Annotated in this window: 48 protein-coding genes and 2 pseudogenes; 22 read left to right on the top strand and 28 right to left on the bottom strand. The window is 61.2% G+C overall.

The window, feature by feature from the left end; genetic code table 11:
• Positions 1-191: hypothetical protein (locus CP49_RS48960; RefSeq protein ID WP_338060375.1), on the bottom strand; the 191-nt coding region annotated here is incomplete at its 3' end.
• 185 nt (positions 192-376) lie between these two features.
• On the opposite strand from CP49_RS48960, the gene CP49_RS23725 reads away from it, so the two are divergent.
• The 4 genes and pseudogenes from CP49_RS23725 to CP49_RS23740 all read left to right on the top strand — a co-directional run.
• Positions 377-745, top strand: a complete 369-nt coding sequence (locus CP49_RS23725) for a VOC family protein (protein WP_057852601.1) — start codon at positions 377-379, stop codon at positions 743-745.
• A gap of 82 nt (positions 746-827) precedes the next feature.
• Entirely contained in the window at positions 828-1580 is a 753-nt protein-coding gene (locus tag CP49_RS23730; protein ID WP_082646186.1) for a cupin domain-containing protein, read from the top strand.
• Positions 1581-1634: 54 nt separating this feature from the next.
• Positions 1635-1967, top strand: coding sequence for a hypothetical protein (locus tag CP49_RS23735; protein WP_057852603.1), 333 nt, complete (start codon positions 1635-1637; stop codon positions 1965-1967).
• Positions 1968-2222: 255 nt separating this feature from the next.
• Positions 2223-2825, top strand: a pseudogene (locus CP49_RS23740) (Crp/Fnr family transcriptional regulator); the annotation flags it as partial.
• Here the strand turns inward: CP49_RS23740 and CP49_RS47705 are convergent.
• The 10 genes and pseudogenes from CP49_RS47705 to CP49_RS23785 all read right to left on the bottom strand — a co-directional run.
• Positions 2809-2965 (bottom strand): annotated as a pseudogene (locus CP49_RS47705) (DNA primase); the annotation flags it as partial. The pseudogenes CP49_RS23740 and CP49_RS47705 overlap by 17 nt on opposite strands.
• 879 nt (positions 2966-3844) lie before the next feature.
• Positions 3845-4627, bottom strand: a complete 783-nt coding sequence (locus tag CP49_RS23745; RefSeq protein ID WP_057852604.1) for an enoyl-CoA hydratase/isomerase family protein — start codon at positions 4625-4627, stop codon at positions 3845-3847.
• A gap of 71 nt (positions 4628-4698) precedes the next feature.
• Entirely contained in the window at positions 4699-6795 is a 2097-nt protein-coding gene (locus tag CP49_RS23750) for a molybdopterin oxidoreductase family protein (protein ID WP_057852605.1), read from the bottom strand.
• An 84-nt stretch (positions 6796-6879) separates the two neighbouring features.
• Positions 6880-7632, bottom strand: coding sequence for a 3-oxoacyl-ACP reductase FabG (gene fabG, locus CP49_RS23755; RefSeq protein WP_057852606.1), 753 nt, complete (start codon positions 7630-7632; stop codon positions 6880-6882).
• A 6-nt stretch (positions 7633-7638) separates the two neighbouring features.
• Positions 7639-9012 carry an MmgE/PrpD family protein gene (locus tag CP49_RS23760; RefSeq protein ID WP_057852639.1) on the bottom strand — a complete coding sequence of 458 codons (1374 nt, stop codon included), beginning with the start codon at positions 9010-9012 and terminating at the stop codon, positions 7639-7641.
• A gap of 5 nt (positions 9013-9017) precedes the next feature.
• Positions 9018-10085: an ABC transporter substrate-binding protein gene (locus CP49_RS23765; RefSeq protein WP_057852607.1), complete on the bottom strand. Its 1068-nt coding sequence runs from the start codon at positions 10083-10085 to the stop codon at positions 9018-9020.
• Positions 10086-10204: 119 nt separating this feature from the next.
• Positions 10205-10822, bottom strand: a complete 618-nt coding sequence (locus CP49_RS23770; RefSeq protein WP_057852608.1) for a hypothetical protein — start codon at positions 10820-10822, stop codon at positions 10205-10207.
• A gap of 19 nt (positions 10823-10841) precedes the next feature.
• Complete coding sequence (locus CP49_RS23775) at positions 10842-11366, bottom strand: (2Fe-2S)-binding protein (RefSeq protein WP_057852609.1); 525 nt, start codon at positions 11364-11366, stop codon at positions 10842-10844.
• The gene (locus CP49_RS23780) at positions 11363-14137 is read right to left on the bottom strand and encodes a xanthine dehydrogenase family protein molybdopterin-binding subunit (RefSeq protein ID WP_057852610.1); all 2775 of its coding nucleotides are present in this window, start codon (positions 14135-14137) and stop codon (positions 11363-11365) included. Before CP49_RS23780 ends, CP49_RS23775 begins: the two co-directional genes overlap by 4 nt.
• A 21-nt stretch (positions 14138-14158) precedes the next feature.
• Positions 14159-15247, bottom strand: a complete 1089-nt coding sequence (locus tag CP49_RS23785; RefSeq protein ID WP_057852611.1) for a hypothetical protein — start codon at positions 15245-15247, stop codon at positions 14159-14161.
• Between the two features lie 153 nt (positions 15248-15400).
• Here CP49_RS23785 and CP49_RS23790 point away from each other — a divergent pair, with 153 nt between their 5' ends.
• From CP49_RS23790 to CP49_RS23855, 14 genes are all read left to right on the top strand, one after another.
• Positions 15401-16375, top strand: coding sequence for a Bug family tripartite tricarboxylate transporter substrate binding protein (locus CP49_RS23790; RefSeq protein ID WP_156438605.1), 975 nt, complete (start codon positions 15401-15403; stop codon positions 16373-16375).
• A 24-nt stretch (positions 16376-16399) separates the two neighbouring features.
• Complete coding sequence (locus tag CP49_RS23795) at positions 16400-16870, top strand: (2Fe-2S)-binding protein (RefSeq protein WP_057852640.1); 471 nt, start codon at positions 16400-16402, stop codon at positions 16868-16870.
• Entirely contained in the window at positions 16867-19008 is a 2142-nt protein-coding gene (locus CP49_RS23800) for a xanthine dehydrogenase family protein molybdopterin-binding subunit (protein ID WP_057852613.1), read from the top strand. The genes CP49_RS23795 and CP49_RS23800 overlap by 4 nt, the downstream gene beginning before the upstream one ends.
• Positions 19005-19712: a molybdate ABC transporter substrate-binding protein gene (locus tag CP49_RS23805; RefSeq protein WP_057852614.1), complete on the top strand. Its 708-nt coding sequence runs from the start codon at positions 19005-19007 to the stop codon at positions 19710-19712. The genes CP49_RS23800 and CP49_RS23805 overlap by 4 nt, the downstream gene beginning before the upstream one ends.
• A 124-nt stretch (positions 19713-19836) precedes the next feature.
• The gene (locus CP49_RS23810) at positions 19837-20580 is read left to right on the top strand and encodes a GntR family transcriptional regulator (protein WP_057852615.1); all 744 of its coding nucleotides are present in this window, start codon (positions 19837-19839) and stop codon (positions 20578-20580) included.
• A 47-nt stretch (positions 20581-20627) separates the two neighbouring features.
• Positions 20628-21629, top strand: coding sequence for a TRAP transporter substrate-binding protein (locus CP49_RS23815; protein WP_057852616.1), 1002 nt, complete (start codon positions 20628-20630; stop codon positions 21627-21629).
• Between the two features lie 99 nt (positions 21630-21728).
• Positions 21729-22250: a TRAP transporter small permease gene (locus CP49_RS23820; protein WP_057852617.1), complete on the top strand. Its 522-nt coding sequence runs from the start codon at positions 21729-21731 to the stop codon at positions 22248-22250.
• A 5-nt stretch (positions 22251-22255) separates the two neighbouring features.
• Positions 22256-23545 (top strand): TRAP transporter large permease, encoded by a 1290-nt coding sequence (locus CP49_RS23825; RefSeq protein ID WP_057852618.1) that lies wholly within the window; start codon positions 22256-22258, stop codon positions 23543-23545.
• A gap of 35 nt (positions 23546-23580) precedes the next feature.
• Complete coding sequence (locus CP49_RS23830; RefSeq protein ID WP_057852619.1) at positions 23581-24267, top strand: cyclase family protein; 687 nt, start codon at positions 23581-23583, stop codon at positions 24265-24267.
• Between the two features lie 165 nt (positions 24268-24432).
• Positions 24433-25740, top strand: coding sequence for an ABC transporter substrate-binding protein (locus CP49_RS23835; RefSeq protein WP_057852620.1), 1308 nt, complete (start codon positions 24433-24435; stop codon positions 25738-25740).
• Positions 25741-25835: 95 nt separating this feature from the next.
• Positions 25836-26732 (top strand): branched-chain amino acid ABC transporter permease, encoded by an 897-nt coding sequence (locus tag CP49_RS23840; protein WP_057852621.1) that lies wholly within the window; start codon positions 25836-25838, stop codon positions 26730-26732.
• A complete protein-coding gene (locus CP49_RS23845; RefSeq protein ID WP_063791750.1) occupies positions 26732-27721 on the top strand; it encodes a branched-chain amino acid ABC transporter permease in 990 nt (329 codons plus the stop codon). Before CP49_RS23840 ends, CP49_RS23845 begins: the two co-directional genes overlap by 1 nt.
• Positions 27718-28464, top strand: a complete 747-nt coding sequence (locus CP49_RS23850; RefSeq protein ID WP_057852622.1) for an ABC transporter ATP-binding protein — start codon at positions 27718-27720, stop codon at positions 28462-28464. The genes CP49_RS23845 and CP49_RS23850 overlap by 4 nt, the downstream gene beginning before the upstream one ends.
• On the top strand, positions 28461-29132 hold the full coding sequence (locus CP49_RS23855; protein ID WP_057852623.1) for an ATP-binding cassette domain-containing protein: 672 nt from the start codon (positions 28461-28463) through the stop codon (positions 29130-29132). Before CP49_RS23850 ends, CP49_RS23855 begins: the two co-directional genes overlap by 4 nt.
• Before the next feature lie 52 nt (positions 29133-29184).
• Here the strand turns inward: CP49_RS23855 and CP49_RS23860 are convergent, their stop codons facing one another.
• The 7 genes from CP49_RS23860 to CP49_RS23890 all read right to left on the bottom strand — a co-directional run bounded on the left by CP49_RS23860 (position 29185) and on the right by CP49_RS23890 (position 36015).
• Complete coding sequence (locus CP49_RS23860; RefSeq protein ID WP_057852641.1) at positions 29185-29919, bottom strand: Crp/Fnr family transcriptional regulator; 735 nt, start codon at positions 29917-29919, stop codon at positions 29185-29187.
• A 425-nt stretch (positions 29920-30344) separates the two neighbouring features.
• The gene (locus tag CP49_RS23865) at positions 30345-31310 is read right to left on the bottom strand and encodes a Bug family tripartite tricarboxylate transporter substrate binding protein (RefSeq protein WP_063791751.1); all 966 of its coding nucleotides are present in this window, start codon (positions 31308-31310) and stop codon (positions 30345-30347) included.
• A 145-nt stretch (positions 31311-31455) separates the two neighbouring features.
• A complete protein-coding gene (locus tag CP49_RS23870; protein WP_057852624.1) occupies positions 31456-32295 on the bottom strand; it encodes a phosphodiesterase in 840 nt (279 codons plus the stop codon).
• Between the two features lie 8 nt (positions 32296-32303).
• Positions 32304-33365: an ABC transporter ATP-binding protein gene (locus tag CP49_RS23875; protein ID WP_057852625.1), complete on the bottom strand. Its 1062-nt coding sequence runs from the start codon at positions 33363-33365 to the stop codon at positions 32304-32306.
• Positions 33362-34147: an ABC transporter permease gene (locus CP49_RS23880; RefSeq protein ID WP_057852643.1), complete on the bottom strand. Its 786-nt coding sequence runs from the start codon at positions 34145-34147 to the stop codon at positions 33362-33364. The genes CP49_RS23875 and CP49_RS23880 overlap by 4 nt, the downstream gene beginning before the upstream one ends.
• Positions 34148-34151: 4 nt before the next feature.
• Positions 34152-34967: an ABC transporter permease gene (locus CP49_RS23885; RefSeq protein ID WP_057852626.1), complete on the bottom strand. Its 816-nt coding sequence runs from the start codon at positions 34965-34967 to the stop codon at positions 34152-34154.
• 37 nt (positions 34968-35004) lie between these two features.
• On the bottom strand, positions 35005-36015 hold the full coding sequence (locus CP49_RS23890; protein WP_057852627.1) for an ABC transporter substrate-binding protein: 1011 nt from the start codon (positions 36013-36015) through the stop codon (positions 35005-35007).
• Positions 36016-36197: 182 nt separating this feature from the next.
• On the opposite strand from CP49_RS23890, the gene CP49_RS23895 reads away from it, so the two are divergent.
• Positions 36198-37352, top strand: coding sequence for a zinc-dependent alcohol dehydrogenase (locus tag CP49_RS23895; RefSeq protein WP_057852644.1), 1155 nt, complete (start codon positions 36198-36200; stop codon positions 37350-37352).
• 37 nt (positions 37353-37389) lie between these two features.
• Here CP49_RS23895 and CP49_RS23900 read toward each other — a convergent pair whose 3' ends face one another.
• From CP49_RS23900 to CP49_RS23910, 3 genes are read right to left on the bottom strand one after another with little or no spacing between them, the layout of a single operon-like run.
• Positions 37390-39783: a xanthine dehydrogenase family protein molybdopterin-binding subunit gene (locus tag CP49_RS23900; RefSeq protein ID WP_057852628.1), complete on the bottom strand. Its 2394-nt coding sequence runs from the start codon at positions 39781-39783 to the stop codon at positions 37390-37392.
• The gene (locus CP49_RS23905) at positions 39780-40265 is read right to left on the bottom strand and encodes a (2Fe-2S)-binding protein (RefSeq protein ID WP_057852629.1); all 486 of its coding nucleotides are present in this window, start codon (positions 40263-40265) and stop codon (positions 39780-39782) included. The genes CP49_RS23900 and CP49_RS23905 overlap by 4 nt, the downstream gene beginning before the upstream one ends.
• Positions 40262-41143, bottom strand: coding sequence for an FAD binding domain-containing protein (locus CP49_RS23910; protein ID WP_057852630.1), 882 nt, complete (start codon positions 41141-41143; stop codon positions 40262-40264). The genes CP49_RS23905 and CP49_RS23910 overlap by 4 nt, the downstream gene beginning before the upstream one ends.
• A gap of 179 nt (positions 41144-41322) precedes the next feature.
• Here CP49_RS23910 and CP49_RS23915 point away from each other — a divergent pair, with 179 nt between their 5' ends.
• On the top strand, positions 41323-42429 hold the full coding sequence (locus tag CP49_RS23915) for an LLM class flavin-dependent oxidoreductase (RefSeq protein WP_057852645.1): 1107 nt from the start codon (positions 41323-41325) through the stop codon (positions 42427-42429).
• A 25-nt stretch (positions 42430-42454) separates the two neighbouring features.
• Positions 42455-43330 carry a polysaccharide deacetylase family protein gene (locus tag CP49_RS23920; RefSeq protein WP_057852631.1) on the top strand — a complete coding sequence of 292 codons (876 nt, stop codon included), beginning with the start codon at positions 42455-42457 and terminating at the stop codon, positions 43328-43330.
• Positions 43331-43386: 56 nt separating this feature from the next.
• Here CP49_RS23920 and CP49_RS23925 read toward each other — a convergent pair whose 3' ends face one another.
• Positions 43387-43941 carry a flavin reductase family protein gene (locus tag CP49_RS23925; protein ID WP_057852632.1) on the bottom strand — a complete coding sequence of 185 codons (555 nt, stop codon included), beginning with the start codon at positions 43939-43941 and terminating at the stop codon, positions 43387-43389.
• A gap of 10 nt (positions 43942-43951) precedes the next feature.
• Positions 43952-45178 (bottom strand): acyl-CoA dehydrogenase family protein, encoded by a 1227-nt coding sequence (locus CP49_RS23930; protein WP_057852633.1) that lies wholly within the window; start codon positions 45176-45178, stop codon positions 43952-43954.
• Positions 45179-45243: 65 nt separating this feature from the next.
• Here CP49_RS23930 and CP49_RS49340 point away from each other — a divergent pair, with 65 nt between their 5' ends.
• Positions 45244-45477 (top strand): TetR-type transcription factor C-terminal domain-containing protein, encoded by a 234-nt coding sequence (locus tag CP49_RS49340; protein ID WP_156438602.1) that lies wholly within the window; start codon positions 45244-45246, stop codon positions 45475-45477.
• 677 nt (positions 45478-46154) lie between these two features.
• On the opposite strand, the gene CP49_RS23935 is transcribed toward CP49_RS49340, so the two are convergent.
• The 5 genes from CP49_RS23935 to CP49_RS46250 form a co-directional block, all read right to left on the bottom strand.
• Positions 46155-46850, bottom strand: coding sequence for an RES family NAD+ phosphorylase (locus CP49_RS23935; RefSeq protein WP_057852634.1), 696 nt, complete (start codon positions 46848-46850; stop codon positions 46155-46157).
• On the bottom strand, positions 46851-47294 hold the full coding sequence (locus CP49_RS47710; RefSeq protein ID WP_057852635.1) for a hypothetical protein: 444 nt from the start codon (positions 47292-47294) through the stop codon (positions 46851-46853).
• Positions 47295-47439: 145 nt separating this feature from the next.
• On the bottom strand, positions 47440-47688 hold the full coding sequence (locus tag CP49_RS49345; protein ID WP_420807637.1) for a helix-turn-helix domain-containing protein: 249 nt from the start codon (positions 47686-47688) through the stop codon (positions 47440-47442).
• 183 nt (positions 47689-47871) lie between these two features.
• On the bottom strand, positions 47872-48282 hold the full coding sequence (locus CP49_RS23945) for a hypothetical protein (RefSeq protein WP_057852636.1): 411 nt from the start codon (positions 48280-48282) through the stop codon (positions 47872-47874).
• Positions 48236-48493 carry a Rieske (2Fe-2S) protein gene (locus tag CP49_RS46250; protein ID WP_197423203.1) on the bottom strand — a complete coding sequence of 86 codons (258 nt, stop codon included), beginning with the start codon at positions 48491-48493 and terminating at the stop codon, positions 48236-48238. The genes CP49_RS23945 and CP49_RS46250 overlap by 47 nt, the downstream gene beginning before the upstream one ends.
• Positions 48494-49100 lie beyond the last annotated feature (607 nt).

Here is a 49100-nt window from a genome sequence, read left to right on the forward strand (position 1 = left end):
GGGACGCAGGCCATGCACAACTCATCGCTATCTTTGTAAGGCACCGAGCCGAGATCGAACATCTCGCTCGCGCGAAGTTGCAACGGGAGGGGCACTCTGACCGCGGTGTTGTAGTGACCACTGAGGATCTGAACCCTTGATGCAGCCTGGCTGTTCGACGCCAACTCTTGCGCAAGCGACGACGTGGCCACTAGCTGTTGAGCGCCGTTCGTTTAGGTTATCCGATGAACCGGCTTCGTCCATTGCGGTTATTCCTGCCCCAGTCGATCCATGAGGCGACGGTCAGCCCGTACGTCGCGCACTCGGCTTTGTTCTGACCCGTGGAGAAGTGTCGGCTACAAGCGGCGCGGGGAAATGAAACAGGAGAGTTCTGTCCATGATCGAGGGGATCAGCGCGGTCACACTGGGCACCCACGAAATGCCACGAGCTGTCCGGTTCTACGGCGCGCTGGGGTTTGAGGTCCTGCATGACGGCGAAGGGTCGTCCCTCACCAGCTTTCGAGCAGGGGCGAGCTTTCTTAACCTCATCGCCCAGCCAGCCGAGCGGCGCTGGTCCTGGTGGGGGCGGGTAATCTTCTACGTTGCCGATGTTGACGCACTTTACGACCGTGCGCTCGCAGCGGGATACCAGCCAGCTACGGTGCCCCGCGATGCCGAATGGGGTGAGCGCTTCTTCCACCTAATTGACCCCGACGGCCACGAACTCAGTTTCGCTCGGCCTTTGCTCCCGGTTTCCGTCCAATAGCAGCTCGAAGCGGCCTCCCATTCCAAGAAGCGCTGGGAGAGCGTATGGTGCTCCGATTATCCGCTGAACCTGGGAGGCAATCATGCAATTCAGGACAACCGGACTACTGTTGCTCGGCGCGATGGCGCTTCCCGCCTCCGGGACCGCACAAATCACCCCCGCTCCACCGGCAATTACACGAACAGTGATCGCCGCAACCAAACTGCCGACCGTCACAGACGTGCCGCTCCATTTCAAAGCAGTGAGCGTCACTCTTCAGCCGGATGAGAAGAGCGGCGTTTTGGGAGCCAACGGCATCCTCTACCAGATGTCAGGATCGACCGAGGTCGCGCTCGATGGCAAGGCCAAAATGCTCAACGCCGGAGAGGGGCTGTTCATCGCCGGCGGAAAGACCGCGGCGCTAACGGCGGGCAGCGGAGGGCCATCGACTTTCCTCCACTTCTTCCTCGCGCCCGCCGTGGACTTGGGTCGGCCTGCCGAGACGGCACCTGCCGCCGTGAGAGAATTGTATCGCACAGCGAATCCGATCCCCGACCTGAAGCCAGGCGGTTATGATCTCAATCTCACGCGAGTCACATTTCCGGCACGGATGCCCTCCAACCCTCCACACCATCGGTCAGGCGCGGCTCTATATTTTATCATCTCCGGCACCGGGGCCAACACGGTCGACGGTAAGACAGAAGCAAGGGGACCGGGTTCTTTGATCTATGAACCCTACGGCCTCGTGCACCAATGGGGAAACCCAGGCGACGAGCCGTTGATATTCTTGGCCTTCAACATCAATCCGGAAGGTGTGGCAGCCGTGCTTCCGGGCGCACCAGCAAAGAATCAATAGCTACCGACGGGCGGCCAGCAGTGTCATGCCCGCATTCCACTCCTGGAGGGCGCGATGGACGACGACAAGGATAAAAACGTAATCGAGAAGTTGGTCGATAAGGTCAACGACGCCGTCGAAAACATAACAACCACGGTATCGGACGCCGTGCAACATGCAATGGAGCCAGACCCCGTGAAGCCGGGCGAACAACCCGTCACCTATATGCCGATGGCCGGTGACGGTTTACTAGCCGACCCTATGATGCCGCCATTTGTGGTAATTCCTCGTCGAAAGAAATCAACTTCGAAGAACGCGCCAAAAGAGTCTGGTAAGAACGCGGCTAAGAAAACCGTCAAGAAGTCAGCAACGACCGCTAAGAAGGTTGCAAAGAAAACGAAGCGATGAAGTCGAGGCGAAAGTGAACTCGACCCTCAAAGTTTGGACGCCGGGAACACGGACTTTGATCGATAAGATTAAGGCCGATCTCAAGAAGCGTGCGGAGAAGAAGGCCAAACGAATGCTCCTGAAGGAGCCCAAATGGCAGGCGAAACGTTAAGGGTTAATCGATCACCTCGTCGGAAGCGCTGCGTTCTTTGAACAGCGTTCTCAACAAGCGTTATCCGACCGAAATACCGACGGCTTTGCGCGGGGGAAGATCCGATGGAGTCGAGCAGTGCAGATTTTTCGACGATACTAAACCGCATTCTTGATACGGCGGCGGACAACCTCAGGATCGCAAAGATTCTGGTTCAGATGGGCCTCGATCCCAACAGCATCACCTACGACGCACTATTCAATCGGCTGCTGGAAATTGTGCTAGCCAACATTACGCTTGCCAACATGTTCGCTCTGGTTGGCGCCATCTTTCTTGTCGCTACCTTGCTGATGCATACAATGGTGCCGCTGCGCGTCGCGAACATGGCCGGCTGTACATTCTTCGTCGCCTTTGGCGCGCTTTCAGGAAACGTCGCGACTTTTATCTTGTATCTGCTGTTGCTGCCTATCAATGCAATTCGCCTCCGTCAAATGCTCAATCTGATCAAGAGGGCACGTATCGCGACGGAGGGCGATACCTCATTGGAATGGCTCAAACCTTTCATGACCGAGCGCAAATATCGCCGGGGCGATAAATTGTTCAAGAAGGATGATGCGGCCACCGAAATGTTCTTGACGGTCACAGGAAAGTTTTTGGTCAGGGAAATCGACGTCGAACTTCCGCCGGGACGACTGATGGGCGAGCTTGGTTTCCTTACTCCCAATAACATTGAGCGGCCAGTTGTGTTCCTGGCGTCGCCGACTTGCCAATAATTGCCAATGCGCCGGCCGTTAGAGAGATAGTGACGGCATACCGCCTCGGCCTCATGCGCCAGGCGAAATGCCAGCTCCGCACCATGCCTCTTCATGATCATTCCCCCCTTCGGCCGGGCACCGAGATGCCGGCCTTCGCGCGGCAGACGTTGGGCTGACCCAAGGCAAACTTGTTGAAGGGAATATCACCGGACGGTCTGAGTTTGATGCTTGTCATGTTCGACTCTCCGCGACGGGCGGCCGAAAGCCTCTCTCTCGACCTCCAACCCGTCACGAGAATCCGATTCCCCTCTCACTCTCTCACGTACGGCTCGCAACCGACGGCTGAAATGACACAGGTTTCTTCGCACGGGCCTTCCCCTCTCCAACATGAGTAGCATCGACTATACGAGGCACGCTTGAGAAGATTTCTAGAGTCAATCAACTTGGTTAGGGGCTTTCGGTGCTTCTAGGAAGGCAAAAGGGTTCAAATCAAACAGAACCCGTCGTCGCCGGCCTTCTATCGGCAAGTGGCAAGCAACTCGCGACCATCATTCGTCATCGGTTTCAGGCGCCAAGGGAGATCTAAAAGAACTCTTTGCCCGAATGCTGTTCAACATTCTCTACATAAATAGACCGTATTACCTTAAATGGACTATTTATGGGTCGCGTGTCAGTTTGGCCGGAGAAATCGCGCCGAAGCGAAGCGCAGGCCGGAGAAAGAGGCAGCCGCAGGAGCGTCAGCATAGCGCCGACGCGGTAACCGCGGCGGGACGCGGGACCGACTGCAGTCGCGAGACCGGTTAAGAAGGCACCCGCAGAGGGGGAGTGATAGCGACGCCGGCATGAAATGACGGCGGGCCCCGAAGGCGAGTGCCTCCGGCGAGCGACTCATCATCGCGCGAGGGATCGAAACGGGATGGCGTGCCCCGTCGAGGCGTGGAGAAGAAGGGAACGTTCGGAGGAATCCAGCCCTAGTCCTTTCTCTGAATGACCTATCTGCCCGGCCATGACGGCTTGCGCTTCTCGCCGAAGGCCTTGAGGCCCTCCTTGGCGTCTTCCGTCATCGCCAGCAGCGCGATTTGGCTTTCGGTATAGGCGATGCTCTCGTCGAACGACATCGAGGCGATCGCCCGCATCGCATATTTGCCGCGCCGGATCGCAGTCGGCGACTTATCGACGATGCGGCTGACCAGCCAGTCGACTTTGGCGTCGAGCTCGGCCGAGGGCACGACGTAATTCAGGAGCCCGGCAGCCTGCGCCATGTGCGCGTCGAACGGCTCGCCGGTCAGCGACCATTCGCTGACGAGCCGCTTTGGCGCGATCGACTGCAGCAGGCTCAACACCTGCATCGGGAACACACCGACCTTCACTTCTGGCAGTCCAAAGATCACGTGGTCGGCGGCGACCGCCATGTCGGTCATGCACAACAGGCCCATGCCGCCGGCCATGCAGACGCCCCCCACCCGCGCGATTGCGGGCTTGGTGGCGCTTTGCGACAGCCGCAGCAGGTCGGCGTAATCGACATTCGGCTTGGAATAATCAGTCGCGAAGGCCGCGCCGCTGTGCTGCAGGTCGGCGCCGGCGCAAAACGCCTTGTCGCCTGCGCCCGTCAGCACGATGACCCGGATGTCCTTGTCGTCATGCGCTTCGCGATAGCCGCGGGCGATACCGCCGACCACATCGGCATTGATGGCGTTACGCTTGTCTGGCCGGTTGATGGTAATCCAGAACGCCTGTCCGCGCTTTTCGCGTATCACGCTGCTCGTGTCAGTCATTGTCCCGCTCACCTGTTTGCAATGGCTTGGCAATCATTTGCGGCAGGACGGCGGTGGACTGCAAGCGGGAATTAGGCTGCGGGCGCGGCCTTCCTGACCCAGACCTTGTTGTCATGGAATGCCGCACCGCCGACCGGCGCAACCGCTTCGGCTCCGGTCAGCATGTTGATGCCGCGGCCGCCGATATGGGCCTTGTTCGGATGGATGGACTCGGCGATCAGCACGCCGCGGCGCAGGCCGTCGAACACCCTGACGGTCAGCGTAGTTTCGCCCCGCATGTTGCCGAGCGTCACGGCGTCGCCATCGACAATCGAAAGGCTTGCGGCGTCTTCTGGGTGCATCATCACCGTCGGTGCGCCTTCGCGAGCCTGCGATCCCGGCGTCTCATTGAAACTGGTATTGAGATAGCTGCGCGACGGCGAGGTGGCGAGACGGAACGGATGCTTCTCATCCGCCTCCTCGATGACCGTCCAGTGATCGGGCAGCGATGGCATCTGCGTCCACGGACCCAGGCCCGGATTGCCGAAGGGAGGGTTGGCCCAGTCGGCCTTGAAGTGAAACTTCTTGTCGGCGTGCGCAAAACCGTCGAGATAATGGGAGGTGCGAAAATCCGGCTGAATGTCGCGCCACAGATCCGCTTCCAGGGTTTCGATGTCACCGTGGCCGCTCTGCTTCAGCGTGGCATCGATCAACTCGCGCGGCGTCATCTCAAAACCGGGATGCACGGCGTCAAGCCGGCGGCCGAGGCCCTGCAGCACCTCATGGTTGGAACGGCACTCGCCGGGCGGATCGATCAGCTTGGCGCCGACCGAAATATGCTGGTGGCCGCCGCCGTAATAGAGATCGTCATGTTCCATGAACATCGTGGCCGGAAGCACAATGTCGGCCATGACAGCCGTCTCGGTCATGAACTGCTCGTGCACCGCGACGAACAGATCCTCGCGGGCAAAACCCCGACGCACCAGCGCCTGCTCGGGCGCGACCGTCACGGGATTGGTGTTCTGGATCAGCATCGCCTTGATGGGGCCGCCGCCCTTCAGGGCGTCCCCGTCACCAGTCAGGATGCGCCCGATTTTGGACTGGTCGAGCCAACGCGTTGTGCGGTCGATCGCGTCATGGCCCTCGATGATGGATTCGTTGAAGTTCCATATCCCCGCGTTGTTGAAGAAAGCGCCGCCTCCCTCGTATTGCCAGGCACCCGTCACTGCCGGGATGCACAGCGCCGCGTGCATCTGCGCCGCACCGTTGCGGCTGCGGGTAAATCCGTAGCCGAGGCGGAAGAACGTACGCTTGGTCTGGCCGACAAGGCGCGCGAATGCTTCGATCTCCTCGACCGGCACGCCTGAGATTTTCGAGGCCCATTCCGGCGTACGCGTCGCCAGATGCGATTCTAGTTCATCGGGGCAATCGGTGTAGTGATCCATATAGGCACGGTCCGCATAACCCTCGCGGAACAGCACGTGCATGACGCCGCAGGCGAAGGCGCCGTCGGTACCCGGCCGGAGCAGGATCTTGATATCCGCCTGCTTCATGGTGTCGTTGTTGTAGATGTCGATTGCTGCAATCTTGGCGCCGCGCTCCTTGCGGGCGCGCGAGGCATGCGTCATCACGTTGACCTGGGTATTCACCGGATTGGTGCCCCAGATCACAACGAGATCGGAGACACCCATCTCGCGCGGATCGACTCCGGCAATCTTGCCGGTGCCGATGGCAAAGCCGACACGCGCAATGTTGGCGCAGATGGTCGAATAGAAGCGCGAATACTTCTTCACATGCGAAAGGCGGTTGATGCCGTCACGCATGACCAGCCCCATGGTGCCGGCGTAGTAATAGGGCCAGACTGATTCAGCGCCGAATTCGTGCTCGGCCTGATCGAACCGTGCGGCGATTTCATCGAGAGCTTCATCCCAGGAAATCCGCGCGAACTGGCCAGAGCCCTTTGGTCCGGTGCGGCGCATTGGATAGAGCAGCCGGTCGGGATGATGAATGCGCTCGGCGTAGCGCGCGACTTTCGCGCAGACGACGCCCGCCGTATAGGTCTGCAGCTTGGAGCCGCGGACCCGGCCGATCGAGCGACCGTCGATCACCTCGATATCAAGCGCGCACGCCGACGGACAATCGTGCGGACAGGTGGAGTGGCGGATATCGACCTTGGCATGCTGGTTCATGCGTTTCTAGGTACCATCAAACGCCGCGCTCGCCGAGGGGGTTTGTCCGGCAGTGCACCTGCAAAAACGGCCTTGAGCCATGCATCAGGCGCCCAAATAGGCGCCGCCATTGGTGTGGATCGCCTGCCCGTTGATGTAGCGCGCGCCAGGCCCGCACAGGAAACGCACGGTTGCAGCGACGTCCTCCGGCAGGCCCCGATTGCCGGCGATGGTCTGATGAATCAAATGATGCGCCGGCTCCGGTTTGTCCTTGGGCCGCGGCGTGCCAATCAGACCGGGAACCACGCAATTCACTGTGATGCCGTCATCGGCAAGATCATGGGCCAGCGCCCGGGTCAGGCCTATGATGCCGGCCTTCGCCGTCACCACATGCGCGCGATTCTTCGCCCCCGTATGCGCGCTGAGGCCGCCGATATTGACAATGGTCCCACCGCCCGACTTTCGTAGTGCCGGCAGGCAGGCCTTCACGCAGTGAAACGTTCCATCGAGGGTCACATCGAGGATTTCGCGCCACGTGGCGTAGTCCATCTCGGCAAAGGGCTTTTCGCGACGCAGCGCCGCGTTGTTGACGAGGATATCGATACGGCCGAATTGCTGAACGGCAGCATCCGCCATGGCCTGCACCGCCGCCGCGTCGGCGACGTCGCCGATATGAACCAGCGCCTTGCCGCCCGCAGCCTCGATCTCGCGGGCGACGGTTTCCGCCTCGGCGCGGTTGCTGCGCGCATTCACGAGGATGGACGCACCGCCGTCCGCCAGGGTCAACGCGATAGCGCGGCCGATATTGCGACCCGCGCCGGTGACGATAGCGACTTTGCCTACGAGTTCCTGGGTCATGAGCCGCTACCCGCGCAATGAGGAAAGATCGATACGGCCGTTATACAGCCCCGCCATCAGTTTCAACGCCGCATCGCTTTGCGCGGCGCTCCAGCCGCCATGCTCGGCGTTGAGCAAGAACTTGTCGATCAGATCCTGCCGCGTCAGCGGCTCCTGCGCGCCGCCCCGCAGATATGGCTGCCGCTCTTCAACCACACTGCCGTCCCTGAGGGTGGCGCGGATGTGGCCAGTGTAATTGTTGGGATAGGGATTGTCCGGATCAATCATGAACTTCACTTTGGCGGCGAGCGCCAGCACGCGCTCATCGCGGATCGCGCTTTCCGTGAACGCCCCGAGCCCGACGCCGCCATGAACGAATCCGGTGGCCAACAGATAAGGCACGGCAAACTTGGCGGCATAGCCGTTACGCGGACGCTGTTTGTCGGGGAGCGGCTCCCATAGCCGGTGCACCGTGCCCTCCGCCACCTCACAGACGATCTCGGCGACGTCTTCCGGCTTGATGCCGTGCGCGGCCAGGCGGCGCGCGCAATCGATGTAGGGCTGCGCCATAGTCCCGCATGGATATGGTTTGAACGCCAGCGTGTCCATCACCCAGCGCGTGCCGAAATCGCCGGTCAACGCGTCGTAGTCAGCCTCGGCGGTGCGCGCAAAGCCATGGAACAGCCCGTGCACGCCCTCGAACACCGTGCGCGGCCCGACGAATCCTGCCCGCGCCAATAGCGCGGCGCGGATGCCTGATTGCGCTGCCCATCCGGCGTGCAGCCGCTTGGTCCAGGCGCCATCCGCGAGATATTCGATGATGCCGCCGGCCATGCTGCCGGCGACGCCAAGCGCATCGACGATCTGCTTGGCGTTGAGGCCAAGTGCTGCGCCGACACCGGCGGCTGCGCCCATCGCACCAAATATTGCCGTCGGGTGGAAGCCTGCCTTATGAACGGCCTTCGGCACCACGAGGCTCAGACGGCAGAGCACTTCGGCGCCGACCGCGATGCCGATCAGCGCCATCCGGCCATCCGGATTGTGCCGCTCGCAGGCGGCGAGCACCGCTGGCACGATCACGGCGCCTGCATGCACCGGGCCGCCCTCGAAAGTGTCGTCGAAATCCTCGCCATGCGCGGCAGTGCCGTTGACGAAGGCGGCGCCCGCCGCATTCAGTGTGCGCCGATGTCCGATCGCGGCGCACGGGCCGTCATCGTCAAAACCTGCTAGTGCGCTTACGATGTAGTCCTCGTTGCGTGCAGTGACGCACAGGCCTACCACGTCGATCAGCAGGTCCTCACATTTGCGCGCGGTCGCTTCCGGCAATGCGCCGAGCCTGAGCGCGACGATCTTTTCGGCCAGCGTTTCGGCGACCGAAATCCTGGGCAGTCCCGAGGCCATGCCGGTCAAACGCGGAAGATTTTTGTGTAGCGCGCCTTGATCGCCTCGCTTTCCTTCTCCACCGCCGCCGCGTCATCCTTCATGGTCTTGATGTCCTTGAGCGGCGTGCGTCCCGCCTTCTCGACCGTTTGCGAATGCACCGAGCGGAGGCCGCCGACATCGACGATCAGTTGCTGGGCCTCCCGGCTGAGACTGAACGACTGGAACAGCCTTGCCGCGTTCGGATTCGGTGCACCCTTGAAGACGCCGTTCGGTCCGATGATCAGCGGCGAACCCTCCGCGGCATAAACCGGCGCGACCGGACGCCCCGCCTCCTTCATCTGGAAGATGTTGTATTCATTGCCGTCGGCCATCACCGCGCGCTCGCCGAGATCGAGCTTCTTCGGCGGATCGGCCGATGACTGTACCTGCATGATGTTCTGCCTGGCAAGTTGCTCGAAGAAGCTCCAGCCGAGATCGCGCTGCATCTGATAGGTCGCGGTCATGATGGTGCCGCTGTAGCCCGGATGCGCCTTGACGATCTTGCCCTTCCATTTGGGATCGAGCAGATCGGCAAAACTCTTCGGCGCATCCTCCGCCTTCACCAGATTGGTGTTGTGAGCGATGATGCTGAGCCAGACGCGGAAGCTCGCAAACTGGCCGTCCGGATCCTTGTGCTCGGCCGGATAGTATTTTGCGACATCCTCGGTCACGTAAGGCGCCAGAATGCCGTCACGCTTCCAGACGATGAAATGCGCGGCATCGGACGAGTTCACCACGTCGACGGCATGGATGTTGCTCGAATATTCCTGGCCGATGCGCTGGAATAAGCGCTCCGCGCCGGTGCGTTCGACGCGCACCGCGATATCAGGATATTTCGCCTCGAACGCCTTGGCGAGCTTCTCCGCGACCGGCAAATCGGTCGAGGTGTAATAGTTGACCTTGCCTTCCTTCTTTGCCGCTTCGATCAGCGCCGGCGTCACCGCTTCCGGTGGGGGCGCTGCGGCCATCACGCGCGTGGAAAATGCTGCGCCTGCGAGAACAGCGCCTGTGCCAGCCAGCACGTAACGGCGTGAAATCCCTGGGTGTTTCATGTTCTCGTTCCCCGCGCTTGTTGGCGAAGTTTAAGTACCCTCGAGCCCGAGCATTATTCCTATGGATTGAGAGCTGTCCATGGCTGATGCGCCTGGCCCGTCGCAGCTACGCCCAAATGCTACTGCGGAGGACAGGCCGCGCCGGTTTTCACCCAGGCCTCGACGAGCGCACCAGCCTGCTTCTGCGAGCCGGGCACGGGGCTGCGGCCGGCGCCCGGAGCCCAGGCCCAGCCGACCAGCGTATCTTCGCCGATATGATGGATGAGTTCCTCGAGCTTGCGCCCGCCGTTGCGTGCGGGGTCCTTAAGCTGCGTGCAGATTTCAGCAACCGTCTTGCCCTCCCACGCCATTTCGCGCGGTGCGAGGTGCCATTCCGGATGGCCCGGCATGCGACCGGGTTCGAAGTTCGCATGCTTGTGGCAAATCGAGCAGCGCATCGCGGCAAGGCCATGGCCATCCGCGCCGCGCGTGACCGGCGGCTGGTGTAGCCGCCCCTCGTCGCCCTGCCGCGGTCGGTCGGTTGCGGGATGGCAATTCGTGCAGCGAGGATGCGTCAACACCTTGCCAAGTTCGGTGAACATGGCCGCCGAGCGCGCATCGGTATCGGCAATCGAAGCAAAGCTTTCCGGGCTTGCAAGCGCCTGCTGCGCAGTTTGGGAAACGGCGTAGCCGGTAAGCGTGCTCGTCGCGACCGCGACGAGAGCGACCACGATCTGAAACCGCAATTCCGATTTCATGGCGCGTTCCCCTGCCCGGTCACCGGTTCGCCACGAGATAGCGCCCGGAGTCGGCCAGAATCACGTCGCGCACGGCCTCATGGTACTTGATGTAGCCAGTGCAGCGGCAGAGGTGGCCGTCGAGCGCTTCAGCGACGGTGTTTTCGAGATCAGCGCGCCTCACCGGAGCCTTCGCCAGACGTTCCAGCAGGACCTGCCCCTCGTTGAGAAAACCTGCAGTGCAGTAGCCGCACTGGAAGGCAAAGTGCCGGATAAAGGCCTTCTGCAACGCGGTGAGTTCACCTTCCTTCTCATGACCCTCGACCGTGCGAATGGTCTTGCCGTCAAAGCTTGCCGCCGAGGCGATGCAGGTCGGGCCGGTGTAGCTTGTGCCATCGGGCTCATCGACGATGACGGCGCAGCTCAGGCACTGCGCCGCGCCGCAGCCGAACTTGGTACCGGTCATGCCGAGATATTCGCGCAGGAAATCATTCATCGAGAGTTCGTCGCGCACATCGACCGGGCCGTACGCCCGGCCGTTGATCGTGAGGCTCAATTTGGTCACGCCAGAACTCCCTTGAGCAGGCTTGCCGTCACTGGCAGCGATTGGAAGCGGCGGCCGGTAGCGTCGAAAATCGCGTTCAGGATGGCGGGCACGACCGGAACCATGACGACTTCCGCCATGCCTTTCGGCAGCTCATCCGGCGTCAGGGGCGGCAGCATCTCGATTTCGAGATCGTGCAGCGGCAGATCCGATCCACGCGCGACGAGATATTGCCCGAGATTCCACTGGCCGTTGCCCGGGCCGCCTTCAAAGGGCGGCAGCGTCTCAAGCAAGGCATAGCCTACTCCCATTGCGAAGCCGCCCTGCGCCTGACCCATTACTACGTCGGGTACCAGCGCCAGTCCGCATTCGAATACGCTGTAGGCCTTGGCAATGCGCAGCGCGCCGGTGGCGCGCTCGATCTCGATGCGGACCAGCGTGCCGCACATCGAGGTATACGTTGTGCCGATCCGGTTGTTGTCGGTCGGCGGGAATTTGACGCTGACGCGGTTGATGCGCTCGAACTTGCCGTTGCCCCTGCGCACGGCCAGCGCGTCGATCTCCGCGCGATATTGTTCGCCAAAAAGCGGAAAGCGGGCGCGCGACCATTCCCAGCGGGAGAAGCTGTGAGCCACTGCGCCGGTCACGAAATTGCGCGCATGCGCCTTCGCGGCAACGGCAGACAACGGCAACGGCGCAAGACCGGACATGACGAGCTGCCCGCCCTTCCACTGCGCCTTCGCCCAATCCTTTGCGCGCTGATCATTCCCAGCGATGTGCCATAGTTCCAGCGCCGCCGGCCACAGGCCGAAACGGAAGATGACGCGCGCCGCTTCTGCGGCCGAGTGGGTGCCGACATGCGCACCGATCGAAGCGCTGGTCGCCGAACTGATCGCCGGCACCCAGCGTGGGTTCCTTTCCGCTGCGTCCTGCGTCTTCTGGTCCATCGTGTAGGGATCGCCTGACGTGACCAGTCCGAGGGCGTCATACGTGTCCACACGCGCCACCGAGACTTCGTCAGCGACCGCGCCGAGATGGATCGCGACCCGGTTGGCAAGCGCGGTACCGATGCCGTTGCCCATCTCGGTATGATCGCAATAGATCGTGATCTTGCCGTCGGGGGACAGTTCGACACGACCAAGCGAACAATCGGCGCCGGTGCCATAGTCCTTGGTCACACACGCAACACCGGTACCGACGAGCCTGCCCTGCGCCGCGCCCGATTTCTGCTGCGCGCGCAGCTGCCAGATCGGATGCTTCTCGAGCTTGTCGAGGATTTCAGTGGTGCGGACCGAAACGCCGTAGGGATTACCGGTCAAGGTCCGGCCCTTGGGCGCGAGCGCATTGCGCCGCCGGAATTCGATCGGGTCGAGCGGCAAGGCGGCCGCTACTTCATCAACCAGCACTTCGAGCGCCGTCATCGTCTGCAGCGTGCCGTAACCGCGCATCGATCCCGCGGTCACTCCGCGCGAATGAATGGCAACCGTGGTCACGTCGACCTTCGGCACATCATAGATTCCGATCGCGGCGGTCGCGCCGACGGTCGCTACGTTGGCCGAAAAATTTGCCAGGCCGCCGCCATCGAGAACGTGGTCCGCAGCGAAAGCCTGAATTTTTCCGGTCGACCGATCGACCCCGATCCGCGACCGCATCTTGAAGGCGTGGCGCTTGATGCCACCCTGAAACTGCTGATAGCGATCGTGCGCCAGCCGGACCGGATGCCCAGCAAAGAACATCGCCGCCAGCGCCACATACAACACAAACGGCGTGTGATCGCGTCCGCCGAAGCCGCCGCCCATATGGGTGAACTGGGTATTGATCCGCGCCGGCTTGAAGGGAGCGCGGGCCTCGCCAAGCAGGTGCGCGATCGACTCCGCCGCTTCGTAAGGAGACTGCACGCCAAGAACCAGTTCGAGGCTTTCGCTGTTCCTGTTGTACCAGGCGAGACCGGATTCCGGCTCAAGGAACATCGGATCGACCGATTGCGTCTCGAACTCGCGATCCAGCACCAGAAGGTTCGGATTTTTGGCCGCGAGCTCAGCGCGGATCCGTTCGCCATGGATCGCCGCCTTGGCATAGGAAGCCTCGGTGTCCTTTGCGGCCGGCGACCATATCGGCAGCGGCGAGTTCTGCGAGCGCCCGGGGCTGACCCAGCCGGCCTGGATCGGCGAATAGACGTCGGGCGCGTCCGGCGTCGCACCGGCGACGCGCGTAAACCGATACGCGCCGTAAGCCGGCATCGCGACGGGGCCGGTCTCCTCGCCGAACCTCACGAACGTTCCATCGCGCAATGCAAGACGCGCCTGATCGAAGGCATCGAACGTCTCGAAGATCAACACTGCGACCGGTTGCCCCAGATAGAGCGGCGTCTTGCCCAGCGGGCAGAACAGATCGCCGGTGTAGAATTCGGGAACGCGCGTGCCGATCTTCGCGAGATCGGCCGCGGTCACCACCACGGATGGCTTCAACGCACCGCTGAGCCGGCCGAGGTCCATTCCCACATAGACATGCGTGGCATCCGGTGCGCGGATGAGCATTGCGTGCGATGTACTCGCCGGCCAGCCCGGAAGGTCGGCCGCACGGAAGTCGGATGCATAAAGCTTCGCGCCGGTAACCTTGGCGACGCCATCGACCCGGCCCGCGCCATTGGCGGCCGGACTCCAGTTCGCACGCCCCGGAAGCGACGCACGCGGGGGCAAGCCGGCGGCCTCCGCCGAGCCCAGACGCGAAAGGCTGAGCGCAATACCGCTCGCCGACACCCAGGTCAGAAACTCGCGCCGCGAAGGCCGCATGTCCTTTGCCCTTTGCCGGAACTACTTCAAATCAGCGATGGTCGCTGGCCCCTGCCCCGGCGTGACCAGTGTCGGCCATTGCTTCGAGCCGAAGGGAACGGCGGGCGGCAGGAACGGCGTCATGCCACGCTTGGCGCTCTCGGCAACGATCGCGGCGCGCGCATCGCCACCCATCAGCTCATAATCCATCAGGTGGTAGTTGCCGAAGAACAGCGCGCCGACCGAACGATCGGCGATGATGCGGGTCAGCGATTCCAGCATGTCCGCCGGCGTCGTCGTGAAGGAAATCGTCTCGATCAACAGCAAGCGGCTATTGATCGCGTCGGGACCGAAGAACTGCGCCAGCACGCTGAACAACACGTTGTTCTGACGCGCGACATAGATCGTGTTGCTGGCCGCGTAGGTCTTGTCCCATTCGGCGCCGAGCTGCGCCTTCCACTCGGCCAGTACCGTCATCCAGTGCGCGACCTGCGTCTGCGCCGCCCACGCGACATTCTGCGCCAGATAAGGCGCCTGCTTCTTGCCGAAGGCTTCGAGGGTGCTGAAGGGAATGACGCCGTTTGCGATGCATTCGTCCATGAAGGCAATGTTGTTCTGCAGGATGGTGCGATTGTTGTCGCGCCAGCCCGGCTCCATCGGCGTTGCACCAAGACCGTCGAGCGCCGATTGCATGCGGCTGCGGTAGGCAAGTATCGAACCGCGCCAGGACTTGTTATCGGGGTTATCGACATAGGGGCCAACGACCTGCACCAGCGCCATCGTGCTGTGGCCGACCGATTTCAGCAATTGATACACGACCGGTACCTGCGGCGCGTCCAGCGGCGCCATTCCCGGCCGGTAGAGGATCATCCGCCCGCCGGCGCCGGAGAAAAGCGCGAGGATCACCGGATGCTTGCTCAGAATGTTCTTCTGGAAAATCTTCGCTGCATCGCCGTAGAGCTCGAACATACCGGTGTTGAGCGCCAGCATATCCTTGGTTGCGGTGTCGGAAGGTGTTGCGGCGGCTTTGCCGGCGATGGGCGCCATATAGGCCGGAAGGGTCTGGGCACTGGCGACGGTCCCACCCCAAAGCATGATTGCAGCGACGGTCAGGCTGGGGGCAATTCTCATGTCGCGTTCCTTGTCACCTTGAAATTGTATAGGCCGAACGCTGACGAATATCTGATTCTGGGGACTAGCGGTCGGTGCGCGGATAGCTAGACTTGGCACGAGGCCGGTAAACGGGCCCTTGCAGAAAAAGACCAAGTTGGGGAGGTCGATATGATGCGCTTGAGAACGGCGCTCGCGCTGGCAGTAATTGTCGCGGCTCCACCTCTTCTGGCTACGCCCAGTCTGGCGCAGGATTATCCGTCGCGGCCGGTGAAGGTGATTGTTCCCTTTGGCGCCGGAGGGCCTGCCGACGTCACCGCCCGCCAGATCGGCACCATCCTGCAGGAGAGTTTCGGTCAGCCCTTCGTGATCGAAAACCGCACAGGTGCCGGCGGCGTGATCGGCACGCAGGAAGCCGTCAAGTCGCCGCCAGACGGCTATACGCTGTTGATGATGTCGAACACCCAGACCGCGAACGAATCGCTGGTCCCGCAGCGCAAATACGAACTGATGCGCGACCTCGCGCCGATCGCGCCGGTCAACTATTCCGACCTCGTCATCGTGGTTCATCCCTCCGTGCAGGCGAAGACGCTGCAGGAATTCGTCGCGCTCGCCAAATCGCAGCCCGGCAAATTGAACTATGCATCATCAGGCCAAGGTACGCCGTACCACATGGCGGGCGAGCTATTCAAAGCCATGGCCGGCATCGACGTCATCCATGTACCGTACCGCAACAGCGGCGAAGCGCGCAGTGGCGTGATTGGCGGCCAGGTGCAGATGATGATCGATGCCGTTCCGGCGATGGCCCCCAACGTCGCCGAAAATCAGGTGCGCGCACTGGCGACGACAGGCAAGACGCGATCGACCGTCCTGCCCAATGCGCCTTCGGTGATCGAGGCCGGTATTCCCGGCTATGAGGCCACAATCTGGCTCGGCTTGATGGCGCCCGCGGGCACGCCAAAGCCGATTATCGACAAACTCAATGCGGCCGTGAACGCAGTTGTGAAACGGCCCGACGTCGTAAAGCTCTGGACCCAGCAAGGCGCCGTTCCTATGTCGATGACGCCGGAGGAATTCGACAAATTCCTGCGCGGCGATATTGTGAAATGGGCGGAGGTCGTCAAGAAATTCGACAAGCCGCCGCAATGAGAAACCTTGAAAGGTTCGCCCTCGATGCCGACCGTTCGATTTCACCTCAACGGCGCCGAGACCGAGATTGAGGCCGATCCCGACCGGTCATTGCTGGATATTTTGCGCGGGCAGATCGGCATGACCGGACCGCATTTCGGCTGCGGCGCCGGCGAGTGCGGCGCCTGCAACGTCATCATTGGCGATCATGCGGTGCCCGCCTGCGATACGCCACTGTGGTCGGTGGCAGGCAAGGACGTCACGACGATCGAAGGGCTCGGAACGATCGAGCGGCCGCATCCGCTGCAGCGCGCCTTCATCACCGAGCAGGCGTTGCAATGCGGCTATTGCGTCTCCGGCATCCTGATGAGCGCAGCGGCATTGTTGAAGCGAAATTCGTCGCCGACAAGCCGGGAGGTGAAGGAAGCGCTCGACCGCAACCTCTGCCGCTGCGGATCGCATAATCGCATGGTGCGGGCGGTGCTGCGTGCAGCGGAAGAAATGGCGGCAGGATGAACCAGCAGGCGCCCGATCCTTCGCCCCCCAAATTGCCCGTCAGTCTTGCGGCCAACCCGAGGCTGTCGTCATGGCTGAAATTCTCAAGCGACGGACAGGTGGCGGTCTCGCCGGGCAAGGTGGAGATCGGGCAAGGCATCGTGACGGCGCTGGCGCAGATCGCCGCTGACGAGCTCGATATCGATTTGTCGCGCGTGCAGATGGTCCGCGCATCGACCACCGCCAGCCCCAACGAGGGCGTAACTTCGGGCAGCCTTTCCATCCAGCAGTCGGGACGCGCGCTACGCCATGCCTGCGCCGAAGTTCGCCGGATCTTTCTTCAGCAGGCGGCAGAACGGCTGGGCGTCGGCGTCGACGCGCTCGATGTCGAGGACGGCACCATTTCGGGTCCCGGCAATGTCAGGACAAGCTATTGGGAGCTTGCCGACGACGTCTCGCTCGATCGCGATGCCACGCCGGGCGTCACGCCAAAAGCCGTAACGAGCCGGACACTGGCCGGCCATTCGGTCCAGCGGGTCGACATTCCCGACAAGGTATTGGGCCGGCCGCGATTCATCCATGATCAGGCGTTACCGGGCATGCTGCACGGCCGCGTGCTGCGTCCGGAGGATGCGCGGGCGAGGCTTTTGGAATTGAGAGAGGACGGCGCCCGCGCGGTGGCCGGTCTCGTCGCCATCGTGCGTGATGGCAGTTTCACGGGCGTCGTCAGCGAGACCGAACCTGGTGCGGAGCTGGCCGTTCAAGCCTTGCGTAAGGGCGCGACCTGGTCTGATGGCGATCTCCTTCCCGACGAGGGTGACCTGCCTTCATTCTTGAAATCCCAGCCGGCGGAATCGACGATCATCGACAAGAAAACGGCAACGTCACCTGGCGCTGCGGCGCGAACCATCAGACGGCAATATACCCGTCCCTATATTGCCCACGCGTCGATCGCGCCGTCCTGTGCGATGGCGCAGTGGGAGGGCGACCGCATTCATGTCTGGACCCACAGCCAGGGCGTTTATCTCCTGCGCGCCGATCTGGCGCTGGTTCTCAAACTGCCGGTCGAGAACATCACCGTTGAGCATATGGAAGGTGCCGGCTGCTACGGGCATAATGCCGCCGACGACGTTGCGCTCGATGCCGTGCTGCTCGCCAAAGCCGCCGGCGGCAGGCCGGTGCGGGTGCAGTGGTCGCGGCAAGGCGAGATGTCGGATGCTCCCTTTGGGGCGGCGATGGCGATCGAGATTGAGGCCGACCTGGATGCGCAGGGAGAAATCGTCGGCTGGCGGCACGCGATCTGGAGCAACGGCCATGCGGCGCGGCCGGGGCGCGCGGCGCAGCCCGCCTTGCTGGCAGGCTTCGAACTGGCAAATCCTTTTCCGCGCATGATCTCGACCAATCCGCCGCAGGCCAATGGCGGCGGCGGTGACCGCAACTCCATCCCGCTCTATGATTTTCCGTCCTGGCAGATTGAAAGCCATCGTCTGACGACGATGCCTATCCGCACCTCGGCGCTGCGGACGCTGGGTGCGCAGGGCAACGTGTTTGCGATCGAATCCTTCATCGACGAACTTGCCGCCGAGCGTGGAGAAGATCCGGTCGCGTTTCGGCTGCGTCACCTGCGGGATGAGCGGGCCAAGGATGTCATCCGTGCTGCAGCCACGCGCGCCCGATGGAAGCCCGAGAAACAACCCGGCATCGGGCATGGTATCGGCTTTGCCCGCTACAAGAATACCGGCGCCTATTGCGCTGCGATCGCCGAGATCGAGAGCGCCGAGGAAATCAGCGTCAGAAAGCTGACGCTCGCGGTCGATGTTGGCGAGACCATCAATCCGGACGGCGTCATCAACCAGATCGAGGGCGGCGCCATCCAGGCCACAAGCTGGGTGTTGAAGGAACGCGTCCGCTTCGACCATCGGCGCATCACCAGCACGAATTGGACGGAATATCCGATCCTGCGCTTCAGCGAAGTGCCCGATGTCGAGGTTGAGATCATCCAGCGTCCGGATATTGACCCGGTCGGCGCCGGCGAGGCTGCCCATGGCCCGGTTACTGCGGCCATCGCCAACGCGGTTTTCGACGCGCTCGGCGTGCGGGTGCGTCATCTTCCGGTCACGCGCGACAGCATCATCGCCGCGATGGAATTGACCTCATGAGCAGCCTGAACATCCTGAGCGGCGGCGCCGCACAGGGCCTGGTCGGAAGCCTGACGCCGGCTTTCAAGGCCCATACCGGATTCGATATCGCAGGCGAGTTTGGCGCGGTCGGCGCCATGGCCGACAAATTGCGCAAGGGCACGCCGGCTGACATCGTCATCTTGACCGCGGCGCTTCTCGCTAAACTGGCGCAGGAGAAGCTGGTTGCCGCCAGTTCGATCGCCGATGTCGGCCTGGTCGAAACCGCCCTCGCCGTTCGTACCGGCGATCCCCAGGCCGCCGTCAGCGATGCCGCTGATTTGCGCGAGGTCTTGCTGGCCTCCGATTCGATCTTCGTGCCGGATATCAAGGCGTCGACGGCCGGAATTCACGTTGCAAATGTCCTTCAGCAGCTCGGCATCGCCGCTGAGGTTGCCGCCCGCCTCAGGATCTTTCCGAATGGCGCGATGGCGATGCGCGAACTGGCGGCGTCCGAGGTGCCGAGACCGATCGGGTGCACGCAGTCGACCGAGATCATCAGCACTAAGGGCGTGACCTTGTCCGGTTCACTGCCGCCGGGCTGCGAACTCGCAACCATGTATACGGCGGGTATCACGACCGCCGCCGCCCACCCGCAACAAGCCCAGGAGCTGATCGACTTGTTGATCGGCGCCGGACAACATGAGCAGCGCAAACGCGCCGGCTTCATCGGCGGACAAGGCTAGGCGCCAGCGCACGGTCCAACTCGTGGGCAAGTCTTGCGGTCGCACGCGCCAAACCGGTGCGCAGCACGATTTTTGGTTTGTCAAAGCCAATTCATATACTAATATATTAATCGAGGAAGCAGCCATGCCCGCCCGCGCATCGAAAAAGACGGATTCAACGGTTCGCCGAATTGCCGCCGGCACTCGCCGCAGCGGCAGACCGCGTACAGCCACGGCAGCGTCCAGGATCTATTCCGATCTTCGGATCGAGCTGGTGTCGCTGCAGCGCCGCCCCGGCGAAGCGATCTCGGAGGCGCAGATCGCGCTCTCCTACGGGGTGAGCCGCACTCCCGTTCGCGAGGCCATACTCAAATTATCGGATGAAGGCCTGCTGGAGGTCTATCCCCAGTCCGGCATCTTCGTTTCGCGCATTCCGGTCGCAGCACTCCCCGAAGCCATCATCATCCGCAAGGCGCTGGAGGAGACTACCGCGCGGCTCGCCGCAGAACGCGCGACGTCGAGCCAAATACTGGCGCTGCGGTCGATCCTGGAACGACAGCGCGAGGCCAGCGCTGCCGGAGACAGCGACACATTCCATCAGGCCGATGAAATGTTTCATGCTACAGTCGCCGATGTCGCCGGGTATCCCGGAATCTGGAAATATATCCAGCAGGTGAAGATTCACGTCGATCGCTATCGCCGGCTAACCCTGCCCCAGCGCGGGCGGATCGCAAAGGTGATTGTCGAACACGAGGCCGTGCTGACCGCGATCGAGGCGCATGACGCGGAGGGCGCAAGGCGGGCGATGGAAATCCACCTCGAGAGCCTTCTCGAGAACATCTCGGCTACTCAACATATCTATCCGGAGTACTTCGACGAGCGACCCTAGAGTTCGAAAAGCCCACAAAACGATAAAACAACATCAGGAGGAACAACATGAAACGCCGCGACTTCATCAAGCTAAGCGCAGGGCTCGGGGCCACAATGGCGACCACGACGCCGCTGTCATCCGCATTTGCGCAAACGAAAATGGTGCTGAAGGCATCAGACGTTCATCCACTGGGCTATCCAACGGTCGAAGCCGTCGTCCGAATGGGCAAGAAGCTGGAAACCGCCACCAACGGCCGGCTGACGATCCAGATGTTCCCCTCGATGCAACTCGGCGGCGAAAAGGAAATGATCGAGCAGGCCCAGCTCGGCGCGCTGCAGATCGCCCGTATTTCGGTCGGCGCCGTCGGCCCCGTCGTGGACGACGTCAACGTTTTCAACATGCCCTTCGTCTTCCGTAACTCCAAACATATGGAGAAAGTCATCGATGGCGAAATCGGCGACGAATTGCTGGCGAAGATCTCCGCCAACGAAAAGACCGGCCTGATCGCGCTGTGCTGGATGAACGCCGGCTCGCGTAACGTCTACAACAACAAGCGGCCGATCCGGACCATGGCCGACCTCAAGGGCCTCAAGGTCCGCATGATGGGCAATCCGCTCTTCGTCGATACCATGAACGCGTTGGGCGGCAACGGCGTCGCCTTGGGCTTCGATCAGGTTTTCAGTTCGATGCAGACAGGCGTGGTCGACGGCGCGGAGAACAATCCGCCATCATTCATTGCGCAGAACCATTATCAGGTGGCCAAGTATTTTACGATGACCGAGCACCTGATCATTCCGGAGCTTTTGGTGTTCTCACGCATCTCCTGGCAAAAACTGTCGCCGGAAGATCAAGCGCTGATCAAGAAACTTTCGAAGGAAGCGCAGGCTGAGCAGCGCGTGCTCTGGTATGAAGCGGAGAACGCGGCCATCGAAAAGATGAAGGCGGCGGGCACCGAGATCATCACGGACATCGACAAGAAGCCGTTCCAGGAGGCCGTCAAACCGGTCTGGGACAAGTATGGCGCGAAATACGCGACCATGGTCAAGCGTATCGAAGCGGTGAACTAGCGCCAGGCTCGCGGTTGGCGAGTGGCCGGACGACGTCCGTTCCGGCCACCCTTCCGAGCTGCCAAAGCGATTTGACGCGCCGTTATTCTCGAGGTCAAAATGTCCAATTCTGCGGCCGGAATTTTTCGGCGTGTGAACGATGCGGTTTACTGGACCGGCGCCGTGATCGCCTGCGTGGCGCTCGTGCTGGTCTCTGCGGTGATTCCATGGGCCGTCTATACCCGCTATATCCTCAACAGCGCCTCGTCATGGCCCGAGCCGATGGCCGTGCTGCTCACTGTCGGCATCACCTTCATCGGCTCGGCCAACTGCTATCGCCAGCGCATCCACATGAACATGACGGTGGGTACCGACTTGCTGCCGCCACTGCTGCGACGCGCTTCGCTGTTCCTCAGCGAAATATTGATGGGCGTGATTGCCATCTTCATGGTCGTTTGGGGATTGCGGCTCGTTCATACCACCTGGGATAACTCGGTGGACGAATTTCCGTGGCTTTCGGTCGGCATCACCTATCTGCCGATCGTGGTCAGCGGCGCCATGATGCTGCTGTTCGTCGTCGAGCGCCTGACCATCGGGCCACCGTCGCGCGACGGCAGTGACGCTCACATACCGGTCGAGTAATTGCCATGGATATCGCGGTTCTGCTTCTTAGCATGTGCTTCTTCTTTGCGATCGGCATGCCGATCGCTTATGCGCTGGCGCTGTCCTCGCTGGTCGGCGCGCTCTGGATCGACTTGCCGGTCGGCGCCGTCATGCAGCAATTTGCCAGCGGCGTCGGGAAGGTCTCGATGTTGACCATCCCGTTCTTCGTGCTGGCGGGCGCTATCATGGCCGAGGGCGGCATGGCCAAGCGGCTGGTCGACTTTGCAGCCGTGGTCGTCGGGTTCACGCGCATGCGGGGCGGCCTCTCACAGGTCAACATTCTCGCGACCACGATCATGAGTGGCATCTCGGGATCGTCGGTTGCCGACACGTCCGCGATCGGTTCGGTGATGATCCCCCAGATGGCCGCCAAAGGCTATCCGCGGGTGTTCGCAACCAATGTAACCATCAGCGCTTCGCTGCAGGCCATCATCATTCCGCCGAGCCATAACTCGGTGATCTACTCGCTGGCGACCGGCGGCGTGGTGTCGATTACCAGCCTGTTCCTGGCCGGCGTGCTCCCCGGCCTGCTGCTCGGCTTTTCGCTGATGGTGCTCTGCCTGTTCTACGCCTATCGCGACAAGCATCCCAAGGGCGAGCCCGTGCCGATCCGGCAGGCGATCAAGATGCTCGGTGACGCCGTATGGGGAATCGTGACGCTGGTCATCGTTCTCGGCGGCATCCTCACCGGCGTCTTCACGCCGATCGAAGCGGGTGCGGTCGCCTGCGTCTGGGCGTTCTTGGTCACCATGTTCATCTATCGCGACTACAAATGGTCCGAACTGCCGCTACTAGTCTACAAGACGCTGCAGACCGTGGCGATGGTGCTGACGCTGGTGGCCACCGCATCATGCTTCGGCTATGTCGCCGCGCTGATGCAGATGCCGGCAAAGATGACCGAATTCTTCGTTGCCATATCCGCCAACAAATACGTGCTGCTGATGTGGCTGAACATCATGCTGCTGGTGCTTGGAACGGCGCTCGATCTCGCGCCCTTGCTGCTGATCTGCACCCCGATCCTGTTGCCGGTCGTGAAGAGCTTCGGCATCGATCCCGTCCACTTCGGCATCGTTATGCTGCTCAATCTCGGCATCGGCCTCTTGACGCCGCCAGTCGGAACGACGTTGTTCGTCGGGTGCGCCATCGGCAAGGTTTCGGTCGATGAGGTGATGCGCGGCATCTGGCCATTCTACTATGTGATGTTTACGGTGCTGATGATCGTAACCTACGTGCCCTGGCTGTCGTTGGCGCTGCCGAGGATGTTCGGGTTCTAGAACAGACGCCGCAGTTCGCGGCGGGGAGACTGCGCGTGAAGATCGTCGACCTCAGCCGAGAGCTCTATCATCGCACGCCAAGCTATCCCGGCCATCCTCCCGTCATGCATGGCGTCTGGAAGACCCACGAAGAATCCTTCGCCGAATCGGGAAACGTGCACGGGCTGGCGTCGATGTTCATCTCCATGGTGGACCACGCCGGTACCCACATCGACGCGCCCAGACATTTCGGCAAAAACGGCATATCCATCGATGAGTATCCGCTCGAGAAATGCATCGTGCCGGGCATCTGCATCGACCTACGCCACATCGCACCTCGCGCCGAGATTACGCCCGCCGATCTCGAAGCGGCAGTGGCGAAGGCCGGCGTTCCGGTGCCGAAGGGCGGCACCGTCCTGCTCTGTACCGGTCACCACGAGCGTACATTCCCCCGCAAGGAATATTCGAGTGACAATTCCGGCGTGAACGTCGCCGCCACCGAATGGCTGGCGCAGCAGGGCATCGTGCATTTCGGTATCGATTCGATGCGGCCGGGACCGGAGGGCAAGGTGAACGCCCTTGTCCACAAGGCCTGCCTCGACCTCGACATCACCCATATCGAGAGCCTGTGCAATCTCGAAGCGCTGCTTGGCCGCGGCCAATTCACCTTCATCGGCCTGCCGATGAAGTGGCGCGGCGGGACAGCTTCGCCGATCCGTGCGGTTGCGGTGTTTGATATGTAAACGTCGGCAAGGCGGCATCAGGCCGGTTTATGGCTATCCTCCCCTTCCCGGCGTGTAGACGCGCCGTGAAAGCTTGCCTAAACTCGCGTCAATGGCGACCGACGCCGGCTAAAAACGGCGCGGATAATCGGGCGGGAACAGCCGCCGACATCAGGGGAGGAGCTCATGGACCGTTCTTGGCGGACCAACTGTGCTATAATACTCGCAACCATCGCCACGACGTCGTTTACGCTGGCAGCCCCGCTATCTGCACAGGAAACCTTCAAGCTTGGCATCGTGACCTTCCTCTCCGGGCCGGCTGCGGATAGCTTTGGCGTTCCCGCCCGCAATGGCGCGCAATTCGTCATCGATCAACTGAATAAGGGTTCGGTGCCATCGCCCTACGAGAAAGTGGGATTCGGCGGCATGAAGATCGAGCCCGTCATCATTGACGAGAATGGCGGCGCCACCAAGCAGGTGCAGGAACTGCGCAATCTCTATCAGCGCGACAATGTCGACGTCGTGCTTGGCTATATCAGCTCAGGCGATTGCCTTGCGGTCGCGCCGATCGCAGAAGAGTTGAAAAAGATGCTGGTACTGATGGATTGCGGCACACCGCGCATCTTCGAGGAAGCCAAGTACAACTACGTGTTCCGTACCGCGGCCCATGCGGCGATGGATAACGTTGGCCTCGTCAGGTACATGAAGGCCAAGAATGTCAAGATGGACACGCTTTCGGCGATCAATCAGGACTACGCTTGGGGCCAGGACAGCCGAGCCGACTTCGTCGCCGCCGCCCAACAGCTCTACCCCAACGTCAAGGTTCAGACGGACCTGCTACCCAAGTTCGGTGCAGGCCAGTACGGCACCGAAATTTCCGCGCTGGTAGGCGCCGGCTCCGATGTGGTCTATTCGAGCCTGTGGGGCGGCGACCTGCAGGCCTTCGTCCTGCAATCGGTTCCCCGCGGGCTGTCGAAGCGTAGCCAGTTGGTGCTCAGCGCCGCCGATCACGTGCTGCCGCCGCTCGGCGACAAGATGCCCGATGGCACCATCATCGGTGCGCGCGGCGCCTACGGCCTGATGTCGCAGAAGTCGCCGCTGAACGATTGGCTGTTCAAGGGATACGAGGCTGCCAATGGCGTCTATCCGGTCCAAGCCGCCTATCGCATTACGCAGTCGATCCTCGGATTGAAGGCTGCGGTTGAAAAGGCCATGAGCAAGAACGGCGGCAAGAAGCCTTCGACCGATGAAATGGTCGCGGCAATGACCGGCCTGGAGTGGCCGTCGCCTGGTGGACTCATTCAGATGAAGCTCGCCGATGGCCATCAGGCGATCCAGCCGATCGCCATCAGCCGCACCAAGTACAATCCGGATCTCAAGCGGGTCGAGCTGGTCGATATCCAGTACTTCGCTGCCGAATGCGTCAACCCGCCCCCGGGCGTGAAGTCGATCGACTGGATCAAAGGCGGCATGCAGGGCGCCAAGTGCAACTAGGCCGCACTGGTATCCAATGAGCGCACACGGCGGCGCGTGATTAACCTCCGCGCCGCCTTTTTCTACTCACCGACGACCCGTGTGACGCCGCCGCCATGAATTTCTTTCTGACGATCATTCTCGATGGCCTGATTCAGGCCTCGTGGCTGTTCATCGTCGCCCTCGGCCTGACGCTGGTATTCGGCGTATTGAAGATCCTCAACATCGCCCATGGCAGCTTCTACGCCCTCGGCGCGTATATTGCGGCAACTGCGGTAACCATGGTGGCCGCACGCGGCCTACCGCCGAGCGTTGGTTTCGTCGCCATGCTGCTCTCGGTGGCGCTGATCGCGTCCGCCGTCGGACTTCTGCTGGAACGCGGTCTCCTGAAAATGTTCTATGGCCGCAACGAAGTGGTGCTGCTGCTGGTGACCTATGCCGTGTTTCTGATCCTTGAAGACGTCACCAAGCTTATCTGGGGCGTCAATCCGATCTATGCGACGCAGCCATATGAGCTGTTCGGCAATCTCGAATTCGCTGGGCTCTACTACGTCGGCTACGATCTGGTGCTGATACCGATTTCGGCCGTGGTCGGCCTTGCGATATGGTTCGGCCTCAATCGCACCGTGATCGGCAAGATCGTGCTCGCAGTCATACATAACGAGGAAATGAGCGTGAGCATGGGCGTGCGCGTCAACCGCGTCTACGCGATCGCCTTCGCGTTCGGCGTCCTGCTCGCCGCCCTCGCCGGCGCCCTGACCGCGCCGAAAATATCGATGCAGCCAGGCCTCAGTTCGGACGTCATCATCCTAAGCTTCGCTATCGTCGTGATCGGAGGGCTGGGCAGTGTCGAGGGAGCGGCAGTCGGCGCGATTTTGGTTGGGCTGGCGCGCGCTGCTTCGGTGCATCTCATGCCGCAAGCCGAGTTGTTCATGATCTACTTGATCATGGCGGCAGTGCTGATGTTTCGCCCTGAGGGCCTGTTCAAGCGCGAGACGGCAAGGCGGATTTGATGAGGAAAGGCCTGCATCCCCTGGTCATGATCGCCCTCGTCACCGCGGTGACGCTGTTCGGCCGCGTGCTGCCGACCTGGACCTTATCGCTGGCGACGATTGCCGCCTCCAATGCGCTGATCGCGCTTGGCATCGTCGTGCTGGCGCGCACGGGCAACGTGTCGTTCGGCCAGGGCCTGTTCTTTGCCGCCGGCGGCTATGGTGTGGCGCTGATCGCCAACGCCTGGGGTCTCACCGATGCGGTGGCTCAGGTAATCGTCGGCGCAGCCTGCGGCGGCCTGCTCGGCCTGGTCATCGGGCCGTTGATCGCGCGCTACAGCGGAATTTTCTTCGGCATGCTGACGTTGGCGCTGTCGATGGTGTTTTACGGCGCGCTGGTGAAATCGACCGCGCTTGGCGGCTCCGACGGGTTCAATGTCGGACGGCCAAGCCTGTTTGGCATGAGCTTCACCGATCCGCGCGAGGCCGACTTCATGCTATACGCCGTCTCGGTCATCGTGACCGGATTTGCCGGCATTGCCGCGACGATCTTGTTCCGGTCCGAATTCGGTCTTGCCAGCCTTGCGGTGCGGGAAAATAATCTGCGAGTCGAGTATCTCGGCCTGTCGGCCAACCGGATCATATCGATCAACTTCCTGATCGCAGCGATCTTCGCCGGCGCCAGTGGCGCCTTTGCTCTGATGGCGCAGCGGCATATCGATCCGCAGTTCGCATACTGGACCACATCAGGCGAATTCGTCTTCGTGGCGGTGCTTGCCGGCAACCAGAGCGTGGCCGCGGTTTTCGTCGCCTCGATGGCGCTGGAGCTGGTCCGTTCGTTCTCGAACCTCTATTTGCCCAATACCTGGCAACTCGTGCTCGGTGTCTTCCTCCTAGGCGTCATTCTGTTTCTGCCGCGTGGCATCGGTTCGCTCTGGATCAGGGACCGGCACAAGCGGCGCATCTCGGCAACGGTTCCGCTCACCGCCGAACGAGGAGCCGCACCGTGACCCCGGTCCTTTCGGTGCGCCGGCTCGAGAAACGCTTTGGCGCAGTAGTTGCGGCCGATGCACTCACCCTCGATATTCCGACCGGTCAAAAGATCAGCCTGATCGGCGCCAACGGCGCCGGCAAAACCACCTTCGTCAACATGGTCACCGGCTATCTAAAGCCTGACAGCGGGACGATCTTGCTCGACGGAATCGACATCGGCAGGCGCTCGCCGCGAAGCGTAGTCCGGCTTGGCATCTCCCGCTCCTTCCAGATTCCACAATTGTTTGTCGAACTTACCGCCGCCGAAAATCTCACTGTAGCAATTTCCGGCATCGGCACGCGAATGTCACTCCGGGCGCCGGCCGAGGCCCAAGGCCGCCGCGACGAGGCCGTCGAGTTGCTGGAACGCTTTGGTCTTGCCGATCTAGCCGATCGCCCGATCTCGGAGCTTGCGGGCGGCGTGCGCAAACTGATCGACATCGCCATGGCATTGGTCCGCCGTCCAAAACTACTGCTGCTCGATGAGCCGACCTCCGGAGTATCGGCGGAAGAAAAATTCACGACCATGGATCGCGTTATCCACGCCGTCGCGCCCGACGCAGCGACCCTCGTATTCGTCGAGCACGATATGGAAATCGTCAGCCGGTACGCCGACCGCGTCGTGGCGTTCTATCAGGGCCGGATCCTAGCCGACGGAGCGCCGGCCGAGGTTCTTAATAATCAGGAAGTCCGCCGCTACGTCACTGGGGGCGTGCGATGAACATCGCTTCGCCATTGCTCGCAGTCGACAATCTTGTAGTCGAGATCCAGTCGATGCCCGCATTGCGCGGCTTTACGATGCACGTCGCGAAAGGCGCCATGGTCAGTCTGGTCGGCCGCAACGGCGCGGGCAAGACGACGCTGATGCGTTCGATCATGGGGCACCTCACGCCGGCGCGGGGCTCCGTGCGGTTCGAAGACACCGATCTGTCGTCCCGCCCGCGCCATGCGCGCGCGGCGCTCGGAATCGGCTATATGCCGGAAGATCGCTGCCTGGTGCCTCAGTTGACGGTCGAGGAAAACATCATGTTGCCGTTATGGGTCGCGGGACATCTGGACCGCAAGGCCCGACTCGACTTCGTCTATGAGGTGATCGGCGAACTTACCGAGATGCGCCAGCGCAAGGCGCTATTGCTGAGCGGCGGCCAGCAAAAGCTGGTCGCCCTCGGCCGGGCGCTTGCCATCGGCACCAAATGCCTGCTGCTCGACGAGCCGTTCGAAGGCATCGCGCCAGCGCTGTCGGAACGGCTGTCGGAAGTGCTCGCATCACTCAAAGGTAAGGATCTGACCCTGCTGATGTCGCAATCGGACCTGAATCATTCGCGCGGGCTGATTGACATGGAATTCACGATTGAACGTGGCGCCAATCCCATACCCACAAGTCAATGAACCCCGACGGGTTCGGACGTTGCCGGCCGGTTTCGCGAGACGCACCGCCGGCCTAGTCGCCCTCGTGTCCGGCTCCCGCTTCTGCCATCTCACGAAGCATCTCGGCGTTCAGCACAACGATAGCGCCGTGCTCCAGGCGTACCCAGTCGCGGGCCGCCCAGGCGCGCAACTGCTTGTTGATGCTCTCCCGGGTCATGCCGACCATCTCGCTGATCTCCTGCTGCGTGATCGCGATGGTTCGGCCCTGCGGTGCAGATTTGTGCTTTTCGGACAGGCGAAGCAGCGCGCTGGCCAGCCGTCCGGGCAGATTCTGCAGGATGATCTGCTCGACCTGATCGCTGGTCCAACGAATCCTGGTGCACAACAGTTCGATAAACTTCATCGCCAGCCCCGGCTGGCTGCGCACAAAGGGTATGAATTCGCGCCGGTCGATGGTGAAGAGCTCGCAATTGCTGTTTGCGGTAGCGTCTGCCGAACGCGCCGAACCGTCAAGCAACGCGATCTCGCCGAAGATCTCACCGGCCCCGATCAAGTTCAGGATCGCACTGCGACCGTCCGGCGAGGAAATGCTGATCTTCACTGTGCCTGAAATCACCGCGAACAGGCTGACACCTGGATCGCCCTTGGAGAAGATCGTAGCTCCCCGCTTCAGCGTGGAATGTTTGGCGTAACGGCAAAGCTGCTCGAACGCCTCGGCCTCGAGATCGGCAAAATACGGATGCTTTCGCAAAATCGACAGTTTGCTACTCGGAAATCCGTGAGCTTCACCCGTCCTTTGTTGAGGCACGCCAGTCAAACTCCAGACTAAACTGCAGGGATGCAACCCTTCCGTAATCAACGCGGACTGGCTTTTCAACCGGAAAGCGCGCCACTGCGTCGATTTAGTGGCCGAAAAATGAAGCAGGCGCCCAGCGTTAACGCACCAATAACCGTGGAACCGGCAACCAGATAGTACAGCCAATCGAGCTGCGCGGCAGGCTGTTGCAGCAACAACCACCCTCCAATCAACACGATAGCAGCCCTCAACAGGCTCACCAGCAACGGAGCGGTGGCCCGGCCCCATCCTTGATGGGCAGAAAGCAGCACGTCCGATACGGGTCCTGTGCGATGGACGCCGACTACTACGTAGGCCGCGGCGGCCGCCAATACGCGTGCTGTTGATTCGAGGGAAGCTGACCGGCCGCTGGCGCCCGTGGCGCCATATGCCGGTGGCTATTCCCTCGCGATTCCCATTTCCTTGATCACGCGCTCATACTTGGCGACCTGATCGCGTGTCATGCCGCGCAACTCCTCGGCTGAACTGCCGCGTACAGCAAAACCCAGCTCTTCGAGTTTACGGCGCACATCAGGATCGCCGACCGCCTTCAGCACCTCGGCATTCAGACGGGCGATGATGTCCTTCGGCGTGCCGGCGGGAGCAAGAATGGCGAACCATGAATTGAAGAAGAAGCCGGGCAGACCGGATTCCGAGACGGTCGGTACATCAGGGAATTGCGACAGTCTTTTCTCAGTGGTTAGCCCGATCAGCTTGAGTTGGCCACCACGAACCAGCGTTGCCACTGTGCCCAGGCCCTGGAAGCCGACCGGGATTTGCCCGGCGGCAATGTCGGTTGCGGCTTGGGTGGCCCCCTTATAGGGCACATGCGTCAGCGATATGCCGGCAGCCGACGCGAACATCGCCATCGCCAGATGCTGCGGGCTTCCCGGCCCGCCTGAGCCATAGTCGATCTTGCCGGGCGCCGCCTTCGCGGCAGCGATCAGGTCTGCTGCGCTCTTGAAGCTGGCCTTGTTGCTGGTAACCAATCCCCACTCCACCGTCGCAACCAGCGACACCGGCTCGAAGTCCTTCAGGATGTCCCAGCGCATCTTGGACTGCAGGTTCGGCACCATCGTCATGATGCTGTCGTTGAACCCGCCAATCGTGTAGCCGTCCGGTTCGGCTCGGGCGACGGCCTCAGCCCCGATCAGTCCCGACGCGCCTGGTTGATTCAGGATCACGAATTGCTGGCCCATGTTGTCGGCCATCTTCTGGGTCACGATCCGCGCTGCAACATCGACCGCACTTGCCGCGGCAAGAGGTACGATCATCTTGATGGGCCGGTCCGGATAGCTCGCTTGGGCGATCGCCTGGTGGCTTGAGAACAACGCGACCGCAAGCAGCAAATGGATCAGGCGCATTCGTATCCCCCATCATGTGAGCCGCAGCTTGTGCCTTCATTTATTGGGGAAAGAGTGCGCTTGAACTTACCGCTTTGCAACCGGGCCAGAAATTGATCCGGCCTCGGCGGCGATTCGCTTGGAAGGCCGCATGGACACGTAGTGATTACAACAGCTTTCCGTCCGGCCCAAAAAACGGATGGGGACCGTCGAAGGTGCCTATGGGGACGTGGTGCGTGACGATGCTGCCGAACCTCTCTCCCGGAAACCACGTATGGAGGTGGAAGGCTGGTGGCTCGACCTTGAAGGAGGGTTCGCGCAGCTCAGCCAGATCGAGATCGACAGCATGGTTCGGAGCGGGACAAATCGTGGTGGGAACGCCCGCAAACATGGTCAGCGTCGCGCGATGGACATGCCCCGTTGCGATCAACTGCACGCGCGGGTGACGGCGCACGATGGGCGCGAGTTCGCTTGCGTTGAGGAGATTCTGGCGGTCCATGTGCCAAATGCCCGCCCGGAACGGGGGATGGTGCAGAAACAGCAGTGCCGGCCGGGCGGGCGACGAAGCCAGCATCTCATCCAACCATTGCAACGTAGCCCCCTCAAGCTCACCGTGCGGCTTTCGGTGCACGCTGGAATCCAGCAACAGCAGATCTACTCCGGCGATCTCGATCTTCTGATTGAGCGCCCCGGACACGAAGGCATACGAAGCGGAGGGAAACGCGGCACGCATCAACTCGCGCGAGTCGTGATTGCCCGGAATACCGGCGAACGGGAGCTTGAGCGGCGCCAATAGCCGCGTGAGGTATTGGTATTCCTCAGCCGTCGGCGTGTCCGCGAGGTCGCCAGAGATCACCACAAAATCGGGCGCAGGGTTGAATTTGTTCAGTGCCACAATGCAACGTTCGAGCGCCTTTGCGGTATCGACCCTGCCATAGGCAAGCGATCCCGGCGGCTTGATATGCAGATCGGAAATCTGGGCAATATGAACCGGTTTTGGCAACATCGACCCTCTCAGCTCTCGGGAGGCAGCAGGCGGACAGCGTCCGGAGAAATCGATAATCCGATCCGTTCGCCTGGCCTTGTTCGAAGCGTATTCGGCGCGTCGACCGTGAGCAACCTGTTGGATGCGCCACTGACGACCAGCCGTTGCCTGTCCCCGATGAAGCTGATGCTGTCGATCGTGCCCGAAAGCGACGCACTTCCGGCTGACGTCACGCGAATGGTTTCGGGGCGGATCATCGCGACCGCCGCCGGCATGTTCACATCGCAGTGAATCGGCTGCCGTCCGCCCGGCAACACTAGATGACGGTCCTCGATGGTCGCTTCGACAATATTTGCGGCGCCAATGAATTCGGCAACAAAGCGACTTCGCGGCGTGAAGTAGATCTCGCGCGGCGTGCCGATCTGGGCAATCGCTCCCTTCTGCATGACGACGACACGATCGCCGAGCTCCATGGCCTCTGACTGATCGTGGGTCACGTAAATCGTGGTGATACCCAGCGCGCGCAGCAAGCGATTCAGCTCACTGCGCAGTCGGTCACGCAACGCGGCGTCGAGCGCCGTCAACGGCTCATCGAGCAACAGGATACCAGGCCGGATCGCAACCGCGCGGGCCAGCGCGACGCGCTGACGCTGGCCGCCGGAAAGTTGGTCGATGCGGCGGTGCTCAAGTCCGGAAATATTTGTGAGCGTCACCAGTTCAGCGACGCGTTCGGCGCGCTCTTTGCTGGGCACCCCGCGGATCTTCAGGCCATAGCCGATATTGTCCGATACGGTCATGTTGGGGAAAAGCGCGTAGGATTGGAACACCATGCCGACGTTGCGCCGCTCGATCGGCACCGGCGTCATGTCCTTGCCGTCGAACAGCACCCTGCCGCCGGCATCGGGCAGCTCGAGGCCTGCGATAATGCGCAGCATGGTGGTCTTGCCGCAACCGGAGGGACCGAGCAGCACCAGCGTTTCGCCACGCGCGATGTCGAGCGTTGCGGGTTGGAGCGCACGCGTTCCGTCGGCAAAGGTCTTGCCGCAGGCATCGATACGCACCGCGGCGCCGTGTCCGGCCTGCGCGCTCATCTCTTCGCTTCCTTCTCGGCAAACAATTGCATGGCGACCAGCAGCGGAATGATCATCACGAAGAAGATCAGCGTATAGGCAGAAGCCACTTCCAGCCGCATTGAGGCGTAGCTGTCGGCAAGTCCGATCGGCAACGTCTTGGTCAGCGGCGTATGTAGCATCCAGGTCAGGTTGAATTCGCCGAGCGACAGCGTCACCACCATCAGGCTGCCCGCCAATATACCCGGCAAAGCGTTGGGCACGATCACGTCGCGGAATCGTCGCCACGGCGATGCACCGAGCGACGCTGCACTTTCGTCCAATGTCTTGATGTCGATGGTCGCGAATACGGCCATCACCGACCGCACCATGAACGGCATGGTGAAGATGACGTGGCCCACGAGAATGAACAGCCAGGAACGGCGGAAGTCGCCGAAGTCGCCGTAGGTCAAGAGCAGCGCCAGCGCGATGGCCAGGCCAGGGATCGCCAACGGCAAGGTTATGATCTCCTCGACGACCCGCGACATGCGCCCTCCCCTGATGTGCAAGGCATAGGCGGCTGGAACGCCCACGGCGAGCGTCAATGCAAGGGTTGCGAATGCTATCACGAATGAGAGCAGGATAGTGCCGGCATAGAGCTCCCACACCTGCGCGACCCATTGCAGGGTCACGCCGGACTGGATGCCGCGGAAATAATTCACGGTCACGCCGGCGGAAATCGACAGGATCGCGGGCACCACCAGGAAGGAGGCGACCAGCAGAGTGAAAATGAGTTGGGAGGTGAAGATCAGGCGATCGCGCATGGTCTCATCCGGCGGCCGCGACGGCGCTTCCGCTGAAGGAACGAGCAAGCGCAAGAATGAACCAGGTGATGATGCCAAGCCCGACCGACAGCGCGGCCGAGATGGAGAAATTCGCAGCCAGCGTGAATTCGGTATAGATCAGCATCGGCAGTACGTCGATGTTCGTCGCCAGCGTAAACGCCGTCCCGAACGCCCCCATCGCAGTCGCAAAGGCAATTGCGCCGGAGGCAACGAAGGCCGGCGCCAGCGCCGGCAGAACGACATCGCGCTGCACGGCCCAAGGGCCCGCGCCAAGCGATCGCGCGGCTTCTTCCAGGCCGATATCAAGCTTCTGCACCGCGGCCATGATGGTGAGAATGACGCGCGGAATGGAAAAATAGAGATATCCGAGAAACAGCCCGTAGATCGAGTAGGCGAATACCAGCTTTTCGCCAAACAGGCGGTTCGAGAAATCGCCGATCAGGCCCTGTCGCCCGGCGAGAAGAATGATCATGAAGCCGACCACCACGCCGGGAAACGCGAGCGGAAAGGTCAGCATCGCAATCAGGACGGCGCGGCCGGGGAAACGATGCCGTTGCAGGAACATCCCGGCGATCGTCGCCACGATCAGGGTCACGATGGTGGTCGCGGCGGCGAGCAGCACCGTGTTGATCAGGGTCGCGCGGTAGCGCGGCTCGGTCAGGATCGCGAGATATCCCGCGAGCCCCTGCGGTCCCCCTGCCCCGGTTACAACGAGCCGCGCCATCGGCAACAGGAAAAATGCCGCTGTCACTACCGCAAGCGGCAGCAGGCATAACCAGACAAAGGACCTATGTGACATCAGAAGTTGGCGCCCCGGCGAGCGGCACCATATTGCCTCAGCGGACCTCGGCGAGATAGCGGTCGACAAAGCCTTTTTGCATGTTTTCCATCTGGCCCCAGTCGACGTTCTTCGCGCGCGCATATTCGCTGTCGGGCAGGAATTTCTTCTTGACCGCTTCGGGCAGATCGATCGGCCGCGCCGGGCGGAGGTAGGCGTTGGTCCAGATCGCCTGTCCCTTGTCGGACAGAAGATAATCCAGCACCTTCTTGGCCTTGTCCTTGTCGGGCGCGTTCTTGACGAGGCCGACGACGTAGGGAAACACCACCGATCCCTCGCAGGGGATCACGAATTCAAAATTTCCCTTCTCTGAATATTTCGCGCGATAGGCGTTGAAATCATAGTCGAACAGGATCGGCATCTCGCCGGAAACAACGCGGGCGTAGGAAGTCTGCTTGGGAACGATTGGGTCGTTCTTCCGCAAGTCCTTGAAGAAGTTAATCGCAGGATCGAAGTTTGCTTCGGAGCCACCGAGCGCCAAATTGATGGCGACCGCGCCGACGTAACCGACGGCGGCCGAGGACGGATCGAGATAGCCGACCATGCCCTTATAATCGGACTTCAGGAGATCCTTCCAGCAGGCCGGCACCGGCTTGCCGCCGAGAGCGTCCTTGTTCACGAATAGGCCGAGCGTGCCGGAATGAATCGTGGTCCAGTGGCCGTCGGCATCCTTCAGGCCGGCAGGAACCTGATCCCATTTCGCAGGCTTGTAGGGCTCGAGCGCATCCTGTGCCTTGGCCTTCATGCCGAAGGTGACACCGAAATAGCCGATATCGCCGACCGGGTTGCTCTTCTCGGCCAGTATCTGAGCCAACGCTTGGCCGGAATTCTTGTTGTCGTGCGGGATATCGTAGTTGAGATCGGCTTTAATGGCCTTCAGCATGGAGGCCCAGTCCGCCCATTCTGGCGGGCAATTGTAGCAGATGACGTCGGCCGCTTTGGCGGATTGCCAGGGCGCCATCAGCAGCAACAGCGCCAACGGAGCGAGAACAAAGCGGGCGGTCTTCATGGGTCACTCCAGATTAACATCGCAATTTGCGATTTCAGTATCAGTCGGTGTGCAAGTATAGACCGCGTATGAACGTTTTGCGACAAGCCGTGTTGCTATGCAGCAAGCTGCAACGCCAGAGGCATCCGGCAATTTCGCAGGTCGGCGATTTCCGCTAGCATCCAACGCGAGAGGAGATGACCATGTACCAACCTCCAGGCGTGAAGGCGTCGCCCGATCTTCCGATTCCTGACCGGATGAGAGCCTGGGTGCTCGGCGATCCGGATCAGCTTCTGCTGCAAGAGAAGCCGGTACCCGTTCCCTCACGCGCCGAAGTTCTGATCCGGATCGATGCGGTTGCGATCTGCGCCACCGATCTCGAAATCATTCATCGGGGCTCGCCAGCCAGCATTGGAGGCGGCCTGCCCTTCAACAAGAATTTCACGCCGGGCCACGAATATATGGGCACGGTCGCCGCGCTCGGGCCTGACGTCGACGAATTCGAAATCGGAGAGCGGATCAGCGTGGAGATCCACGCCGGCTGCGGCCAATGCAAACGCTGTCGCCAGGGCATGTATACGTCATGTCTGAACTACGGGAAGCCGGAGAAGGGCCATCGCGCGAACGGCTTCACGACAGACGGCGGCTTCGCCCAATACGCCATCAATCACATCAACACACTGGCGCGGGTGCCCGACGCCATGAGCGACGCCGAGGCAACGCTCGTCGTTACCGCGGGAACCTCGATGTATGGGCTGACGGAGTTGGGAGGGCTGGTGGCCGGCGAGAGCGTCGTGGTGATTGGTCCGGGGCCAATCGGACTACTCGCGGTCGCCGTCGCCAAGGCGCTCGGCGCAAGCCCGGTCATCCTGACGGGAACGCGCAACAAAAGGCTAGCGATCGGTCAGGAGCTCGGCGCCGACCGTGTCATCAATATCAACGACGAGGACGCGGTTGAGGTGGTCAAACAACTCACCGGTGGCATCGGCGCAGACTATGTGGTCGAGTGCGCCGGCAACGAGGCGACGATCAACCAGGCCATTCACATGACCAATCGCGGCGGGAAAATATGCCTCGCCGCGTTTCCTCATGATCCAGTCACGATGGATCTCGCGCATCTCGTGAAGAACAACATCTATGCCTACGGCATTCGTGGCGAAGGCCGCAGCGCCACCCGCCGCGCCATGGCGCTGATGGCGGAAAAGCGTTTCGACGCCACGAAAATCCATACCCACACATTTCCGCTGGCCGACCTGCCGACTGCGCTGCGCTATGCCCGCGAGCGCATCGACGATGCGATCAAGGTGGTTGTGACCAACCGGCAGGCGGGCGCGATCACGAACGCGGCTGCCGAATAGCACGAACGGCGGCAGTCACCGCCCTTCGAACTTCATACTAGATTCGTCCCAAGGCGGTCAGGACAACCTGAGGCGTCAGAGGAATCTCCGTGATAATTGTTCCGAACGGCCTGAGTGCGTCATTGACCGCATTGGTTACGGCCGCCGCCGCACCTGCCGTCCCGGCCTCGCCCGCGCCCTTCGCACCCAGCTCGGATTCCATTGTCGGTGAGACCACATGCCCGACATCGATATCCGGCATCTCACCGGACATCGGAACCAGATAATCAGCCATATTGGCGTTCGTGAGCTGGCCGCGTTCGTCATACACGCATTTCTCAAACAGCGCCGCGCCAAGGCCCTGCACCACGCCACCCCTGATCTGCTCATCGACCAGCTGGGGGTTGATGATGGTGCCGCAATCCTCGACCACCCAATGCTTCAGCAGCTTGATAAAGCCGGTATCGATATCGACCTCCAACCACGAGGCCTGAACGCCGTTGGTGAAGGCGAAAGGGTATTCGCGCGGGACAAAGTGCCTGGTAGCCATCAGTTCGGCCTGAATGCCCGGCGGCAGCGTGTCGGGACGGAAATAGACAATCCGCGCGAGTTCGCTCAACTCGATCCGCGGCGTACTATCGACGGCATTCACGACAGCATTGTTGACGATGTCGAGTTCACCCGGCGCAGCCTGGAGGATGGCGGCTGCGACGTCGAGTATGTTCTTGCGCAGTACCTTGGTGGCCTGCAGTGCGGCCTCACCGCCAATGCCGGCGCCACGAGAGGCCCAGGTGCCCCCGCCATACGGCGTGTTGTCGGTGTCGCCCAGGATCACGCGAACACGGTCCATCGAGACGCCAAGCACGCTGCCAACGATCTGTGCCGTGAGCGATTCCGAGCCCTGCCCCTGCTCAGTTATACTGGTCTGGCAAATCACCGAGCCCTGAGCATCGAGCCGCACCGCGACGCCGTCCTGGGAAGATATTTTCGCGCCCCCGACACCATAGAAGGCAGCGCTGGGATTGGTGACCTCGATGAAGCTGGCGATCCCGATACCCCGATGGATATTTCTTGTTCGCAAGGCCACCTGCTCCGCGCGCAGCGCGTCGTAATCCATCATCCCGATGAGCTTGGCGAGCGCTGCGTGATGCGACAGTTGTTCGAAGCGCAAACCCGATGGTGAGGCGCAGGGATAGGCGTTATCGGAAATCAGATTACGGCGACGGATTTCGATCGGGTCCATGCCGATCTTCATGGCCGCCAGATCGACCAGACCTTCCGTCACCGAACAGGCGATCGGATGGCCGACGGCGCGGTACTGGCACATCACATTCTTGTTCTGGAATACGACGCGAGCCCGGGCGCGGTAGTTCCTGGTCGCATAGGGGCCGCCGACGAGATTAACGACCTGATTGGCCTCGATCGCGCTGGTGCGCGGATACATCGAATAGGGTCCGATACCCGTGAGATCGTCGATTTCGAATGCCGTGATGGTGCCGTCGCGATTGACGCCGATCTTTCCCTTGCAGCGATGGTCGCGGGCATGAATGTCGGTGTTGAAGCTCTCGACCCGATCGGCGACGAATTTGACCGGACGCCGCAGCAGCTTGGATAGCGCGTAAGTTGCCATCTCGTCGGCATAGATATGGACCTTAATGCCGAAGGAGCCGCCAACGTCCTTGCAGACCACGCGGACCTGCGATTCCTTCAAACCGAGATGGAGCGCTGCGATATTTTGCACCATATGCGGCGCTTGCGTGCCTTGATAGATGGTCAACCTTGCTTCCGCGGCATTCCAGTCTGCTACCACCGCGCGTGGTTCCAGCGTCACGCCGGTGTGCCGCCCAAAAACGAAGTCTGCCTCCACCACCTCGTCGGATTCGGCAAAGGCCTGATCGACGGCGCCTGCGTCGTGATTGCGCTCAAAAGCCAGGTTGTCACCGAGCGAGGCATGGATTACGGCTGTCGCTGGATCGAGCGCGGTGCGCATATCCGTTACGGCATCGAGCTCCTCATATTCGATCGAGACAAGCTCCGCGGCGTCCTCGGCCTGCGCGCGGCTGCTCGCCACTACGGCCGCGACCGCTTCACCCTGCCAACACACGCGGTCAACCGCGATAGCGCTTTGCGGAGCGGATTTGAGGCCCTTCAAATGCGAGAGTACGCCGACCCACGGCGTAATGACGGTCGAGAGCTCCCTACCTGAAACGACCGCAATCACGCCCGGCATCTGTTTGGCCGTCGAAGCTTCGATGCCATTAATCTTCGCATGCGCGTGCGGCGAGCGCAGAAACACGACGTGCGCCATGCGCGGCAGCTCGATGTCGCTGACATAGAGCCCGCGCCCCTGCATAAGCCGGTCGAGGTTCGGCCGTGGCACTGTCTTGCCGATATAGGAGTTCGGACGGTCCAGCGCAGAAAGCGTTTCAGAATTTGCCCGGGCTGATGTCATGGCAGGCGTCCGCTGCGTGCCTGCGCCGTGGTCTCGATCGCGTCGACAATTGCCTGGTAGCCTGTGCAGCGACAATAATTGCCGGAAAGATGTTCGCGGATCTGTTCTCGGTCCAGAGACGCCGATTGCTTCAGCAGATCCTGCGCCGCCATCAGCATCCCCGGCGTACAGAAGCCGCATTGCAGTGCGTTACGTTCCCGGAACGCAGACTGCAAATCCGCAATCTCACCGCTGTCGGATAGCCCCTCGATCGTCTCAACCGTTGCATTGTGCGTCTGCACCGCAAGCATCAAACAGGAACGGACAATATCGCCATTGACGCGGACCGTGCATGCACCGCACACCCCGTGTTCGCACCCGACATGCGTGCCGGTAAGCTTGAGATGCTCGCGAAGAAAATCAGCCAAGTTGAGCCGCGGCAGTATATTCGCTTCAATACGCTCACCATTAACACTCAGCGAAATCGCAACCGCAGCCGTCACGCCGATGCTCCCGTGCAGAGATCAGGGCGGGCAAGCAACGACGATACGCATCGTGTCAACAGGACCTTCGCCAGATGCCGACGCATGGTAGGTGTCGCCTGTTGATCCTCCAGCGGATCCAGCTCATCATTCAATGCGGAAGATGCCTCGGCCAACACCGCAGGCGTGACGGCGACATCAACCAGTTTGCCGGCAGACTTAGCTAGCAGCGGGCGATCACCGACGGCAAAGAAGCCAAGGCGAAGATCGGCGAACTGTCCATCCTTGACGAGGGCTTGTGCTGCGAGGCCGACGATCGCATAGTCGCCATGACGGCGGGCGAACTCATGAAAGAAATGCGTCGAACTCTTTGGGATCACCGGCAACTCGACAGCGACCAACAGTTCCTGCGGCGTCAGCGCGGTCTCGTAGATTCCGGCAAAGAACTGGTTTGCCGCAATCCGCCGCTCGCCGCTCGGCCCGCAAACAACAATGGTCGCGCCAAGCGTCAGCATGCAGGCCGGCAGCTCCGAAGCTGGATCTGCCTGCGCAAGGCTCCCCCCAATGGTCCCGCGGTTGCGGATCGCGGGATGGGCGACATGGGTGACAGCATCCCTCAGCAAGGGAGCATGGGCTGCTATCTCCGGAGATTTCAACAGATCGACGTGACGTGTCAGCGCACCGATGGTGAGGACACCTCCCTTCACCACAACCCCGCGCAACTCGGCCAACTCGCTGATATCGACAACAAGTTCGGGCGCGATCAAGCGTAGATTCATCGCCGGCAGCAGGCTCTGGCCGCCCGACAACACCTTGGCCTTCTCGCCATGCGCGGTCAGCAATTCCAGCGCATTTGCGACGCTGGTCGCGCGAGCGTAAGCGAAAGCCGAGGCTTTCATTTTTGGCGTGACCTCCCCGGCCCACACGATCGGCATTTTCGCGGGATTAGACGGCTGAGACTGCCAAAGGTCAAGTTTGTTGTCGGGCAATTATTTCGACTTTGAGCTTGTTTTCGTGCGGCGAACGACGCACGTTCTGTGCCAAACGAAAAAGCCTGCCTTTCGGGGAAGAGCAGACCATGAAGCTTGGGTTCTTTACGATGCCGATCCATCCTGTCGACAAGGATTGGCGGCTTTCGCTCAAGGAGGATCGAGAGGCTTTCCTGCTAGCTGACGAGCTCGGATTCACCGAGGGCTATGTCGGCGAGCACACCACCGACAGAGCCGAGAACATTACGTCCTGCATAGCTTTCATGGCATGGCTCGCTGCGGCAACCAGGCGGATCAAGCTTGGCACCGGCACCGTCAACATGCCGAACGCTCATCCGGCTGCTATTGCAGCCTCGATCGCCATGCTCGATCACATGCTCGACGGACGCCTGATCTTCGGTATCAGCCCCGGTGGCCTGCTCTCGGACGCGGAAGTGTTCGGTAACCTTGAAGCGGACAGGAATGCCATGTTCCTGGAGGCGATCAACCAGGTGCTTCAGATCTGGGCCAGCGATCCCCCGTACAATCTTCGCGGCAATTACTGGAACATATCGGTTCAGAAAACCCTGATCGAGGACATTGGCCAGGGCTTCATTCCGCGCCCGCTGCAACAGCCGCACCCGCCAATCGTGGTGACGGCGGTGGCGCCGTTCTCTAAAGGCGTAACGGAAGCCGCCGCACGTGGTTGGGATCCTATCTCCGCAAACTTCCTGATGCCGGCCTGGGTGAAAAGCCATTGGCCGAAATATGTCGAGGGTTGCGAACGCGCGGGCCGCCCTGCGGACACGGCGAATTGGCGCGTTGCCAAGAGCGTGTTCGTCGCCAAGGACGCAGCCACCGCAAAGGCGTATGCCACCGATCCGGACGGGCCTTATGTCTATTATTATCGCTCGTTGCTTACCAAGCTGAAGCGCGGCGGTCGCATCGAGCTGTTCAAGACACGCCGCGATCAGCCCGACGACGAAGTGACGCTGGAGTCGATCTGCGAAAAGCTCATCATTCATGGCACTCCGGACAGCGTAGCGGATCAGATAATGGCTTTTCAGGAAGAGATCGGGCCCTTCGGCACGCTGCTCTATGCCGGCAAGGACTGGAAAGACCGGGAACTGGGGCGTCAGTCGATGATCCTGATGGCCGAAAAAGTCATGCCGAGGGTCAATGCCGGCGCGTCCAGCGGCTCCAAAGCCGCCGAATAACCCGCTTACACGAGGAACGCTTGCCGTGGCGCTGAGCGATCGTATCCCCTACCAAGCACAGATCGACCGGCCGAAGCTCGCACTTCCCGGCGGAAAGAAGCTTGCGGTATGGGTCATCCTCAATGTCGAGGAGTGGCGGATCGAGAACCCCATGCCTCGCACGGTGCTAAGCCCGCCGATGGGGCAGCCGCTGCTGCCCGATATACCGAACTGGTCATGGCACGAGTACGGCATGCGCGCCGGCTTCTGGCGTCAGTTCAAGGCACTGACCGACCGCAAAATGCCGGCGACCCTGGCGATCAATGCCAATGTCTGCAATTCCTACCCGCGCGTCGCATCCGCCGCGTTGGAAGCTGGATTCGAATTCATGGGCCACGGCTTTGTGCAGGGGCCGATGCACAAGGTCGAGAACCAGGCAGACGCCATCAAGCGCTCGGTCGAAACAATTTCAAAGTTTTCGGGGAAGCCGCCACGGTCCTGGGAAAGCCCCGGCCTCACCGAGACCGAGGAAACACTTGATCTGCTGCGCCTCAACGGTATCGAGTATGTCGCGGACTGGGTGATCGACGACTTGCCGCAGGATATCGCCACGCCTCACGGCACCATCACGACGATCCCCTATTCGGTCGAAACAAATGATATCGTCATCCACGCGCTGCAGCATCTGCCTTCCGAGCAATTCCTGAAACGCTGCACCGATCAGTTCGACCGGCTATACCTGGAAGGCGCATCTAATGCGCGGATCATGGCAATCTCGATTCACCCCTATATTACGGGCGTGCCGCATCGCATCAAGTATCTGGAGGCGCTGCTCGACTATGTGCTTGGTCACGACGGCGTAGCACTGATGACAGCCAGCGAGATTGGCGACTGGTATCGCGCAGCGATGGCAAAGAATTGAATTGCGGGTCTACCACAAGGCCGCCGGAGGTTCAGTAGCGGGATTCGGCGATCCACTCATGGGGACTTGTCGCCATCCCCGGCAATAAACCGGCCGAAGCTGCCGCGCGCAAACAGCAGCGGTTCCTGCCGATTATAAGCGTAGGCTTCGACGGCACCCAGGAAGATGATGTGGTCGCCGCCGTAATACCGGTTGGCCGCGCGGCATTGGAAATTCGCGACGCTGTCGGTCAACACCGGCGCGTTGCCAAGCCCCGGCGCCCAGCTCACGTCAGCGAACTTGTCATCCGACGATTTGGCAAACCGCGACGCCAGCGCTTGTTGGGAAGCTCCGAGAACATTGACCGCGAAATGGCTGGCATTCTGGAAGATCGTAAGTCCTTGAGAAAACATCCCCAGACTCCACAATACCAACGGCGGATTGAGTGACACCGAAGCAAAGGAGTTGCAGGTCACGCCATACGGCCTCCCATCCGCCGCCATCGCCGTAACGATGGTGACGCCCGTGGCGAATGTGCCAAGCGCATTGCGAAAATCGCGCGGATCAATCGCCGAGTTGTCGCTGGCAAGTTCATTGGCCGGATCAGCCGGATGTTTGGGTGCGTCAGACATCCGCCGGGCCTCAGAGCGTCAGATTTTCGGACGGCAGGCCAAGCGCCACGCGTCCATAATTGGTTCCTGCCGCATCGAAATTGAATGCGAGGTGCGAATTCACCGCGTGAGCGTCGCGGAACTGGCGTTGCAGCGCGCCAGACGTGAACAGGCTGCGCGCACCGCTTGCTGCGAACAACAACGAGACCGCTTCGGTGCAGAGGTTCACCGCGAACGCGCCATCCCGTCGCAGTCTCGTCTTGGCCGCAAGGTCGGGAACGTGGCCCCGCCTTGCGTCGGCCATCGCATCGATGCAGTTCGTGCGCATGACGAGGCGGGCCGCGTCGACTTTGGCGGATGCCTCGGCGATCTTGATTTGGGTCGTCTGGAGGTCGCTGAGCTTGGCACGATTGTAAGTCGAGGCCCGATGCCGCGCGAATTCGACGTAATCATTCAGACAGGCCTGGGCATTACCCAAGCCGACACCTGACAACACGTAGGGAAACAGCGAGAATACCGGCAGCGCATACAGCGCGTTTGGATTGACGACGCTTCCTGGCGTCGGCCCGCCGGTCAGATCACTGACCGCGACGGTCATTTTCTCCGCAACAAAGGTATCCTCGACCCATACATCGTTCGACCCGGTACCGCACAGCCCCGTCGCGTTCCAGGTGTCGTTGATCTTGTACTCACTCCTGTTGAGCAGGAATATCCGGTATTCGATGCCGTCAGCCTCATCGTCTGAAGACACCACACCGGAAAGCATGTTCCAGTCGCAAGACTCGACACCCGAGGAGAACGGCCAATGACCACGTAGGACATATCCCCCATCCGCTTTTCTCGCGCGGCCGGCTGGAAAGATGAAGGACGACGCGATCAGCGCATCGGCGTCCCTGGCCCAGACCGCGTCCTGTGCCTGCCGGTCAAACATCCCCAGCATCCAATGATGGCTGGCAAGATTGGCAAAATTCCAGGCCACGGAAGCATCAGCCTGCCCCAGCGCATCGGCACAATCGACCAGAGCGACGTAGTCAAGCTCAGCGCCCCCGACACGTTTGGGCTGCACGACTCGGAACAAGCCGGCATCATGCAGGTCGCGCTCGGTCTCCGGCGGCAGGCGGCGAAGCTCTTCGGTCTTTGAAGCACGATCGCGCAATTCTGGAATCAGAGCCTTGGCACGCGCAACCATGGCGGCATAGCCCGCCGTACCCGGTCCCGCGGCCGACCCCGCATCCGCCTTGACGCCATCTCCAGCCATATGTTTCTCGCCTGCTCCGTTGCTTTGCGCCGCCCGAGCTTCGTTAGTCTACCGCCTGATCGGCAATGATCAAGGCGTGGATCGTGGCCCGAAGCCACCCCTTCATCCTCGGCTTCGTGAACGGGATGTCGGTCTGGTATCGTCCGAATGGACCTGCGGCATCCACACATATCATCGAGACGTTTAGTTCGCTTGCCCGCCGCGGGCTGGTGATCGAAAAGTCGCCTCTGCTGGACGGCGGCGCGCCACCTGCGGACCTTTCCGGCGGCCGGTCAGCAACTGGACAATCAGGTCAGTGAGCTCGGCCATTAAACGCGGTGACCACCACCTCGATCAACGCGCTACCCCCGAGATCGGCCACGCCGACCGTCGCTCGCGCCGGGTAGGTCGTCGACGAAAATTTCGGTCCAAGCCTCCATCTCCTTTTTCTTTGAAGATCGAGGCGCTGACGACGCGGGAAGCAGCTGTCTTGCCTCCGTCAGAATAGTCGGCAATCTCGCCGAGGGTGTTCCGAGTCTGCTCACCTGTCGAGGCGCTGGTGTCGTCCGCGATCGTGCCGCCGACGAATACAAACCCGCTAGCCTTAACCGCGCGTGTATGATCGGCGTGCGGATGTTGCGGATGTTGTTCATGATGTCCCAGGGCATCCGGTAGATTCGGACTGTTCCTGCGGTTACCGACAATTCGCGGGGTGTATCCATCACAGTCGTAAAGAACTCAGCACTATCTTCGGATACTCCCTCATCGTCGACGACTGCCTGGGACCAGAGCGAGTCGACCCAGTCCAGATGAGCGCAAAGATCAACTCTGTACATCCTCGAGAGATGCTGACCATCTTCAAACCCTCTAACAATTTTCGGAATTATCGACTACCCGATGCACTCGATCAGAGAAACGCAAAGACTCTCGATACCCATGCGACCGTGGTGTTGGTCGATATGAACATGCGGGCACGGCGCAAATGTCGAAGATGGCCCTATTGGCCTTGACGCGTCACAGTCGGCGTTGGAGCTCCCTGCCACTCGAGACGCCAAATGCCACCTTGCCGCAGATTCTGAACAAGGTCGGGACGAAAGCACACGAGACAGGTGCCCCTGGCGTGCCGAATTGAGGGATAGATAATTCCGTTGCTCGAGTGGTCGATCCGCAACTGTCGGGCGAGGCTTTGACCAGCCGGATAGGCAATTGCCGGGTCCTTGTGCAGAGCGGGGTCGACCTCGACGTCGACATCACGCAAATCGTGAAATGGGCCAAAGAAGTCGGCAATGAGTTCGGTGTAGTCGGTGACGTTTTCAAAGCGCCCGACAGCTTCAAGTTCGCGCGTCAGGTGATAGGAGATTTCGCCAATCGCGGTGTCGGCATCAAAGGCGCAATAACAGGCACCGCGATCGTCATCATTGAAACGATTGCCGCCCGGACGCGTATGCGTGAACGCAGCGTTGATGAACGTGAAGCCGGCCCGACCAAACACGAGTTCGCGTGGATCTAGCTGCGGAAGCCCCGTCTCCTGCGCGACCAAGCGACCATTTGTAGCACTCTCAAGCGCAGCCAGATCTTCAAGCGCGCCGTGATTGGCAGCAAGCGGAAGCAACACCGGGTCTTTGAGCCGACCGGTTGAGATCAGCCGCACCGTGTCGCGCTGTGTCAGGTTGAACGTTGGTGGCAAGGGCATTCATAAACCGCCGCGTAGTGCGTCGATATGCCGGCGCACTTCCAGCATCTTCGGAATGCCACCTTCTATCATCGTATCGAGTGGACGTCGGCCGCCATAGAGCGGCCCCTTGTTGACTAGCCGCACCCATTCGTCCGACAACGGCTCGGAAAACAGTAACCGAAGGCCTTTGAAGATGCCGATCAGCGCGCTGATCCTGGTCAGCGTGTCCTGCGATAGCGTGCCAGACCACTCACCTTTCTTCATTCGGAACCAGGTTCGTTCCGACACGTCACCAAGAAGCGCGCAGACCTCAGGCCCAGTTAGACGCCAGATTTCGGCAAGACGAACCATGCCGTCGACCGCAGACGGCGTCAGTCGTTCACGTGTGGAAACATCCGAGAGGTTCGGCACTGACTGCCCCGCCCCCGGGTCTATCACCGGTCTAACCGCTGCCTGATTCATTGAAGCAGACCTCCGCCATTTGGCAGCCAATATACTGCCATTTGGCAGGATCTCAAGTGATTGAAATGGGGTGCCTAAGCTATTGTGAACAAACAGCAATACGTACCCGAAACGCCCATTCGTTTTATTCGCCATTGCGTCACAGCTAGTGGTCCTCCCACGGCGCAAGGTGTCCTAGTACCTCGTCACAGAGGTTTTGACGGGACTTGCAAGACGGGGAGGTCCTCGGGAGGAACGGCACTTCGGTGCTGCGCGGCACGCCCGCTTGGCGGCGAATAAAGCCTGAGCGTTCGAGAGTAAGGATCATCTGGTGGACTGACGCTGGGGTCACGCCAAACTGCCGTTGCATCTCCCATTCGGCGGGGCGGGCGGCGATGCACGCGCGTATAGGCATCGATAAAGGCAAGGTACTGGGCCCTGCTTGGGTGTGAAGCTGGGTCTGCGTCCGTCAGACATTTGATCCATCTGTCGATTCAGTTTGGCCTCCGACCCGGAGGCCACGATGAATATACGTTATCGTGTCACGTTGACCCAAGTCGAGCGCAACGAACTCAGGGCGCTCCTGAAGCGCGTGACGTCAGGACGATCCAGCCTCTTGATGTAGCTCGCCACCCCGCATCAAGCGGCGGGCTATATCGGCTGTCTGCAGTGACGCGCGTTCGGTCGGTGAATGGGCCGCCAGATAGCGGGCAACCGCGACGAGGATGTGCCGGCCCTCGTCCGTGTCGCCCCACGCGCCGAATTGCCGGACTCCCGCCTCCAGCATCTGATACGCATGATCTTCGCGCAGCACCGCATGCGCGAGCATGGCGATCAGCGCCTGCGGCGAATGGCCGAGCGTGAGATGCCGTGCCACCAGGCGCGCGGCGAGATCAACCTGTCTCTGCCGGTCGAAGGCGTCGAGCAAGGCGGCGCCGATCGTCTCTGGATCCGCGGGCAGATCACCGAGCTGCTCGCCGCCGTCGCCCGGGATGCGCGCCGGCGGCACATTGAGAAAGCGAGGTCAAGATGCCGTCCTCGACGCTGCCGCGCTCGAGCGGGAACCCCATGTGCGGGCACCGATTGTCGAGGGCGAAGACACGCCCGCGGTCGTAGATGACGAGGATCGGACGATGGCCACCATGCACAACTAGCCGCCCCTTGATCTTCAGCTCCTCAAGGCTGCCCGCCAGCGCAAATTTCTTGCTAGGCATGTCCATGAGCATACCTCCCATTGTCACCTGGGCCGCTGCAGGTACCCCACAACATAGGCATCCTCTCGCGCAAAGGCGAGAGATTGCCATGGGGGGCTGGCGCAAAAGGGCGCGAACGCTATTGGCGGCACGGAAGTCACCTATCAGGTCCCCGATCTTGATCCCGTCCGGTCGGTCTCCTAGCTGGTGCACGCGAGCCATGAGCGCCAAGGTTGGCGCGCGCCTGTGACGGTCGCGTCGGAGCGTGTCCTAATTTGCCTTCGCCAGTGTACTAGTTAGGACAGTGCCCGAGGCTCGGCACTGCGTGTTTGAGCGGCGCTGGACATGAAGAGCGCAGCGCTGCGTCCACTACGCTGCTAAACTCAGCCAACATCGCGTGTCCAGTATTCTTGACGACCCGGCCATGGTGTTCGGCAACCTTGGGATTGACAAGAGCGCAGATGGATCTGAAGCTGGACGTGCGGCCCTCTTGGTCCACATCGGTCAGCCGACTGTAGCCAGCCGCATCGCTGGATTACGTGAATCGTAAACAACGAAAGCGCGGCTTGGCGAGCGCGAGCCTCAAATCCGGTTCAATGGCCGCTTCTGGCCCCAAGCCGCCGATCTGCAAAAC

The organism is Bradyrhizobium valentinum (genome assembly GCF_001440405.1).
Classification (GTDB): domain Bacteria; phylum Pseudomonadota; class Alphaproteobacteria; order Rhizobiales; family Xanthobacteraceae; genus Bradyrhizobium; species Bradyrhizobium valentinum.

Bases quoted from the DNA above. Each gene is read 5' to 3' on its own strand.
- CP49_RS23725 (WP_057852601.1), top strand. From the start codon at position 377: ATGATCGAGGGGATCAGCGCGGTCACACTGGGCACCCACGAAATGCCA.
- CP49_RS23730 (WP_082646186.1), top strand. From the start codon at position 828: ATGCAATTCAGGACAACCGGACTACTGTTGCTCGGCGCGATGGCGCTT.
- CP49_RS23735 (WP_057852603.1), top strand. From the start codon at position 1,635: ATGGACGACGACAAGGATAAAAACGTAATCGAGAAGTTGGTCGATAAG.
- CP49_RS23745 (WP_057852604.1), bottom strand. From the start codon at position 4,627: ATGACTGACACGAGCAGCGTGATACGCGAAAAGCGCGGACAGGCGTTC.
- CP49_RS23750 (WP_057852605.1), bottom strand. From the start codon at position 6,795: ATGAACCAGCATGCCAAGGTCGATATCCGCCACTCCACCTGTCCGCAC.
- fabG (WP_057852606.1), bottom strand. From the start codon at position 7,632: ATGACCCAGGAACTCGTAGGCAAAGTCGCTATCGTCACCGGCGCGGGT.
- CP49_RS23760 (WP_057852639.1), bottom strand. From the start codon at position 9,012: ATGGCCTCGGGACTGCCCAGGATTTCGGTCGCCGAAACGCTGGCCGAA.
- CP49_RS23765 (WP_057852607.1), bottom strand. From the start codon at position 10,085: ATGAAACACCCAGGGATTTCACGCCGTTACGTGCTGGCTGGCACAGGC.
- CP49_RS23770 (WP_057852608.1), bottom strand. From the start codon at position 10,822: ATGAAATCGGAATTGCGGTTTCAGATCGTGGTCGCTCTCGTCGCGGTC.
- CP49_RS23780 (WP_057852610.1), bottom strand. From the start codon at position 14,137: ATGCGGCCTTCGCGGCGCGAGTTTCTGACCTGGGTGTCGGCGAGCGGT.
- CP49_RS23785 (WP_057852611.1), bottom strand. From the start codon at position 15,247: ATGAGAATTGCCCCCAGCCTGACCGTCGCTGCAATCATGCTTTGGGGT.
- CP49_RS23790 (WP_156438605.1), top strand. From the start codon at position 15,401: ATGCGCTTGAGAACGGCGCTCGCGCTGGCAGTAATTGTCGCGGCTCCA.
- CP49_RS23795 (WP_057852640.1), top strand. From the start codon at position 16,400: ATGCCGACCGTTCGATTTCACCTCAACGGCGCCGAGACCGAGATTGAG.
- CP49_RS23800 (WP_057852613.1), top strand. From the start codon at position 16,867: ATGAACCAGCAGGCGCCCGATCCTTCGCCCCCCAAATTGCCCGTCAGT.
- CP49_RS23805 (WP_057852614.1), top strand. From the start codon at position 19,005: ATGAGCAGCCTGAACATCCTGAGCGGCGGCGCCGCACAGGGCCTGGTC.
- CP49_RS23810 (WP_057852615.1), top strand. From the start codon at position 19,837: ATGCCCGCCCGCGCATCGAAAAAGACGGATTCAACGGTTCGCCGAATT.
- CP49_RS23815 (WP_057852616.1), top strand. From the start codon at position 20,628: ATGAAACGCCGCGACTTCATCAAGCTAAGCGCAGGGCTCGGGGCCACA.
- CP49_RS23820 (WP_057852617.1), top strand. From the start codon at position 21,729: ATGTCCAATTCTGCGGCCGGAATTTTTCGGCGTGTGAACGATGCGGTT.
- CP49_RS23825 (WP_057852618.1), top strand. From the start codon at position 22,256: ATGGATATCGCGGTTCTGCTTCTTAGCATGTGCTTCTTCTTTGCGATC.
- CP49_RS23835 (WP_057852620.1), top strand. From the start codon at position 24,433: ATGGACCGTTCTTGGCGGACCAACTGTGCTATAATACTCGCAACCATC.
- CP49_RS23840 (WP_057852621.1), top strand. From the start codon at position 25,836: ATGAATTTCTTTCTGACGATCATTCTCGATGGCCTGATTCAGGCCTCG.
- CP49_RS23845 (WP_063791750.1), top strand. From the start codon at position 26,732: ATGAGGAAAGGCCTGCATCCCCTGGTCATGATCGCCCTCGTCACCGCG.
- CP49_RS23855 (WP_057852623.1), top strand. From the start codon at position 28,461: ATGAACATCGCTTCGCCATTGCTCGCAGTCGACAATCTTGTAGTCGAG.
- CP49_RS23865 (WP_063791751.1), bottom strand. From the start codon at position 31,310: ATGCGCCTGATCCATTTGCTGCTTGCGGTCGCGTTGTTCTCAAGCCAC.
- CP49_RS23870 (WP_057852624.1), bottom strand. From the start codon at position 32,295: ATGTTGCCAAAACCGGTTCATATTGCCCAGATTTCCGATCTGCATATC.
- CP49_RS23875 (WP_057852625.1), bottom strand. From the start codon at position 33,365: ATGAGCGCGCAGGCCGGACACGGCGCCGCGGTGCGTATCGATGCCTGC.
- CP49_RS23880 (WP_057852643.1), bottom strand. From the start codon at position 34,147: ATGCGCGATCGCCTGATCTTCACCTCCCAACTCATTTTCACTCTGCTG.
- CP49_RS23885 (WP_057852626.1), bottom strand. From the start codon at position 34,967: ATGTCACATAGGTCCTTTGTCTGGTTATGCCTGCTGCCGCTTGCGGTA.
- CP49_RS23890 (WP_057852627.1), bottom strand. From the start codon at position 36,015: ATGAAGACCGCCCGCTTTGTTCTCGCTCCGTTGGCGCTGTTGCTGCTG.
- CP49_RS23895 (WP_057852644.1), top strand. From the start codon at position 36,198: ATGTACCAACCTCCAGGCGTGAAGGCGTCGCCCGATCTTCCGATTCCT.
- CP49_RS23900 (WP_057852628.1), bottom strand. From the start codon at position 39,783: ATGACATCAGCCCGGGCAAATTCTGAAACGCTTTCTGCGCTGGACCGT.
- CP49_RS23910 (WP_057852630.1), bottom strand. From the start codon at position 41,143: ATGAAAGCCTCGGCTTTCGCTTACGCTCGCGCGACCAGCGTCGCAAAT.
- CP49_RS23915 (WP_057852645.1), top strand. From the start codon at position 41,323: ATGAAGCTTGGGTTCTTTACGATGCCGATCCATCCTGTCGACAAGGAT.
- CP49_RS23925 (WP_057852632.1), bottom strand. From the start codon at position 43,941: ATGTCTGACGCACCCAAACATCCGGCTGATCCGGCCAATGAACTTGCC.
- CP49_RS23930 (WP_057852633.1), bottom strand. From the start codon at position 45,178: ATGGCTGGAGATGGCGTCAAGGCGGATGCGGGGTCGGCCGCGGGACCG.
- CP49_RS49340 (WP_156438602.1), top strand. From the start codon at position 45,244: ATGATCAAGGCGTGGATCGTGGCCCGAAGCCACCCCTTCATCCTCGGC.
- CP49_RS23935 (WP_057852634.1), bottom strand. From the start codon at position 46,850: ATGCCCTTGCCACCAACGTTCAACCTGACACAGCGCGACACGGTGCGG.
- CP49_RS47710 (WP_057852635.1), bottom strand. From the start codon at position 47,294: ATGAATCAGGCAGCGGTTAGACCGGTGATAGACCCGGGGGCGGGGCAG.
- CP49_RS49345 (WP_420807637.1), bottom strand. From the start codon at position 47,688: ATGCCTATACGCGCGTGCATCGCCGCCCGCCCCGCCGAATGGGAGATG.
- CP49_RS46250 (WP_197423203.1), bottom strand. From the start codon at position 48,493: ATGGACATGCCTAGCAAGAAATTTGCGCTGGCGGGCAGCCTTGAGGAG.